This window comes from Bacillus nitratireducens (assembly GCF_001884135.1).
Taxonomy (GTDB): Bacteria; Bacillota; Bacilli; order Bacillales; family Bacillaceae_G; genus Bacillus_A; species Bacillus_A nitratireducens.
Map to the genome: position 1 here is coordinate 1 of NZ_MAOC01000026.1, position 57,671 is coordinate 57,671.

Here is a 57,671-nt window from a genome sequence, read left to right on the forward strand (position 1 = left end):
TCCCATCAAGTAGCATAGCGAAAAATTTGAAACCCGTCAGGGTTTATTTGATTTGCCTACTTTTATGCTATCTATAAAAGATAATAAAAGACTACGTGAAAAAACCACATTTTGTATAAAAGGATACCTTAAGTTGATGGATGTGGGGGGCTTCCACAAGTGCTTACCAAGTAGAAGGAGCCTATAATGAAGATGGGAAAGGCCTTTCTGTTCAAGATGTGAAAGTTATTCCTGAAGGTACGTCAGATTTTAAAGTTTGTAGTGATCATTATCATCAATTTAAAGAAGATGTGAAGCTTTTTTCTGAATTAGGGCTAAAAGTATATCGCTTTTCAATAGCTTGGACTCGAATTCTTCCAAATGGTACCGGCGAAGTGAATGAAAAAGGTATTACATTCTATAGCAATCTTATTGATGAATTGCTGAAGCATGATATCGTACCGTTAATAACGATGTATCATTTTGATTTGCCGTATGAATTAGAGAAAAAGGGTGGCTGGAGTAACCGTGCTACGATTGATGCATTTGTTACATATTGTGAAATCCTTTTTGAACGTTTTGGAGATCGAGTAAAGAATTGGTTAACGATTAATGAACAGAATATGATGATCCTACATGGACAGGCCATTGGGACATCGATACTATCTCAAAAAGAGCTATATCAGCAAAATCATCATATGCTTTTAGCAGAGGCAAAGGTAACAAACTTATGTCACGAGATGATACGTGATGCGAAAATTGGTCCAGCGCCAAATATTAGTTATGTGTATCCGAAAACATGTAAGCCGAATGATATAATTGCAGCTCAAAATTGTAACGCAATTCGTAATTGGTTATATCTAGATATGGCTGTATATGGACGATATAACAATATAGCGTGGAATTTTATGAAAAGCAAAAATATCGAACCAGTCATTCTAGAAGGAGATATGGAGATTCTATCTAGTTCAAAACCAGATTATATAGCTTTTAACTACTATTCTTCTATTACTGTTAGTGAATATGATGAGAACTTTGTAATTGATGATGCGGGTGATCAACAAATTGAAGTAGGTGAAGAAGGATTCTTCATGGGTGACGATAATGAACATCTAGAATTAACCGATTTCGGTTGGGAAATCGACCCAATTGGCTTCCGAGTTACATTAAGAGAAGTGAATGATCGTTATAACTTGCCGATTATCGTTACAGAGAATGGGATAGGTACTTACGACAAAGTAGATGAAGATGGATCAGTCCAAGATCACTACCGAATTGATTATTTGAAAAAACATATTGAACAGATGGAATTGGCAATTGCGGATGGAGTGGATGTAATTGGTTACTGTCCTTGGGCCGCAATCGATTTAATTTCTACGCATCAAGGTTTCAGAAAAAGATATGGTTTTATTTATATAAATCGTGATGAAGACGATTTAAAAGATTTAAAAAGAATAAAGAAACAGAGCTTCTATTGGTATAAAGAAGTTATTTCATCAAATGGAAAAGAACGATAACATATAGTTTCAAAATTCACATCATAGAGTGCGTACCTCAAGGGAAAATTATTTAATTTGAGGTGCGCACTTTTTATATGAAATATACCAATACCTCTCACTAAATGGAAAATGAAGCTGTTTGTACTGAAATGAATACCCTCAAAATGTATGAAAGAAATATATGTATTTCCTACACTATGTATATACAAAAACTTTTTGGATATAGATATAATTTATTTACAGAATATTAAAAAAGTTAGGTAGGGGGATGAAAGATGTCGATTCAAACAATTGGTATTGTAGGTGCAGGATCTATGGGTTCTGGCATTGCAAATTTAGCTGCACTAAATGGATTTACAGTTATTTTACATGATATTGAAGAGCGTTATTTAGATAGTGCAATACAACGTATGAATGGTTTTATGACTAAAAGTGTTACAAGAGGAAAGATGACGGAAGAAGATAAAGAAAAGGCGCTTGGCCGAATTCGACTCACTACAACATTAGAAGATATGAAAGATGCGGATGTAGTTATTGAAGCAGTGTTAGAGAAGTTAGATTTGAAGAGGGAAGTGTTTGCAGCTCTAGATCGAATCGTTCCTGAAGGGGTTATACTTGCAACGAATACTTCATCTATGTCGATAACAGAGATTGCTTCAGCAACGAATCGTCCGGAACGTGTGGCAGGTATGCATTTCTTTAATCCTGCACAACTTATGAAACTTGTAGAAGTTGTTCGTGGTTATCGAACGAGTGATGAAACAGTTGAAGAATTGAAAGCGTTATCTAAAAAGCTTTCGAAAGAACCAGTTGAAGTAAAGAAAGATTCTCCAGGATTTATTGTGAATCGAATAATGATTCCACAATTTATAGAGGCAATTAAATTGCTAGAAGATGGAGTTGCTTCTGCAGAAGATATTGATAAGGCTGTTACACTAGGTCTTAATTATCCGATGGGGCCATTTACACTTCAAGATTTTGCAGGTGTAGACATTGGGTATCATGTGATGGAGTACTTCAAAGAAGAATTAAATAATGATCAATACGCGCCACCGCTTCTTTTAAAACAGCTAGTTAGAGCAGGTAGACATGGCAAAAAAACAGGCGCTGGTTTTTATGATTATGAATAAAGAATGGGGGATTAAGTTATGAATTATGAGTTTTTAATTTGTGAAATTGAAAATAGAGTTGCGATCGTTACAATTAATCGACCACCTGTAAATCCATTGAATACACAAGTATTTAATGAACTTTCTAGTCTATTTGGTGAACTAGAAGCAAATGAAGAAGTGCGAGTAATCGTTCTTACGGGAAGCGGAAGGAAAGCATTTGTCGCGGGTGCTGATATAAATGAGATGGCAGCACTTGATCTTGTCGGTGTTAACAAAATGAATAAGACTTCACGAACGGTATTTAGCAAAATTGAAAATATGTCAAAACCAGTTATTGGGGCGATAAATGGATTAGCTCTTGGCGGTGGTTTTGAACTCGCTCTCGCTTGTGACTTACGCATTTGTTCGGATCAAGCAAAATTCGCTTTTCCAGAAGTCGGACTCGGAATTATTCCTGGAGGCGGAGGAACACAGCGTCTGCAAAAGATTGTCGGCCAGGGCATAGCGAAAGAATTACTTTATTTCGGAGACATGTTTGATGCGCAGCGTGCGTTCGATTTACATATTGTCAACAAGGTCGTACCTGCGGAAGAGTTGTTTGAGTTTGCAAAGGAATGGGCATATAAATTGGCAAAAAAACCACCAGTAGCACTTCAAATGTTAAAAACTGCGGTAAATGTAGGAAGTAATGCTGATCTTGAAACAGGCTTAATTATTGAAAGCACCTGTTTTGGAAATGCTTTCGCAACAGAGGATCGTAAAGAAGGATTACAAGCATTCGTTGAAAAAAGGAAACCAGTTTATTTAGGGAAATAATGAGGTGAAATGGATATGAAAGAAATTGTTTTGTTAGAGGGAGCGAGGACTCCGTTCGCTGAAATTTCGGGATCGTTCAAAGGATTAAATGCAACAGATTTAGGGGCGATTGCCGCTAAGGAAGCAATACGAAAAGCTTCTATATCTGCAGAAGATATTAATCAAGTTGTATTTGGTAATGTTCAGCAGTCTAGTAAAGATGCACATTTATTGGCAAGGCATGTTGGTTTAAAAGCCGGAGCGCCTATTCATGTCCCAGCTTTGACGATTAATCGTCTTTGCGGAACTGGTGTTGAATCTATTTTAACGGCAGCTCGTTATATTCTATGCGGAGAAGCAGACGTTGCACTTGCCGGGGGAACGGAGAATATGAGCCAAGTTCCACATGTAATACCTGGAATGAGATGGGGAAGTCCACTCGGCGGTCCGGCTATAGAAGATTGGTTATGGGATGGTCTGTATGATACGTATGGTAAATGTACGATGGGAGAAACTGCAGAAAATTTGGCTGCAAAATATAACTTAACGAGAGAAGAAGTAGATCAGCATGCACTCTCTAGCCATGAACGAGCTCTTTTAGCAAGGGAGAAAGGGTATTTAAAAGAAGAGATTGTCCCAGTAACAGTGAAAGGAAGAAAAGGAGAACAGGTCATTGAAGAAGATGAGCATATCCGTCATACAAGCATAGAAAAACTTGCAAAGCTAAAGCCACGCTTTGTGGAAAATGGTGTCGTAACTCCTGGTAGTGCAAGTGGGATGGTAGATGGTGCAGCGGCAGTTGTTTTAGCATCAAGCGATTATGCAAATGAAAGAGGATTAAAACCGATTGCTAAGCTCGTTTCTTGGGCTGTAGTTGGGGTAGAACCGAAGTATATGGGAATCGGACCGGTTCCGGCTATTCAAAGCGCATTAGAAAACGCAAATCTAAATCTAGCAGACTTAGACTTAATTGAAATTAATGAAGCATTCTCCGCGCAGTACTTAGCTTGTCAAAAAGAATTAGGATTCGATCTTAATAAAGCGAATGTAAATGGCGGGGCAATTGCGATCGGGCATCCACTTGCTGCGAGTGGAACGAGAATTTCTCTATCCTTAATTTATGAATTAAGAAGAAGAAATAAGAAGTACGGGGTATCCGCTGTTTGTATTGGCGGAGGGCAAGGAATTGCAGCGATTTGGGAAGCTTTGTATTAGAAAAGCCAGGGGGATCCTTCCTGGTTTTCCTACATCGTTTATCCGGCTATAAGTATGGGATAAAAAACTCGGGCTAGTTGGTAAGACGATAGAAAGTGAGTGAGAGAATGAAAAAGGATAAAAACTTATTAGCGGTGTATGAGCTGATAGAATCTATTACTTCATCTTACGGTGAAAAAGAAGCAATATATGATTTAACGAGACGAATTACATACAAACAATTGAAAAACGAAGTAGATTGTTTGGCTACTGCATTTAAGAGACTAGGAATAGGTAAAGCAGACTGCATCGCCGTATCTCTACCAAACTGGTCCGAAACAGTAGTTATATATTTTGCAGCAGCAAAATTAGGAGCGACAATTGTTCCGTTTAATCCAAAATATAAATCATTTGAAATTGAATATATATTGAAAAGTTCAGCTCCGAAGCTATTAATAGCTTCGGAAGAATTTGAAAAGAATTTTGGTTTTGAAAAAGTACTTAATATGGTACAAAAAGCTATTACAGTAAGGTTTCCACAAGAGAATCTTAGTACGTATGAGGAGTTAATGCGTACGGAAATAATGGATATTGAACCAGTAAGTATAAATGTGAATGAAGATTTGTTTTGTATATTATATACGTCAGGTACGACGGGAACCCCAAAAGGTGTAATGGTTACACACCGTGCTGTTGTACAATCCGCTCAAACGATAGGAACAGAGCTACATTGTACACAAGATGATGTATTTATAATTTCAGCACCACTGTTTCATATTTTCGGTATGGCAATAAATATGCTTTGTGCTGTAGCGATGGGGGGACGAATCGTATTACAAGAAAAATTCCGTCCGCGAGAAACTTTACAATTAATTGAACAAGAAAAGGTAACCATCCAAAAAGGCGTACCAACCATGTTTATAAAGGAACTAGAATTAGAGGACTTTGATAAATATGATTTATCTTCATTACGTGCCGGATTAGTTGGTGCAGCACCTATTCCAGCAAAAACAGTGACGGAGATACGAGAACGGATGGGGATTAACCTTTGTCAATCATTTGGGATAACTGAAACGGTTTCTATTACGATGACCTCGTATGATGATACAAATCAGAACATAACAGAAACTCTCGGAAAGGCAATCCCAGGAGTAACATTGAAAATTGTAGATGAAAATAGAGTGGCGCTCCCGCCCGGAGAAGTAGGAGAAATCGCCGTTAATGGATTTGGAGTAATGAAAGGTTATTATAATATGCCTGAACAGACAAAGCAGGTTTTAGATAATGAAAATTGGTATTATTCAGGAGATTTAGGCACCCTAGATGATCAAGGTTATTTAAGGTTCGTAGGGCGAAAGAAAGAGATGATAATACGAGGAGGGTTAAATGTTTATCCTCAAGAAATTGAGGCAGTCATTATGAAACATCCAAAAGTAATCGAAGCAGCAGTTGTGGGACTTCCAGATAAAGTGCTAGGGGAAGTTGCATGTGCGGTCATACGGTTAAAGAATGGGGAAGTAAGTACAGAAGAAGAAATAAAATTCTATCTTAAAGAGAGAATGGCAATTTATAAACTGCCAGAGAAAGTGATCTTTACTAATGAATTTCCTGTAACAGCAAGTGGGAAAATTCAAAAGTTGAAACTGAGAGAACAAGTATCTTCTAATATTAGTCCAACAGTTTGATAGATAGGAGGGAAGACATAATGGAAGAATATGCTTTTCAAGTAAGGTGGGGAGACACAGATGCTGCGGGCATTGTGTATTATCCTAATTTTTATAAATGGATGGACGAAGCAACCCATGAATACTTTAAAAAAATTGGTTATCCTTCAGTCGAACTTTACGAAGAACAACAAATTGGTTTGCCCTTACTAGAAGCAAAATGCCAATTTAAGTCGCCTCTTCGTTTTGAAGACCAAGTAGTTGTGAAAAGTACTGTGAATGAATTGCATAATAAAGTTTTTACAATTCAACATGTTTTTGTAAAAGGCGAACAGGTCGTGGCAGAAGGTTATGAAACGCGTGCATGGACTTCTTTTAAAGAAAAAGTGAAAGCGCAACCAATACCTGAATATATTCGGCAGAAGATGATGCCGGAGATCAAAACTGTGGAAAGTTAAAGAAGGACGAGCAAAGATATCGTAACTAGAAATTGTTAATAAAGGGGAGATATTGATGGGAAAAGAAAAAAATATGATGCCATTGTTGTTGGTGCGGGACCAGTTGGACTTGTAGCAGGACTTGCATTACAAAAGAAGGGAATATCAACGTTAGTAATAGAGGCAGATTCATTCGGAAGACCCCGTCCAGGAAGCAGAGCAATTTATTTGCACAGTGCTTCGTTAAAACTACTGGAGGAGACTGCCGAAGGTCTTGGTTTTACACTTGCTCATAACGGAATTATTTGGCCTGTAAAACGAACATTTTATAAAGGTAAAGAAGTATATGTAAGAAATTATGGTAAGGATGAAAACCTTAAGTTCAACAGATTGCCTCATTTCACAGCTCTTCACCAAGATGAGATTGAAAAGCATATGTATGAGGCTTGTATAAATACGGGCGTTGAATTCCTTTGGGATGCTCCAGTTAAAAAGTTACACATTACAGACTCTGGAGTAGAAGTAACAATTACAAATGACGAAATTTTAAAGGCGCAGTATGTAATTGGATGTGATGGAGCACGTTCAATTGTAAGAGAGCAAGCGGGATTAACGTTTGAAGGTCCGCGCACAGCAGATACTTTTATCGTCGTAGATGCGAAAGAAGATGAAACAGATCCACTTCCTTTAGAAAGAATATTCCATTATCAGCATCCAGCTATGGAGGGAAGAAATGTAATGTTTGTTCCGTTTAAAGGGGGATGGCGTATCGATTTACAACTGCTTGAGTCAGATAACCCAGATGATTATACAAATATTGAAAGTGTTAAGAAATGGTTACCGAAAGTCATGGATGCTAAGTACGCTGAGAGGATTACGTGGGTGTCTTCCTATCGTTTCCATCAAGTAGTGGCAAATTCATTTACTGACGAAAAACGTCGTGTTCTTCTAGCTGGGGAAGCAGCGCACTTATTCGCCCCATTCGGAGCACGTGGATTAAACTCTGGAATTCCAGATGCTGTTCTCGCTGCGAGAGGTATTGAGAAGGCGCTACAATCTAACTCTGAAGAAGAGCGGATAAACGCGATTGAAGCAGCTGCAAACGAACGCCGAATTGCAGCTAAATGGAACCGAGATGCTTCAACTACTGCGCTTCATCACCTTCAGGGGAACTCTCCTGAAATGAACATGAAACGCGACATTGCTGCTTCAATGGTATCTATCGTTCCAAGGCTTGGAAGATGGCTTGATGAGGGGCCATACGGACCGAAATTTGGACCTCCTGAACTGACAACGAAATATTAAAAGTATAAAAATATTTAGATGGGTAACATGAACGATATGAAAGGAGCGATAAGAAATGGCTTTGTCTCAATTCATGAGTGAAGAAAAATATGGTTCTCATGCACGTTCTACAAATGGAATGATTGAACGGTTAATGACGATGAACTGGTATTGCAACATTGGACAGCAAAATGTAGAAGCTGAGAAGAAAATGGATCAATTTATGAGTTCTCTAAACATTAGTGAATATGAAATCAAATGGATTTCAAGAAAACAATTAAATGAAACAATTGAGCGGATTTCATTTGAAGATAACGATTTATGGGGGGCACTAGCAGCAGCACCTGATCAATTGAAAGAAAAAATTGAGCGCGCTGATAACGAAAAACTTCTTGTAGATGTAGTAGATAAAGTACCAGAAGCAATCTTTCATGGCGTTTTTAAAGAAGCTTTCAAGCATTTTGGAGAGGAAAAGACAGTGAAATTTCTCGTTGGGCATGCGATGTACATAAGTGTTGTTGCATGTGCCGCTGAATTAGCTGAAGAAAAAAATGTATTTCTGCCAATTGTAGAGTTATTAGAATTGGGACATATACCACTTGGTCCAGAGGGAAATACTTTCTATCTTTTATAACAAAAAGTGGGCTGGAAAGTTATACGCTACTATCGTTCTCGATTATTTGAGAAGGTAGAACTTTCAATCATTTAAAGGAAAGGGAGATAAATATGAAACTTGTTACTTTTACACATAATGGAGAAGCGAGAATTGCTGCCTTAGAGAATGGAAAATTGATTGATTTGCATGCTGCTTATAAAACGAAATTGACCAGCGAAGGAAACATTCGGGCCGCTCAAATTGCAGAGGCGTATATACCAAAGGATATGAATGGATTTTTACAAGGTGGAACAGAAAGCATGAATTTAGCAAAAGATGCGATTGCTTATGCACTTATGAAAAATCATGAAGATAAATTGGTATTTGAAGAAGGTGAAGTGAAAATAGAAGCTCCAGTACCGGCGCCAGGAAAAATTATATGTGTAGGTCACAATTATCGTGAGCATATTTTGGAAATGAAACGAGAATTACCTGCATTTCCGGTCATCTTTGCGAAGTTTGCGAATACAGTAATCGGTCCAGAAGATGATATTCCGTATTATCCGATTTCTGAACAACTAGATTACGAAGCCGAATTTGCTTTTGTAATCGGAAAGCGTGCTCGAAATATTTCAGAAGGAGATGCCCTCGAATATGTAGCAGGTTACACAATTGCAAATGATATTACTTATCGTGATATTCAGCGCCGTACGATTCAATGGCTTCAAGGTAAGACAGTTGAAGGAAGTGCCCCAATGGGACCGTGGTTAATTACATCAGATGAATTAACGAACCCGTCTGGTTTGGAAATCGTTTTAACGGTAAATGGAGAGACACGTCAGCAATCTAATACTGCTAATCTAGTATTCTCGGTACAATATCTCGTTTCGTTTTTATCTGGTTTAATGACACTAGAGCCAGGGGATGTCATTTTAACAGGTACGCCAGGTGGGGTAGGTGTTGCACGTAATCCGCAAGTATTTCTTAAAGATGGAGATATCGTTCGTATTGAAGTTGATGGAGTAGGCGTACTTGAAAATAAAGTAAGACAAACAGTAGAGGTGCCAGTACTATGACGAAAAGTTTGCAAATCCACGCAGCCGAATCTGTTTATGAATCAATCGATAAGATCAAGACTATTGTTAAGCCTTTGCCAGAGGAAATCATCTATTGGAAACCTTCAGAAGATGAATGGTCAATTATGCAAATTATTACACATGTAGCGGAAGCTGTCCCGTATTGGGCAAAAGAAATTAACAATATTAAATTGAACCATGAAAACTTATGGGGGCGTGGTTTAACAGATGAAGTACGTCTACAAGCAGTATCAGAAGAGAATATTAATAATCAGTCTATAGAAGAAGTCATAGAGCAGTTGTATTCTATACCACTTATCATAGAAAATGTACTAAACACATTAACAGACGAAGAGTTAAATATTCAGGCTCCAAGTCGCAATCCCCGATTTAACAATAAGTCGATTGACTTTATCGTGAATCACCTCATCGTAGAACATACAGAAAAACATTATAAACAAATCGAGCGGAATTTATGTAAATTTAATGAACGATAAAGGGGGCAAATAAAATGGCGGAAAAAAATGCTTTTTTTGAAAGTACACTCGTACAAGATTTCAACCGTGATATAGAACAATATCATCTCGGACCACTTTGGAACGCGATTCCAGATTTAATGAAACATACACCTGAACCTCATGCACAAGCGTACCTTTGGAAAGCTGAATTGCTTCAAAAGAAGTTAACGGAGGCGACGCAAATATTTACACCAGACCGCGGGGGAGAACGCCGGGCCATCTACTTTCAAAATCCTGGACTTAATTATAGAAAACCTTGGGGATGGGCATCGACCACCCAAACATTATATGCAGCGGTTCAATTGATACAACCTGGAGAAACCGCTCCGTCACATCGGCATGTTCAAAATGCGTTACGTTTCGTTATGGAAGGAGAAGGGGCTTATTCAATTGTGCAAGGAGAGCGTATTTTCATGGAACGAGGAGACTTTTTAACAACTCCAAATGGACTGTGGCATGGACATGGTCACACAGGTGACAAACCGATGATTTGGATGGATTGCCTTGATATTCCGACCATTTATTATCTCGGCGGTACGTTCTTTGAGCCGTATCCAGAAAAAATTGAACAGCCAAACGTACCAGACAATTATACCGCTCAGCGTTATGCAGGTGGAATGGTTCGCCCGGTTTCAGACCGATATGCAAAGAAAGCACCACTTAGTTCCTACAAATGGGCAGGGACGGAAGCTGCACTTAACGGATTAAGTCGTTTTGAGCCAGATGCGTTTGATGGTTATGCGGTTGAATATATCAATCCATCGAACGGTGAAACAGCGTGTCCAACGATTGCAGCTTGGATGCAAAAACTGCCGAAGGGATTCAAAGGAAAAGCGCATCGCCATACACATGCATCAATCTATCATGTACATGAAGGAGCAGGATATACGATTATTAATGGTGTTCGCTTCGACTGGTCTAAAGGCGACTTCTTTGTTGTACCAAACTGGGCATGGCACGAACACGTTGCGCTAGAAAATAGTTATGTATTTTCAACAAATGACCTGCCTATTTTAGAAAAGTTCGGATTAGAGCGGAAGCAGGAATATGAGAATAATAACGGATATCAAACAATCACAGGAGAGTTTGAACCAGCTTTACCTTAATTTGGCTTACAAAAAAGCGCCCACATATCATACTAGTGGGCGCTTTTTTTGTTATTTATATGATTTAATAAGCCTTCAGCACATGAAGTAAATAATCCTTACGATTCAGCGGATTATAATCAACACGTTTTCGAGTAGGGAAGGGAGCCGTAAGTTTTGTAAAACCACCTGGCCTTGTTGCAAAGATTCCTTCTCCTTCAGTAAATGAATGGAGCATTCTTTTAAAATCCTCTGTTTTCGCAACAGGTAATGATCCTGTTAAATGGTAGGAGTCATTATATAATTTAGGCTCTCTAAAAGTTGCTGAAATAGCAGCAAGCTTATACATTGCGGTACTAATTGCGTGCTCTGGTACAGTTAATTCAAATTCGTTTAATGGCTCATATACACATGTTTCAGCTTGCTTTAAAGAATTCATAAATACGAGTGGTGTTAAGTTTCTAAAGTCACTCGCTGTTGTAACAGGGCTTGCATAACCAGTATGGGCTAGCGTAACGATAATATCGGTAACTTCCCATCCGTATAATCCTTGTTTTATCGTCTGAAATACAGTATCTTCAATTGCTTTATGAAATGCTAAAGGCAGTGATCCAAGTTCAACACCTAACTTATACGTTATACCAGAATTAAGTTCACCAGGTTCCACTTTGAAGCCGATTGTTGCGTAAAATGGATTCGCTTTTTCACCCATTACTTCAACGCTATTACCTACGCCAATTGGTTTCTCAATACATACAACTCGTGTATTTGAGAAAGTGACCTGCAAATTATACTTCTCACAAAGTGTTGTTTCAATAACCTCTTTTTGTACTTCACCGAATAGGCGAATGTACAGTTCATTATGAATATCGTCTTTCCACACTTTAATGAGCGGATCTTCTTCGCATAGTTCCATAAGAGCTACATATAAATCATGAGTTCTTTCTTTAGGCATTGCTTCAATAGCCGCTTCCATTTGTGGTTCGGCAAAGCGAATATCCTTTATATAATCCGTCCGCTCACCGATAATATCACCAATTTTTATATTACTCAGTCCCCACACTTTGCAAAACTCTCCGCTTTGAACAGTAGAAGATTGAACGGCATCTCCATTATGAAACATGCACATTTTTTTAATCTTTTCTTTATGTGATAGAAACTCTCCGCGCTGTATATCAACATATTTTCTAACGTGTAAACTACCAGAAAAAACTCTTATATAAGCAACCTTTTCTCCAGAAGGTTCGCGTTCAATTTTAAAAACAACACCAGATAATGTTTCATCTTGTGCCGATGTATTAGCTGGAATTAGGGCCGGAAGTTTTTCAAGTAGTTCAGTTACGCCCATACCTGTCATGGCTGAGCCGAAAAAGATTGGATACACATTAGCTTGCTGTATTTGTTTTTCTAGTTCTTTTCTTAATAGTGAGTCCGGTATTATTTCATTATTTACATATGACGCAAGCAATGATTCATTGTATGGTATTAATCGCTCTATACAGTCTTCATATGATCTATATTCAAAAATACGAGCTTCCTTTGTTCCTTCGTTTTGGACAGAGTAGAAGGGGAATGCTTCATTTGAAAGGATTGTTTTTATTTGTTTTACAACTTTTTCAGTATTTGCACCACTACGATCAATTTTATTAACAAATAAAATTGTCGGTATGTTTAGTTTCTGTAATGTCCGCATTAAAATCTTTGTTTGTGCTTGCACACCTTCAACGGCAGAGATAACTAAAATCGCACCGTCTAAAACCCGGAATGATCGCTCCACTTCAGCTATAAAGTCAGCGTGTCCAGGTGTATCAATGACATTTACTTTTAAACTGTCAATAAAGAAAGAAACGACAGATGCTTTAATCGTAATTCCGCGCTGTCTTTCTAATTCCATTGAGTCAGTTTGCGTATTGCCACTATCTACTCGGCCAACTTCTTTAATCACATTCGTTTCATAAAGAATACGCTCAGTCAAACTCGTCTTGCCGGCGTCTACGTGCGCGACAATCCCTATATTTATTGTTGTCATATGTGAATATCCTCATTTCATTTTCCATTTTTATTTCCTCATTTCTATTTGTGTATTGCCGCATTACAATCACTCTCCAGTCATTTAAATTAGTACTATTATAGTGCAATTAACATTTTTTGTAACGCGACAAAGCGCCTTAATTTGGAAAAATAAAAATGTAAACAAAATGCTTGCATTCTAAATCGATATAGATTATATTAATTGACATATCAACTATTGATACATCAAACGTTTTTTGTTTTTCATGTAAAGGAGGGGTAATTTGACAAGTTCATGCTCAAAAGAAGCAATAATTTTATATAAATTACACTTTCTCAACAAAGAAGTAAGTTCGAAATTTGAAGGGTGTACGGGTATGAGTCAATCTAGACTAGAGCTTATACTTCAGTTATATGAAGTAGATGAAATTAGTCAAAAAGCACTTCAGCAAGAAGTGAATATTGATAATGCCGCGATTACGAGGCATTTAAAACAGCTGGAAGCAAACGGAATGATTACAAGACGTAAAAATCCAGATGATAACAGAATTACGTTAGTTTCTCTTACAGAAGAGGGGCGAAATAAAATTCAAGTGTATCAAGAGGAAAAAGAGCGTTTCGCTACTTCAGCATTTAAAGGATTAAGTGAAGAAGAGCGCGACAATCTTTTAACGATGTTAGACCGCATTCAAGAAAATATAAAAGAACTTTAAAAAGGGAGAATACAACTATGACTAACTCAGTAAAAACAAATGATTTTAACGAAATTTTAACAGGACGCCGTTCAATTCGTAAGTACGATCCTTCAGTGAAAATTAGTAAAGAAGAAATGACAGAAATCCTTACAGAAGCAACACTTGCACCATCATCTGTAAACATGCAACCATGGAGATTCCTTGTTATTGAAAGTGACGAAGCAAAAGCAACACTTGCGCCACTTGCGAAATTCAATCAATCTCAAGTAGAAACATCTTCAGCGATGATTGCTGTATTTGGTGACTTAAACAACTTTGATAACGCAGAAGAAATTTACGGTACAGCAGTTGAACGTGGTTTAATGCCAGCTGAAGTAAAAGAAGATCAAATGCAAAAACTTTCAGGTTACTTCTCAATGGTTACACCAGAAGTAATGAAAGATACTGTTTTAATTGATGGTGGTCTTGTAGCAATGCAATTTATGCTAGCAGCTCGTGCTCACGGTTATGACACTTGCCCAATTGGTGGATTTGAAAAAGACCAAATCGCAGAAGCATTCGGATTAGACAAAGAGCGTCACGTACCAGTAATGTTAATTTCAATCGGAAAAGCAGCAGACAGTGGTTACCAATCAGTACGTCTTCCAGTTGAAAAAGTTGCTGAGTGGAAGTAATTTTATAAATACAGAAATAAGTGAGATATGAGAGGGGAAACACCATGATTATTATTCACGGAATATTTCAAGTAGATCCAGCAAAACAACAATCATTTTTAGAAGAAATTCAGCCACTACTTCATGGTTCAAGAGAAGAAAGTGGAAATGTATCTTATGATCTTTATAAAGATACGGAAAAAGAAAGTGTTTATACGATGGTAGAAGTATGGAAAGATGAAGCAGCAGTTGCGAGTCATAATACGAGTGAACACTTTACATCTTTCGTTAGCAAAGCACCACAATTTTTAACTGCTCCACTTGATATAAAAGTTTATAGTGGTGAACTAGTAAAATAATTAGGTAGAAAAAGATGACTTTAGCATATGGCTGAGGTTATCTTTTTTATTTTGATAGGAATATATTTACTTCTAACGTAATGTGTTATAATTTGGAAAATAAATATTCTTAATTTTAAAAATATTTAAAGGGGTAGTGAAATGTATGAACATATTAAAGAAAATCACTAACAATATTTCAAAGGTCATTATAGGAAAAGATGAATCGATTGAACTCGCAGCGATAGCCCTTATAGCAAGAGGACATGTTTTATTAGAAGATGTACCTGGGACGGGAAAAACAACATTAGCGAAAAGTTTGGCTAAAAGTGTAGACGCTAAATTTCAAAGAATTCAATTCACAGCGGATACTTTGCCTGGAGATGTTATTGGTCTCGAATATTTTGATGTGAAGGAATCAGATTTTAAAACGAGGTTAGGGCCTATTTTTGCAAATATAGTATTAGTGGATGAAATTAATCGAGCTGTACCGAGAACACAATCGTCGTTACTTGAGGTTATGGAAGAACGTACTGTTACAATTGCGAAACAGACACATTCATTACCAGAACCTTTTTTAGTAATTGCAACGCAAAATCCTCTTGAATCGGCTGGTACATTTCCTTTACCTGATGCTCAATTAGACCGATTTTTACTTACTATACGACAAGGTTATCCTACGAGGGAAGCAGAAAAGGAAATGATGAATCGCTTTCAAACGAATGATCCATTAGAAACGCTACATTCTATTATTTCGAGTGAAGAAATAATAAATATACAAAAACGTGCAAGGGAAGTGTTAGTAGGGAATGATGTGCAAGATTATCTTCTTGAAATTATTGAAGCAACTCGTAAGCATGAGTTAATTGAAATTGGTGTAAGCCCGCGAGGCACATTGGCATTTATGCGGGCAATCCAAGCACGAGCAATATTAAATGAAAGAGATTACTGTACACCAGATGATATAAAACTACTAGCTGCATCCGTTTGTGCTCATCGTTTAACGCTAACGATTGAAGGGGAGATGAAAACGACGAAAGAACAAATCATGAAAGAAATTCTTCATACGATTAGTGTGCCAGTGGAGAATGTACGATGAATCAACAGCTTGTGTATACACCTTTAGCGGAGCCTTTCGTAATAGGAGTTATGTCAGTTGTAGCCGTTATTTTATGTGTATTTTCAAGTAATCTACTCATATTATCTCTCGTATTTTTGTATTTAATTTTAATAGGCGCTACGCATATATATATTCGGAAAGTATCTCGCGTTAACTGGAAATACAATCAAGGTAATTCGAACGTTTTTATAGGTGAAACAAATATGTGCAAATTGAAAATTTCAAACAAGTCGATATTTCCTATTTTCAATATCGTATTTCGATTTAAATGTGAAAACAAGCTAACTTGGAATCATGATGAACTAAACAAAAATCATAGTACAGGTTCAAATTATTATTTGAATTTCAATATAAAAGGTGGAGGGACCGTTTCATTTGATTTACAAGCTGTAGCATTAAAAAGAGGTATCGCGAAATGGGAAGAAGTTGAAATTGTTATTACTGATCCATTTGGATTCATAACGAAACATATAACATATAAACAAGTTGATACGCCGTCCTATTTAGTTTTACCAGCCGTTCCGAAAATGCAAGTTCCTGAATTACAAGAATGGTCACGTGGATTTCGAAAAGCGATGTCTTCTCCGCTATATGATGAAACGAAAGTAATGGGAGTGAAGTCTTATGAAAATGAAGATTTTCGTTCTATCCATTGGAGTGCAACGGCAAAAACAGGGACGATAACTGCGAAAAAATATGAACGAACACAATCTGATAAATATGCGATTTATCTCAATTTACAAAATAAAAATGGCGTTTCTTTACGAAATGATATTGAAGAGCTTATTGAATTAACCGCAGGCATATGCAAACAACTGCTCATGCAAGAGTGTTCATTTGAATTATGGATTAACAGCGTGAAAGATAACGGATTATTGCATATAAAGAACGGGGATAATCGGAAACATTTGCAAAATGTATTAAAGGTACTTGCCTCAATATCGGACCAAGATACGCCTGTATCTTCTTCTTATTTTTACACAGCTGGCTTTCGTCGCAAGGAATTGGATGCGGTTCCTTTAATTCTTGGTACTTCTCCAAGGAAATATAGTAGAACGAATAAATGGATTGTAATTAAAGAATAAGAAAGGGCTTATGTTATGTTGAATAAAAAGCGGCATATGAAGGTGAAGTTTTGGAGTGTAAGAGTTTTAATACTACTTTTCTTTGTGGTTAGTGCGATCACGTTATCACAAGGTATTGTGCATGTACAAGACATAGTAAAAGAGCGTTTTTTTAGTGAAAAGAAACCTAAAGAAATTTATAAGGAAACAATAAACAATGAAAATAATGAAGATTATGGCAGACCTTTGGAAGAGACAAAGGTAGGAGATAATGGGAATAGAACGACAACGGGTAAAAAATTTAAAGGTTTTGAAAGGGAAAGTTCATGGGGAGACGTATTTTCTATGCTCTCAAGCTCATGGATTAGTATAGCTTTTTATGTGATTATTGTAATGTCAATTATATATTCCATCTACAAGTACATTAGGAAAAGGTTGACGAAAACTGAAATAATACAGGAGAAAGAATCGGTCACAAAGCAAACTGTGGTAAGAACTATAAAAGATGAAAAAATCATTGATCAGTCAGAAAAGTCATTGCCTACTGATACGATAAGGAAAACGTTAGTTGAATGGGAAAGAACTTTACCATTTCACGAACAGCGAAGGTCTTATGAAACGATGCAACAGTGGTTAAGCAGAATCTGTAGAACACGAGATATTATTCCGATATATGAGTCTGTTCGATATGGTGAAAAGACGTATACGGAGTTAGATGTTAAGAAGACTATGCGGTGGATAGAGCGGGATGGAAAAGGACGACATGAATAATAGAAGATGTACTATAATGAAATAAAAAAGATGGCGGATATAACAAGTAGATAAGTAAATAAAATTAACTGTAAATTAATTTTATTTACTTATATTTAATTACGTGGTAGTGTATACTTACTTTTTTATATCGCTACCAATGGGAAAAGGTTGCCTTAGTAGAGTATTGCGCGTTAAATTCTTTATGAGATTATGTTTGTTTCATTAGTATAGAATGAAAAAGTGATGTACTAGAGTTAAAGAATTAATGGGTAGCATATAAATAAAAAATTATATTTTATTATTAAATTTTTGTAAGGGTGTGAAAATAGAATGAAACCGGTATTGAAAAACATACTTCTTTCCTTTATTTTTTCTGCAGCAGGGATGTGTTGGTTTCTGTTTATGTTAGTTAGAGGAGGCGGAGACTGGTTATTGTCTTGGGTAGGTGTATTAATGGCATTTTTATCTTTATACACATTAATAGATTTATATTGTAAGTATACATACGATAAAAAATTAAGTAAATTGTTTATCAAAGCAACAGTTACTACCTTTAGTTTTGGAGTATTAGGAATCATATTTGGTATAATACACGAGCTATTAACACCATGGAGTCTCAGTTTAATGGTTTGGTATTGGTTGTTAGTGTTACTTTTATTTGTAACGACCATAATATTATTAGTTTTTGTAGTATTTGTTAATCGTAAAAATTATAATATCCCTGGAAGATATAGAATACTTATATTGCTAAATCTATTTCTTACGTTAGGGCCAGTACTATGGCCACTACTTCTTACTATTATCGGAAATGGTATAAACGCTAGTGCAGGATGGTAAAAGTGAATGAAATAAAAAGTTGATATAGGGTTTTAAGTATGTAAGAGAACGTGTTTTCATAAATTGAAAACACGTTCTTTTTTATTGTTAATCTTTATACGAACTTCTTATATTAAGAAAAACTTAAGAAAACATACGAGAAATTATTAAGAAACCAAATATATACTAAAAATCGTCTTCTCCAAAAGAAGAAATAAAAGTATATGAAAAGGTGACATGTAGATGAAAAAGAAAAAGAAAGTATTACTTATCGGTGTATTAATTGCCGGGATTGGGGCTGGAACATATTTTGGTTTAGCAGGTAGTAGTCCGGAAGTAGCGATGGCATATGATACGTATAAAATTACAGAGAAAAAAATTGAAAATGCTCAGAAATTTGGGGGAGAAGTTATTCCGAATGGTATTGAAATGATTGCGTTCGATCTATCAAAAGGGAATTATGAGCTCGCAGTGAAAAAAGGTGATGAAGTAAAAAAAGGACAGTTACTTTTTAAATACAGTGATGCATCTATAAAACTAGAAAAAAGTGAAGCAGATACGCAAAAAAAGTTAGCTGAAAAAGAAGTAGCGTTACTGCAGAAGCAAATTGATAATGCGAAACAAAAGCTGCAAAAGGATAAAGCAAGTGGTGTAGAAAAAGCGATGCTACAAGCAGCTGAGCAAGAAATGCAAGGACAGGAAACACAACTTGAAATGAAGAAGTTTGAAGTTGAAAAGGCTAATCAAATGATACAGGCAATTAAAGAAAAGACGAATGCTTTAGCGGTTACTAGTCCTGCTGATGGTGTGATTGAAGAGATTAGCAAAGAAGCAGATGGGAAAGCAGGAATGAGCGGAGTTACGATTCGAACAGCTGGTTCTTTGAAAGTGAAAGGTCAACTATCTGAATATGAATTATCTCAAGTGAAAGTCGGACAAGAGGTTTCTATTACGTCAAAAATAATAAAAGATAAAGCGTGGACAGGAGCTGTGACGGAAATTGGCACAACACCAATAAAAAGTGCGGATGAGAATAACACAATTTCTAATTATCCATTTGTTGTTACACTAAACAACTCTGAAGAATTACAAACGGGTTTTCATGTCAATGTAATAAGTAAAACCGGCGAAGCAAACGGAACAGTGATTCCGAAAAGCAGCATCGTGAAAAAGGGTGATAAAAACGTTGTATTTATTGTGAAAGACGGTAAAGCAAAGGAACAACCTATCAATATTGATTTTGAAACAGACAACGAGGCGAAGGTTTCTGGTGTGAAAAAAGATGATCAAATTATTTCTAAACCGGAAAAGGATATGGTTGATGGTATGGAGGTTACCACTCAATGATCGAATTAAAAGACATTACGAAATCTTTTCAAAATGGGGAAGAAACAGTTGAAATATTACATGGTATAAATGTAACACTTAACGAAGGGGAATTTACTTCGATTATGGGTCCGTCTGGTTCAGGGAAATCCACGCTTATGAATATTATTGGTTGTTTAGATAAACCGACGGCTGGGATTTATTCATTAGCGGGTCAAAATATATCAAGCATGTCTGAAACAAAATTAGCACACATTCGAAATGAAGAAATTGGCTTTGTGTTCCAAAATTTCATGTTACTTCCGCGCTTAACAGCATTACAAAATGTGGAGTTGCCCCTTATTTATGCAGGGGTAGATAAAAAAGAAAGGCGTGAACGTGCATTAGCAGCCCTAACGAAAGTAGGACTTGCCGAACGATCAAACCATCTTCCAAATGAACTATCAGGCGGGCAAAAGCAGCGTGTCGCTGTTGCTCGAGCGATTGTAAATAATCCGAAATTTATATTAGCTGACGAACCAACTGGTGCACTTGATACGAAAACAAGTAAACAAATTATGAGCCTCTTTTACGAATTAAATAAACAGGGCGCAACAATTATTATCATTACCCATGATCGTGAAATTGGGGAAGCGGCAGCGCGCCAAATTGTAATTCGTGACGGAAATATTGTTCAAGATTGGAGAGGATAAATTTGAATATAAGTGAAAATATACGCATGGCTATATCTTCTATCTTTGCACATAAAATGCGCTCTATATTAACGATGCTCGGAATCATAATTGGAATTAGTGCAATTATCACAATTATTTCAATGGGCGATGGATCGAATGAGAAGCTGAAAGCAGAGTTAAGCCAAGGGAAAGATGATGAAGTAACCATCTTTTACGAAAATCTTGATTACGGTACAGAGAATGCAAAAATTACCCCTGAAATGATAAAGCGGATCGAGCCCGTTCAAGGAGTAAAGGCTGTGTATCCGAATGTAAGTATGGACGTGAAAGTATTTTCTAGTGCAAAAGGAACAAAATTAAGTTTAAATGGTGGAACAGGTAATTTTATGGAGGATAATAAACTAACAATTACCCATGGACGAGAGTTAAATGATCGAGAGTTAGAACAACCAACGCCAGTTGTAATTATAAACGAAGCGGCATTTACAAAATTATTTCATGAGTGGGAAGATGATCTGTACATTGATATAAAAGGAAAACCTTATAAAATTATTGGAGTTTACAAAAGTGAAGAAAGGTTTATTTCTCCAAGTCCTGCAGGGTATACATCACTTGAAAATACGCCACTAATTTCAGGAGTAAGTGAATACGATACAATCACAGTAAAATTACATACTAGAGAGGATCGAGAAAGTGTTGGAAAAGAAGCAGTGGCACGAATAAATGAAATCAAATCGCCAAAATTTGAACATAAATTCAAAGCTTCAGAAGATGGAGACGAATTTATGGGAGATTTAGACGAATCTACGAATATGATGAAAATGGTTTTTGGTGGAATTGCTGGAATCTCATTATTAGTAGGTGGCATCGGTGTTATGAATATAATGCTTGTATCTGTAACAGAACGTACGCGTGAAATTGGTATCCGAAAGGCACTTGGTGCAACGCGTAGTAAAGTATTAATGCAATTTCTTATTGAATCTTGTATTTTAACAGCATTAGGTGGCTTAATCGGATTTATACTTGGCGTATTCTTTGCATGGTTAATTGCGATTTTTGCAGAGTGGCCTTTAATCGTTTCAGTAAACTTAGGACTAATGTCGGTTGGGATATCTATGTTTATCGGTATTGTATTTGGTATATTACCAGCAAATAAGGCGGCCAAATTAGATCCAATTGAGTGTTTACGATATGAATAAGTTGAGGAGAGAATATAACTTTTGTTATGTTCTCTTTTTATATTTGGATAAACGCTTTTTCTCAGCCGATCGTATCAAATTTTGAACGTAAGTATTTCGTAAGGAATGGATAAGAAAAAAGAGAGTTTTATCATATAGGATGAAAGTATAGCTTGAATCAATATGATATGAATAGAGGAGAGAAAGCCTTATGAAAAAATGTTATTCTATTAAGTTAGCGAGTTTGGCAATTTTATTAGCGGGTACTACTTTATTCACACCAGGTTTTACTGTAAAAGCAGAGTCTACTCAAAATATTTCTAGTTCGTCAGAAGCGCAGGATCAAAAGAATCGGAATGGTTGGAAACAAGTCATGCAGGAAACAATCCAAATTGGAGCGCCAGGGGTACTAGCTAAGACGTATAATAATGGAAAAATTAGTAGTTATAATGCTGGCGTCGCGGATTTAAGTACAAAGAAATCGATGAAATCAGATTATCGCTTTCGGATTGCTAGTGTGACGAAGACTTTTACTGCTACGACTGTTCTTCAATTAGTAGGAGAAAATCGCGTGCAACTTGACGATCCAATTGAAAAATGGTTACCGGGTCTCGTAAAAGGAAATGGGTATGATGGCAATCAAATTACGATACGTCAACTTTTGAATCATACGAGTGGTATAGCTGAATACTTAAAGTCAAAAGACGCGGACTTTACGAATACAAGAAAATCGTATACAGCTGAAGAATTAGTGAAAATTGGACTTTCTTATCCACAAGATTTTTCACCAGGTAAGGGATGGTCATATTCAAACACAGGATACGTAATACTAGGAATGCTTATTGAAAAAATAACTGGAAATAGTTATGCGGAAGAAATTGAAAAGAGAATTATTGAACCTCTGGACTTGTCAAACACATTTTTACCAGGGAATTCAACCGTTATTCCAGGAAATAATCATGCTCGAGGGTATTTGAAAATTGACGGAACGAGTGAGCTGAAAGACGTAACCTATTATAATCCGAGTATAGGTAGTTCAGCTGGAGATATGATTTCTAATGCGGACGATTTAAATAAATTCTTTTCATCTTTACTCGGTGGTAAGTTACTGAAGGAACGTGAGCTAAAAGAAATGCTTACTACAGTTCCTACAGAAGGAGAAGGTGTTGGTGATGCATATGGCCTTGGAATCTATGAGACTAAACTTCCAAACGGTATTTCAGTTTGGGGTCACGGAGGAGCAATTCCTGGGTTTATGACTTTTGCTGGCGGAGTAATTGGAGGCAAGCATACATTTGCTGTCAATGTTAACTCTTTAGGTCCGGTTGATATTCTTAAACAGTTTAATAAAATGATGCAAATAGAATTTAAGAAATAGATGAAAAGAATGCAAATGGCATCCTGCTTTAAAGGAAAGTATTAGCATTCATAGTATGACATCAAGTGTAATTCAACCTTATAGTTTAGTATAAAAAAGGATGTCAGTTACACGACATCCTTTTTTATTGAGGATCAAAGAGAGTTTATAATTCTGAAAATTGTTATTTTTATAATCATTTCATATAATGAAAGGTATAGGGCTATACAGGGGAGTAATGAATGGAGAATACTTTAGTTAGTTAATTGTTTTTATTTTAATAAATAAAAGTAAATTGATTTGGAGTGAAATTCATTGGGAGAAAATCAGTTTAGATGGAGTAACAAGCAATTAAGAGAACATGTTGAAGTAATAGATGGCAAAAGAAGTCCGCACATTTTGTTCAAGAATGCAACATATTTAAATTCCTATATGCGCGAGTGGGTGCAAGCAAATATTTGGATCTATGATGACCGCATTATATATGTAGCAGAAAAACTACCAGAGCAACTACACGAATGTGAAGTCATTGATTGTGATGGAAAGTATATAGTTCCAAGTTACATAGAACCGCATGCACATCCATATCAATTATATAATCCTGAAACTTTAGCAAATTATGCGATGCAATTTGGGACGACGACGTTTATTAATGATAATTTAACTTTATTTTTCACATTACAACGTGAAGAAGCATTTCGTGTATTAGATGAATTTGAAAAGATTCCAGCAAGTATGTATTGGTGGTGTCGTTTTGATGGGCAAACTGAATTGCAAAACGGCGAATCTTTATTTAATCGTGAAGAAATAATAGGGTGGCTTAAGCATAAAGCAGTTCTTCAAGGCGGTGAGCTAACGGCGTGGCCAAAGTTATTACATGGCGATGATGAAATGTTATATTGGGTGCAGGAAACGAAACGATTACATAAAAAAGTGGAAGGGCATTTTCCAGGAGCATCTGAAACGACTTTAGCAAAGTTAAAGCTGTTAGGTACAGATTGTGATCATGAAGCGATGACAGGGCAGGAAGCTTTCGCTCGTCTTATGCAAGGTTACACTGTTTCCCTTAGGAATTCTTCAATCCGCCCAGATTTAGAAGTTTTACTGAAAGAATTGCTAGAACTAGGAGTAAAGCAGTTTGATAGATTCATTCTCACTACAGACGGCTCACATCCGTCATTTTATGAAAATGGAATGACGAATAGGATGATAGAAATAGCGATAAAGCAAGGGGTTCCAGTAATTGATGCTTATCATATGGCAAGCTATAATATTGCTCGTTATTATAATGTGGAGCATTTACATGGTTCAATTGCGACAGGTAGAATTGCTAATATTAATATTTTGGAAAGTAAAGAAAATCCGATTCCAATAAGTGTAATTGCAAAGGGGAAATGGATGAAGCGTGACGGAATAAACAAAAATGCATCATTACATATAGACTGGAGTAAATTCAAAGTAACGCCATTATTATTAAACTGGTCCATAGAAAAAGAGGATATGATTTTTTCTCATAAAATGGGTATACAATTATTAAATAACGTTATAACAAAACCATATATGAGTGAAATCGATTTAAACCGTGATGAACTTTCTCTAAATCATGATGAGTGTTTTCTTATGATGATTGCTCGTGATGGTACGTGGCGAGTGAATACAGTTGTAAAAGGCTTTGCAAAAAAATTAGGAGGCCTTGCTAGCACTTATTCTGGTACAGGTGACATCATTCTTATTGGGAAGAATAAAGAAGATATGCTTACAGCTTTTCATAGAGTAAAAGAGCTTGGCGGGGGAATGGTAATAGCTGAAAAGAATGAAGTATTACACGAAATTGCATTACCATTGCTCGGGATTATGTCTAATTTGAAAATGAATGAATTAATACAGGAAGAGAAACAGATGGTGAAATTATTGCAAGAGCGTGGCTACGCATATGACGATCCGGCATTTACCATTTTATTCTTTTCTGCGACGCACCTGCCTTTTATACGGGTAACGCCTATAGGACTATATGATGTGAAAAATAGTAAGGTAGTGGCTTCACCGGTGAATTTGATAAAGCAATGTTAATATGAAAGGCCCTATAAAAGTCCAATTTATAGGGCCTTTCACATTGTTAGCATAAGAATATTGCAAGCCTCAAATAATATAGTATCTAAGTTACTTGAGGTGAAACGTAAGTATGAAAAAAATATTGTATATTTTAAGTGTATTTATATTATGTGTATCTATTCAACAAGTTGTACATTCTCAAACAGATGCACCAGAGCTATCTTCTGATTGTCTTGAAAAAAGGAAAATTCGAGATGACAAGCATGTGAAAAATATAATAAGTGATATTAAATCCACATTTAATTTAAAAATTGATGAACATAGTTTTTGGGAAGTAAGTAAAAGAGATCTGGAGGCTGCGCATTTGATGTATGGTGGGTGGGAAAATGATTCTTATTATAATTCGCTAACTAAAATTTATGATAGTGGTGGATTTAGCGAGCAGCCTAGCTTATTCATGAGGGTACAAGAAGCATTTTTACTTTATAAAGAAAAAGATAATATCAATGTAATGAAACACTTAAACCTAGATGTTGAAAAAGGGGAATGGATCGTTATAGAAACGAAAAAGAAGAAAGGGAAAAAAGTGAAATTCAAGCCGTTACAATGTGAAAAAAAATATTTGAAAAAGAGAAATGAGTACCATAATCTAAAATGAAATAACGGAATTTTGAATGCGGAAAATTTCGTTAATAATTGTAAATAAAGTGGTTGGAATTCCTAGTAATTTCGCCATAAAAAAACGTCATTTTTTATTTTAAAATGACGTTTTTTATACTTAAAGCTTTTGCATCGCACTTTCAATCCTCTTCACCAAATCAGTTGACACTTTATGAAAATACCCTAAAACGACCTTTCTAATATCATCGGAGATAACTTTCAAATCACTAGCTAAGTTTTTAGCAAGATGTTCTTTTTCAATCGGTTTTAACTTCGCATAAAATTCACTAGGCTGCGTAAAGTCATCCTGTTTCGTAATAGAAGTTCTTTCAAGTTTACCTTCAACGTATCTTCCGTCACCGCTCGTTATTTGATTAGCAGGTGTCCAATTTTGCTGTTGGTTAATTGTTATTTTGCGAAATTCAGGTCCAATTCTTCTTCTTTGTGAATCACTATAAATGTTAGCGCGTCCTTGCAGCATTTTATCATCTGATAATTCAGCGCCGTCTAGTAAATTAGAAGGGGAGAAAGCGACTTTTTCTACTTCTTCCATATAATTTTCAGGATTTTTATTTAATATCATTTTGCCGACTGGTATAAGAGGATACGACTTTTCATCCCATACCTTTGTATCATCTAAAGGGTCATAAGAAAGATGTGCTTCATCTTTCGGATCCATGAGCTGGACATATAAACCATATTCCACTGGTTTACCATTTGCAATTGCATCATATAAATCTTTCCCGCTATAATCAGGGTTTTCGGCAGCCAGTTTATTTGCTTCCTCACTAGTAATGAATTGTACACCTTCAAATGGGTACCAATGATACTTTACATACTTTCGAGTACCTTCTGCATTTCTCCAAACATATGTATTAACACTATGTCCTGGGATGTGGCGAAGACTTTTGGCCGTACCAGCATCAGAGTATAAATGGACAACGAAATGAATGGATTCAGGTGCTCTAGCGACAAATCTCCAAAATCTATTCGGGTCTATTAAGTTATTTATAGGTGAAGGTAACAACGCTTGAATCGTTTCAGGGAAACGCATCGGATCACGAACAGAAAAGACAGGAATGTGATTACATAAAAGATCGAAAATGCCTTCCTTTGTATAAAACTTTGTAGAAAAACCGCGTACATTTCTAGAAGTGTCAGGTGTTCCTTTCGTACTAACAGCTAATGAAAATCGAACCATAACAGGAACTTTCTCATTAGAATTTTGTAGAAAACTTAACTTTGTATGTTCTGACATTGGATAGATCGTTTGAAAATAACCGAACGCACCAAATCCTTTTACATGAACAGGTCTTTCTAAAATTTTTTCGTGAATAAATTCTTGTAACGTCTCGTGAAGTACACTATCTTGCTTTAAAATAGGTCCACGTGAACCAACTGTTTGAGAGTGATGTTTGGCTGGTTCATTAAGTTCTCGATTGATATTAAAGGATTCTCCTAATAAAGATTCCCGCTGTTTATCATGTTTTTCATCCATCGATATAGCCTCCAAATCTTTTTTGTCCATTGTTACTAAATATGATTTTATAGCGTTGATTATGTATGACACGCAAAGTTCAAACTAGTAACAGACCGCTAGATGAAAAAAACACGTATGTAGTGGACCTGTTGAAATAGAAGAAATTATGGAAAAATGAATATCGGGAAGAAAATTCCTATTAAAATATTAATCTGAAAAATGAATTTATACATGAATTTATAGAGAATGAACATAAATAAACAGGGGAAATAACTAGGAGGAATTTAAAATGTCGGATTGGTTTCAATTAGATAAAGAATACATTATGCCTACGTATTGTCGTACGGAGGTTGCGATAGAAAGAGGAGAAGGAAGTAAACTTTATGATGTAGATAGTAAAGAGTATTTAGATTTATTTTCTGGTGTAGGAGTAAACGTATTAGGATACAATCACCCTAAAATTGTGCAAACAACAATGGAACAAGTTACGAAATCGTTGCATCTTCCATTTCATTTTTTAAATCCAGTTGCGATTGAGTATGCAAAGAAATTAGTTGATTGCTCTTTAAAAAACGGAAAGGTCTTTTTTACAAACTCTGGTACGGAAGCGACAGAAACGACGTTAAAATTAATTGATAAATATAAATCTATTACGAATGAAGAACGTGACGGAGTAGTTGTGCTGAAAGATAGTTTCCACGGGCGAACATTAGGGGCGTTACATTTTACGAGACAAGAAAATGTATATCAAAATTTCCCTAAAACATCGATTCCTGTATATGAAGTGGAACGTGAAAATATAGAACAATTAGAAGAAATAATTATTAACGAAAATCCCATTGCAATTATGTTAGAGCCTGTTTTAGGAAGCGGGGGGATCTATCCTTTATCAAGTGAATATTTACATGGTGTTCAATATCTATGTGATAAATATAATGTACTTCTCATAGTCGATGAAGTACAAAGTGGTATGGGGAGAACAGGAAAACTATTCGCTTATCAAAATTTCAATATTACACCCGATATTATTCAAATTGGCAAAGGAGCAGGAGGCGGGATACCGCTAGGGGGAATTATTGTAGGTGAAAAATTATGTGATGTATTTGCACCAGGAGATCACGGCACAACGTTTGCTCATTCTTCAATGGGAACCGCTTTAGGGTTAACGGTTTTAAATACATTGATTGACGATGGTTTAATGCAAGAAGCGTATGAAACGTCACACTATCTAAATGATAAATTGCAAGAAATTCAGAAAGAAAATTCTTATTATATTCAGGAAGTACGCCATGCTGGTATGATGTTTGGAATTAGTTTGAATGATACGAATGAAAACGTAAAGAAATTACAGGTAAAGCTAATGGAGAAAGGGATGTTAGTTGACGTTACACAAGGGAACATCATCCGTTTACTTCCGCCATATATAATTACAAAAGAAGAAATCGATACATTTGTTAATGAGTTTATCTCTTGTATGCATAGTTTAGCAGCTACAAGCGTTTAAAAACTTTAATGAAAAATCACCTTATTTTTAATGCAAATAGGAAGAAAATAGTGGTAAAAAAATAAAATTACGTAAAAAAATAAAAAGCTGAAAAAGGTACTCATATAGCGCCTTCTTCAGCTTTTTATAATACTAAAATTAATTAACCTAAGGAGCATCTCATTGGACAAATAATTAATTATGTGAAACAATAATAACAGATAAGGAGACATTAATTTTCCTTAAGTGCTTCTAATTAATTTTATTCAATAAGAGAAGGTGTGCTTAAAGAAGTTAAATTAAATAAGGAGCTGTTTTATTATATGCAACAAAATAATGATTTGAATTTTGAACCTCAAGACGTTAATATTGTCAATCCTAAACAAGCCAGGAAAGCAGTAATTGCTACTGGTATAGGGAATGCAATGGAGTGGTTTGACTTCGGATTATACGCGTATTTAGCGGTTATCTTAAGTCAATTATTCTTCTCAGGTGTTAATAATAGTGGATTGCAACTTGTACTTACATTCGGTACATTTGCAGCAGCCTTTCTCGTTCGACCAATCGGAGGTGTATTCTTTGGTAGAATAGGAGATAAGTACGGCCGAAAAATCGTGTTAAGTACTACTATTATTTTAATGGCACTTTCTACATTATTCATCGCATTACTACCAACCTATGAACAAATTGGTGTATGGGCACCAATACTACTTTTAGTTGCCAGAATGATTCAAGGCTTCTCTACAGGCGGCGAATATTCAGGTGCAATGGTTTATATCGCAGAATCTTCTCCAGATAAAAAGCGTGGTATACTCGGTAGTGGTCTTGAAATTGGAACACTCTCAGGTTACATTGCTGCATCGGTAATTGTTACCATTTTGACGTTATTGTTAACAGATGAACAAATGCTCAGCTGGGGCTGGCGTATTCCTTTCTTAATAGCTGCACCAATTGGTTTGGTCGGTTTATATTTACGCCGTCATTTAGATGAATCTCCCATCTTTGAAGAGATGGAAAAAGCACAAGAGGAATCTGAAGACAACGAACAATTTTCATTTATGGATATATTAAAATATCACAAAAAAGACTTCTTATTAAGCACAGTTATTGTCGCCTTCTTTAATATTACAAATTATATGATTCTTTCGTATATTCCTTCTTATCTAACTCAAGTACTTAAAGTCAAAGAAACAACTGGCTTATTAATTATTTCTATTACGATGGCACTTATGATTCCACTGGCCCTTTATTTCGGTAAATTAAGTGATAAAATTGGTAATAAACGTGTCGTGCAAATTGGTTTACTTGGTTTAACAGTATTTGCAATTCCAGCATTTTTACTAATAGGTAATGGACATATTGCAGCTATATTTGCAGGTATTTTCATTTTAGGATTCTTCCTAAGTGTATATGAAGGAACACTACCTTCATTATTACCATCACTATTTTTCACCGATGTACGTTATCGAGCACTTTCGATCTCATTTAATATTTCTGTATCGATATTCGGTGGAACAACACCGCTCGTATGTTCATACTTAGTTCATGCAACCGGTAACCCGCTTGCACCGGCATTTTATTTAGCAGGTGTAAGTATTATTGGATTAGTTGCATTTAGTGTATTATTCGTTACAACTTCAGGACGTGCACTTAAAGGTTCATATCCTACAGTTGAAACGAAAAAGGAAGCACACCTAATCGCTAAAGAAGACCCTGAAGAAACACTTTGGTGGCATGAAGAGTCGTTAGAAATTGAAGCAGGGAAAAATGCTTCAATTTAAAAAGTAACTTAGAAGTATAAAAAGACTCCTATGAAAATAGGAGTCTTTTTTGTTATGTTATTTCTTTCTTTTCTTCAAACTCTTCTGATACAAGTAAAGTTTATGAATCTCTTCCTTAAATTCTTGAAGTAGTATCATATCCTCACGATTCGAATATCTTACTGCATTATAAGCATCTATAATAATATGACTCTGAATATTTGCACCTTCTTCAAGATTTATTCTTTCTAACCAAGCCTCAACCGTTTCTCCTCGCTCTCGGTTTAAAGGGGGGGATAGTTTGCTCTCGAGTTTGAAAATTTCTTTCCGAATTTCGTTATTTGGTGGTTTATTTCGTTTGAACCGTTTTTGACCTGTTCCTTCTTTATCAGCAATGATAGTAGATTCGAAGATAGGCATATTTGGTAAACTTAAATGTTTTCGTTTTTTTACTATTTTCCAAACGACGTAAATAGCGATGGCTGTACATGCTATTATTGTAATGCTATTAATGAGAGTTGGATCAAAAGGACGCTGCCCCAATTCCTCTTTAATTTGTGGATCTTTTAAATTTCCTTTATTCGACCAAAAGTCGTCTGTATCTTTTAATGCAGCTGCCGAGAACAATGGATTTAAAGCATAACCAAATCCTAAGGCAACTACTTGTATGATATAAGAAAAAAGAAGCCGAATATAAGGAAATACCGGAATAAGTAAAGCGCTAATTATTCCAATCGTAATAATAGAAGTGAAACGTAATAGCTGTTGATTGCGATTGGAACCTGTTAACCAAAATGTAATCATTATGTGTAAAGTTAATAGTAACAATTTCCACAATGGCGGAAAGGGGGCATAAAATATAGCTGAAACGACAAACCATACAATACCGCCTAACGATTTTTGTACTGGATATCCCGGTCCAACAGAGTGTACGATAAAGAAAAACAGTGGTAATAATATTGTGCCTAAAATAGAGAAAGGTAGAAATAAAGAACAACCGATTATTTGAATAACTAACAGTAGTACAAAACCTGTTGTTTTCTTATTCATAAATTTATGAATAAGAAATACTCCTACATAACCGGTCACTAAAAATATAGCAATACCAATGAGTTCATCTCTTTCCGTTAATAATGAAAGAAGGATGAGCAGAATAAAGTCATTAACGTGATAGAGCCAAGTTTTCAAGCTTTTCCACCATCCCTTCATTATTAATGAGAAACGTAGGCTGAGATAGAAGAGGAAGCTCATTCTTCTGCAAACCAATGTATATCATTGTAGACGAGCGTTCCCTTTTTCTCGTTACATAGTGAAGAAATCCTTGTTTCGGAAGTAACGTACTATCATCTGAAATACGTGCTAATTCCTCTAAAGCCTTCCCGTAATGTGTTTGTCCTTCGTTTAATGGTAAATGCAATGCACCAACTTCTGCTAAAACACTAATAAATAACTCAAACGGAATTTGATGCTTCGTTGCGAATTGACAAATGTACGTTGTGAATGAAACAAGGTCTTCTACATTTTCTTTCCAACCGAATCCGCGATCAGCAGCTAAAGAAAGACAAATCGTCCAACTATAATTTTTTACAGGTTCATATTGCTTCGCTTGTAACGCCTGCATTTTAGCAGATGCTTTCCAATGAATAGAGCGGAAAGATTCACGTTCATATCGTTTAACACCGATAATGGATGTTTCATCATTGTAAAAAGAGAAATTCGTTCGATACGAACCTGTTAATAGTTGCTGGAGTTCTTGTAAACCGGCTACTTCTTTAGGAGTAGGGTATACAATAATTTCAGTCTTTAATTTATCGAAAACAGGTAAATGTACAGTTAATAAATGAAAAGGGTCTTTTAAAACACATTCGAACTGTTCAATTTGAAACACACCACGCTTCGTTGCGGTTAATGTTAAATCCCATTTTTGCGCTGAATGAGCAGGTTGTGAAAATGGGAAAGAAAATAACGTTTTCGATATTTGTTCAATCCCTTGATCCTTATGCGGTATAAGGGACGAATTTAAATGAAAATAACAAATGCCGTTAACGAGTGGTATATTTGCTCCATTTTTTAAATGAATAAAAAACTGTCCAGATTCATCAGGGAAAAGCCGAGTTGTTTGTTTTTCATTTATAACTTGAAATCTTTTCTCTATGTAAGCGACATATTTATAAATGAAAATCGCAAATAAATAGTAGAAGAAAAAGAGAAACATAATAATTCGTTGCGGCAGAAAAAACGTAAATAGTATAGCACCTGGCACAGTTAATTGAATAATATGGAGTTGAAAAAATAAAGGTACAGTTACAACGCGCTGTCCATTCATGCTTGTTCAATCTCCACAGGTACGTCAACTTCTTTTAAAATCCTTTGCGTGATTTCATTTTTTGTCGTGCGTAAGGCACCTTCCATTGATAAGACGATACGGTGATTCCAAACGGAAGGAACTAAAAATTGTATATCTTCAGGTGTGCAATATTCTCTGCCGCGTAAAAAGGCTAATGCTTGAACGGCACGTACTAAAGCTAATGTAGCACGCGGGCTTACACCGTTAGCAATGTAATCATGATTTCTTGTAGCGTGAGCAAGTTTAATAATGTAATGTTCTAACGGTTCTGATACGAAAATTCCTTTCACTTGTTTCTGCGCTTTTAAAATGTCTTCTAAAGAAATGACTGATGTGACGCTTTCTAAAGGTGTATTGTTACGAAAACGACGCATCATTTTTAATTCATCTTCAGGAGCCGGATAACCAATTGAAATCGTCATTAAAAAGCGATCAAGTTGTGCATCTGGAAGAGGAAAAGTTCCTTGTGATTCAATCGGGTTTTGCGTCGCAATAACAAAGAATGGTTTCGGAAGAGGAGTAGACTGCTTTTCAAGCGTTACTTGTCGTTCTTCCATAGCTTCTAACAAACTAGATTGTGTTCTCGGCATCGCGCGGTTAATTTCATCTGCAAGTAGTATATTTGTCATAATTGGTCCAAGTCTTAATTCGAATTCACTAGTTTTTGGATTGAAATATTCAATACCTGTTACATCACTCGGAAGTACATCAGGGGTAAATTGAACGCGAGAAAAATTACCACCAATGCTTTTTGAAATTGTTTTTGCAAGTAATGTTTTTCCGGTGCCAGGCACATCTTCGAGTAGTACATGTCCATCAGCAAGCAATGAAACGAGTAATAGATCTATAACATTGTCTTTACCGACAAAAACGGACCTTATGTTATCTTTCAATTTATTTATCATATGTATCATTCCTTTCAAAATATAAACGGATATTTCTATATTTTAACAAATTATTCAGAAAATTGATATGATTTTTTAATTTAAAGAAATAGATATTAAGTTATTAAATTACTCTTGCATATTTTGGAATATGATTATACAATATCGATATACGATGTATCGTTAGTCGATATATCATGAAGCGATGTATCGGAGGTAGTTATAATGAATGCGAAAGCGCAAAAATATATTCCGTTAACTGAAGCAACCTATTACATATTATTGTCACTTGTGAAGCCAATGCACGGTTACGGAATTATGCAAATGGTAGAAGAGATGACAAATGGGGAAGTAAAACTAGGTCCTGGTACTTTATATGGGAATACGACGAAGTTACTAAAAGAAAAGTTAATAGTCGAAGTTGCCTCTACGGACAGAAAGAAGTGCTACGAATTAACTCCATTTGGTAGAGAAGTGTTAGAGCTAGAGTATAACAGATTGCAAAGATCTGTAAGGAATGGAAACAGTATATTAGGGGAGTGAATGGAAGATGGAGACAAAGAAGATATTCAAACCTTTCGCGGTATGGAGCTTAGAAAAAGAAGAAGCTTTTTTACGGAATATGCACCAACAAGGCTGGGCATTACAAAAATATAATATAATGTATACGTTTAAGAAAACTAAGCCGAAAGATGTAGTATATAAAGCGGATTTTAGATTGGATTATAAAGATTCAAAGGAAAAACAAAAAGAATATATTGAAATATATGAAATGTGTGGATGGAAACATGTAACGAGTTTTGCAAAATGGAATTATTTTTGTAAAGATGTAGAAGAGGAAAAAGAGTTGCCTGATATTTATTCAGAAAAGGAAACGAAGGTACAAAAAATGAAGGAATTACTACAATTTTTTGCCTTTATTTCAATAACTATATTACCCTCAATGTATAACGCATTTTTAAGTTCAACAGAATCAAGAGTGCCAATTTGGGCGAAAGTTATGCTGGGGTTTGTTGGTTGTATGTATATGTATCTCTTTATAAGGCTCTCTTGGAAAATTAAGAAATTGAAAAGCGAAATATTATAATAAAGAGTGGATTTTAAAAGAAGATGATTTCGTAGATAATTATACTGGAATCATCTTCTTTCATTTCTATGTAATTTTATTTTGTTCACTCTTTTTTACATAATAAAAGACTATATATTTAAGGAATATAACTAACAGTTACAAAGAATATTACTAGTAATAATACCTAAAAAAATCATAAATAATGAAGAAACGATTAATAATAATGAACTACTGATTAATACTATTTTATTAGAGTTTTGATGTTTAAAGTGGTAATAAAGTAAAAAGCCGCAAACAGTAGAAACAGTCCATATAGCTAGACTGTAAGGAGTTGTTATCTTCTTCCAATCGAAAATCCAAAAGTAGAGTATGATCATGTGGCAAACTAATAGTAGTAATGCGGATGGAATCATTAATCTGTTATTAAATATCATTTATTTCACCTCTCTTATGTAAATATTACTAAAAGAGTATGGAGTTTAAAATATAATATGGAAGAAATACGTTTTGTACTACCGCATTAAAAGGAAAAATCCCTTATAGAAAAATCTATTTCTATAAGGGATAGTAATGATTTTATGAAAAAGACTGATTTTGAGCAGGTTTAATAAATTGTTCTGGATTTTCAACAAGCCCGCATACAGCACATTGGACACGGTAAGTAGGTCCTTGATAAGCCATATGAAAAGCATTCATCGTTTCATTTGTGTATTCTTCTTCTACTTGACCAGTTTGTGGATTTAATTTGACTGGTTTTACTTGTTGCTCAAGAATATTAAAGCGAGTACGGTTCGTTTTACAGCTTGGACATAGCATTGGTTCCATATGTATACACCTCCATTTGTAGCATTTCTTAAGCAGTATGATTTTATGCAAGTAAAAAAACTTTCTCAATATAAATAGGTGTTTAATGTATTTAAAATTCAGAAAAAATAAAATATAATAAAAGTACGAACTGGTTATGTCCAAACCAAATCTCCTGTTTTATGCCAATAAGCTGGGGGGCCGAGAAATCGGCCTCATTTTTTTGTGCTCGGCTTTATGAGGTACAAGGTTTTTAAAAACATTTGTCGAATTTTTAGAGGTGAAGGTAAAGGGGGAATAATTATGAACTTAAAAATGAAATACATTATTTTATATGTAGAAAAGTTTGAACAATGTCTTCAGTTTTATAAAGAAATTTTAAAATTACCAATAAGAGCTGAACACGGTACATATATTGAATTTGAAACGGGAGCAACAATTTTAGCGATGAATACACGAGAGGATGTTAAGGCGTTAACGGGACTACCTCTTACAGAAGGTGTACTACAATCTTCTCATTTTGAGTTAGGGTTTGTTGTAGAGAATGTAAAGGAAACGATTGAGAAATTAAAAGAACAAGGGGTTAAAGTTCTAGTTGAGCCAATCGTAAAACCGTGGGGACAAACTATTGCTTACATTGCTGATCCAGACGGTAATTATATTGAAATTTGTAGTTCATTAGAATAGAGGGAGAAAAAGAGGATGGGGTTTCCAAAATTAGAAACAGAACGTTTACTATTAAGAGAACTTACACTATTAGATGCAGAAGCGATGTTCCATTATTTTTCAAAAGAATCTGTTATTCGTTATTTCGGAATGGACTCTTTCGAAAATATTGAGCAAGCGAAAACGACTATTCAAACGTTTAGAAAGCGAAATGAAGAGGGAAATGTGTTTCGCTGGGGGATAGAGAAGAAAGGCACGGATCAATTAATCGGTACGTGTGGGTTTCATTTAATTAACAATCACCATAAACGAGCTGAAATTGGCTATGAGCTAGATGATACATATTGGGGACAAGGATACGCAACCGAAGCACTGCAAGCAATGCTAGCTTACGGATTTGAAACGTTGCACTTTATAAGAATTGCAGCTGTCGTATATATAGAAAATGAAGCTTCCCGTAATTTATTAAAAAAATCTGGGTTTCAAGAAGAAGGATTACTTCGAAAATATATGATTCAAAATGATGTTGCTCATGACACGGTCGTTTATTCATTATTAAAAGAAGATTGGCAAAAGTAATGAGCACAAATGAAATAATGAAAGTTATTCAGGAACATAAAGATGAGCGATTTATACTAGGTATAGACGGACTAAGTCGTTCGGGTAAAACAACATTGGTTAAAAAATTAGAAGAAAATATGAAACGAAGTGGAATCTCGTTTCATATTTTTCATATTGATGATCACATTACCGAGCGAAATAAGCGATATAATACTGGATTTGCAGAGTGGTACGAGTACTATAACCTTCAATGGGATATTGATTGGTTGCTGCGAAACCTTTTTCAAAAGTTACAAAGCGACATTGAATTAGAATTACCTTTTTATCATGATGAAACAGATTCATGTGAAATGAAAGAAATACATCTTCCTTTAGTAGGTGTAATAATTGTAGAAGGAGTTTTTCTACAGCGAAAAGAATGGAGAGATTTCTTTCATTATATGGTGTACTTGGATTGCCCAAGAGAGAAAAGATTTCTGAGAGAAAGCGAAGAGACACGAAAGAAACTTTCGAAGTTTCAAAATAGGTATTGGAGAGCAGAGGATTATTATTTGGAGATGGAATTGCCGAAGGATGGGGCGGATTTAGTAATATGTAACGATATTAAATAGAAGGTGTAAGAAATGAGGTTTTCAAGTAGTTATTTATAAAGAACTATCAATTTTAATAAAGACTGTATCTTTCAATTTAAAGGTACAGTCTTTATTTTCTATATACTTCCATACGTTATTTCCCCCCTGTATTCAACAAGTTATACATAAAATGAGTATAGTAATAAATAATGTAAAATGAAGTGTAGCTGATAGGTTTAGTAAGAGTGTCTATCGTGGTTGTTAGCTAAGGGAAGAAAGAAACATTAATTACCATAATTATAGTAATTAATAAATCGGAAATTATGATTTGAGTAAAGATGTTTTTACAAGAGGTGTGGAAACACCAAATTAAAAACTTATCCGATAGAAAGCACTGATTATTCTTATTGCATGGGTACATGGCTTTTTGTTTTTAGAACAACTCTTTGGTGGCTCTTTTATTATGTGAAAATTATATAAGCTATGTGAGAGTTGAAAAAATAGCATAGTATCTTTCTCGATGTACATATTAAGTGAAGTGCTTCATATGTACATAAAAGGCGGGATAATATGGATAAAAATAAGAGGAATGAAGAATTGGATGAGTTTAAGAAACGGTGGTTTAATGAAGATAATCAACCAATAGCTGGTATAGAGTTAGCTTTGCCACCTGATATTGGAAGCATGTTAGACTCGAAACCCATTAATGATGAAAGTAGAGAAAGTAAAAATGAATAACTTTTATCTAAGCATCCATTCGGGTGCTTTTTATTTTGGAGGAGAAAGTAAAGTGGAACTAACTAAACAAGAACAAATAGTTATTATCGGTAGGTTAATTATACGTATGAAAAGGGTATACGTCACCGTAACAAGTGTGTTGTTAATTTTGTAGCGTTATATGTTCCAGGGGAAAATGGGATAATTGCTGCAGAAGTATCTGTTTTTTTTTAACCAAATTATGGTTATTCATGCTAATATGAACTTATAGCTATATAGAAGGGGTGGGTAATTATGAAAACAGAAATAGTTCCCAAGAAGAAGTATAGCATAATAAGTTATGTATCTTTACTCATCGGGATTATGTGTTTTTTATTTGTTTTTATAACTCCGACGAGGATAGCGAATGCGGGTAATATAGTGGGAGATTATATTACAATTGCTCTGACAGGCGTAGGTATTATTCTTTCCAGCATTGGAATTGCGAAACAAACAGAGAAGAAGGCAATTGTAATTATCTCATTAATACTTTCCTCATCTTTCTTCATTTTTTGGATTATCGCGATTATCTTATTGTTTACTGGGCAAATAAGTTTTGCGCCTTAATGAGCAATAAAAAGAGTCCTTCATTAATAGAAGGACTCTTTTTATTCGGTATCTTCAGGTTGATATTCTAAAATATCCCCAGGTTGGCATTCTAATGCTTTACAAATAGCATCTAAAGTTGAAATTCTAATTGCTTTTGCTTTTCCATTTTTTAATATAGAAAGGTTAGCCATTGTAATTCCAACCTTCTCTGAAAGCTCTGTTACGCTCATTTTTCTTTTAGCTAACATTACATCAATATTAATTATTATTGCCATGTTATTCACCTCAGACCGTTAAATCATTTTCTGATTTTATATCTATCGCATCTTTTAAAAGTCTTTGGAGAACGGCAGCAAAGACTGCGATAACCATTGAAGCAAAGATTAGAAGCATCCCAAGTATAATAATACCAGGTGCGTCATCTCTCTCTGCCACAAGATAGAAGAGTGGCATGCCTACTACATATAATATACTAATTGTTACTGCGCAGTGTTTTATCTTCTTTAAAGCCCTAACAGATAATTTCGAGAAGGCGTTACCCTTGTCAATGTAGCTTACAAGTTTAAAGGCTTGATATAGAGCAAAATAAAAAGGTATCACTGTTGCATATAGAGTAAGTAACACCAGATATTTTATTAATGCAAAATCGGGGTACAATTCCGCTGCATAATTCCCTATGTCAGGAACTAAAAATATACATAAAGCAAGAACAGGAATACCGATAAGGATAATAGCTGTCTTTAAAAAGAGTGTGGATCCTTGTTTCATTTAAAGCACCTCATTTATTAATTATCTATTAAATCTAACATGAAATTTATCGTTTAACAATAAATTATTATTTATTTTAATCGTGTTTTTATTGATAAGTAAATTTCAATTTTAGATGAAAATAAAAAGTACTGCTCTTTATAAAAAAGGGCACCAAACAAATAGACTTCCTGTAATAAAAAAGTATGGTGAATATATAACAAGGTGATATAAATCATTGTTCCTATGACGATATATAGAAAAGATAATCGTTCCTTCTTTCTGTAAATGATGTTATGTTAAAAGTAACGATTCAGTCTTTCTTATAATAAGAGTTTTTAGAAAATCAATATTTTGCGTAATTTGACGAGGTGTTAATGAAATGAAATCGTACACACAATTTGAAAGAAGAAAATACATACTAGATGAATTAGAAAAGTATAACCGAGTAATGGTAAATGATTTAGCGAAGGTATTAAATGTTACAACGGAAACGATACGAAGAGATTTAGATATGATGCATAAGGAAGGGACCCTTACTAAAATACATGGTGGTGCACTTAAGAAAAAAGATCAAACACTAGAATTTCATTTTGATAAGCGACGATCTGAGAATATTGAAGAGAAACGAAAAATTGCAATGGAAGCGAGTAAGCTCGTAGAAGATAATGATATAATCGCTATTGAAATTGGGACAACAACTATGCAAATTTTAGATTACATACACGATAAAAAGAATTTGACGATTTTAACAAACTCGATACCAGCTGTTAATAAAATTATTGAGCTGAAAGAACAGTATGATTCCTTTGATTGCAGGTTAATAGTCATTGGAGGAATATTGAATACAAATTCATTAGCATTGTCTGGAGAAATGACGTTAAACTATCTTGACCATTTTACTGTTAATAAGTTATTTGCTTCTTGTGATGGAATTTCTTTAGAAAAAGAACTAACATGTTCGTATATTGAAGATGCACAAATATATAAGCAGTTAAAGAATAATGCAAAACAAGTTGTAATGATGGCAGATGAGTCAAAGTTTAATTTAACAAAGTTTTATAAAAGCGGGAATTTTAGTGATATAGATGCATTATATACAAACGCTAAGCTCGATGAGGCGTGGCAAAATGTATTAGCAAGTAATGGGGTAGAAGTAATAATAGTATAGAATAACCAAAAGAAGAAGACTATTTCTTAGCAAATTGAGAAGTAGTCTTCTTCTTTTTGTTTGTTTATGTGTTGTTTTACTTTGTTAATTCGTTGTTTTTACAATTAGTTAACAAATTAACAACATTGTGTTAATAATATACTCGTACAATATGAATTAGGAGGTGGCAAGAATGCAAATAAAACTATCAAAAGCTGTGTTCTTTTTAATACCAGTTGGAATACCTCTAATATTGTTTTGGATTATTCCGAATTTCATTAGTTTAGGTATTAGTTTTACTGATTGGGATTTTATGACGAATGATTTTAACTTTGTTGGTTTAGAAAACTATTTCAATTTATTTACACAAGATTCTTTTATGCAAGCATTGCTAAATACGTTTTATTTCGGAATTGGAACAGTGATTCCAACGATTGCATTAGGTTTAGGATTCGCATTATTCTTCCGAAAAAAATTCAAAGGTTCCGCATTGTACCAATTAATGATTTTTTCACCTTGGGTAACGCCAACAATAGCTGTATCTATTGTGTGGTCACTTTTATATGAACCTCAATTTGGAGTTATTAATAAAGTTCTAAACTTTTTCGGGGTACCAGGTTTGGACTGGCTTCAGAGTAGTCAAACAGCGATGTTAGCAGTCATTATTGTGACAGTTTGGAAATTAGTTGGTTGGACGATGATCTTCTATATCGGCGCATTAGAAAAAGTTCCAGATAGTTTATATGAAGCAGCTAGTATTGATGGAGCAAATTCATGGCAGAAATTTCGATATGTAACACTGCCAATGGTTTCATCAACAACTTTCTTCTTAGTTGTTGTCAATACAATTTCTTCAGTGCAGGCTTACGATCAAATAAAAATTTTAACACAAGGTGGACCTAGTGGTTCGACGCGTACGTTACTTTATTTATTCTTCCAACAAGGCTTTGAACAATTTGATATGGGATCTGCAACAGCGATCGCATTTATCATACTTATCATTACAATTCTACTATCTGTTATAAACAAAATAATAGGTGACAAGTGGGTGAACTATTAAGGTGAATAATATGAAAAAAGGTCCATTAGTCGTAAAGCATCTCTTTCTAGCGTTATCAAGTATACTATTTGTTTTTCCATTTATATGGATGGTACTTGGTTCGTTTAAAACATCTAGTGAAGTGTTACAAGGAGGTTTTTGGCCTAAGGAATTTCACTGGGAAAATTATCGGCAAGTATTAGATATACTTCCATTTAGCACATATTTATTTAATAGCTTCTATACTTCTTTCATCATTACTATATATGTACTTGTTTCGTCAGCGCTTTTTGCTTATATGTTGGCATTTTATAAGTTTAAAGGCAAGAATATTACGTTTAGTGTTGTGATGGCAACCTATATGATCCCTGGAGCTGTTTCGTATGTTCCTGTATATGTAATGTTAGGGAAGTTTGGTTTACTTGATTCACATTTTGGATATATGATTTCTATGGCTGTTAGCGTATTCGGTATTTTCTATTTAAAACAAACGTTCCACAAAGTTGGTTTTGAAATAGTAGAAGCAGCCAAAATTGATGGAGCAAGTGATTGGCGTATTCTTTGGAAGATTATTTTCCCGATGACACGATCATCATTTGTAACATTAGGATTGGTCACATTTATTGGTAACTATAATAATTACATTTGGCCAGCTCTTATTTTGAAAGATAATACGCAAAAGTTAATCACGAATGGAATTGCTGATTATTTCATTAATAGTTCTTTAGGACGAGATTGGTCACACATTATGGTTGCAAGTACAATCGCAACAGTGCCACTTTTACTCGTATTTTTAATTCTACAAAAATGGTTCTTATCCGGTGTTACTGATTCAGGAATAAAGGGGTAATTAAATAGTAAAGGAGATACGTGGGATGAAAAAACTATTCATGCTTCTAACAGTTTTAACATTGTTTGTTAGTGCACTTGCGGGTTGTTCAGGCGGAAAAGGAAGTACGGTTAAAGCAAGTAAAGAAGGCGAGAAGGTTGTTGTTCCATTCATAAATGGAGTGGGTGGTTCTCTTGCAGACCGTGTAGACACAATCGTGGAAGAATACAATAAAAGTCAGGACAAATATGTAGTGAAAACGACGAAAGCAGGTAACTACGATGAGTCTTATCAAAAGCTACAAAGTGGCTTTGCAGCGAATAACCAAGAAGCAATCGCATTACTAGGCTCAGACGTCATTCAAGAATATGTTAAAAAACAGTTAATCGTACCTTTAGATGAATCTGTTAAAAATGATACTGATTTTAAAAAGGAAGATTACGGAAAAGGTTTTATGGAGCAAGCAACAATTGACGGAAAATTATATGGAATTCCGTTTTACGGTACAACGCAAATCTTTTATTACAATAAAAAAGCATTAGCGGAAAATGGCTTTACAAAAGAGGATTTAAAGACGTGGGAAGGTGTAGAAAGAGTAGCAAAAACAGTCGCAAAACGTGGTGAAAATGGAAATGTTTCATATGCGGGCTGGATGCCAATGTGGGGGACGTCAAACTTAATTGATGCGGTCCGCAGTGCTGGCGGCAATGTATTAAGTGAAGATGGTAAAAAAGTGTTAATTAACGATGATACTTGGGTTACGGTATGGGAGAAATTCCGGACATGGCTTCATGAAGATAAAATTATGAAAATACATTCAGGCGGTACTGGATGGGAGTATTGGGATAAAACAGTAATTGATTTAGTTGAAGGTAGAACGCTAGGATTTACAGGATCATCTGGTGACCAAGCATTTGTTTTTAAATCATTAGGTAAAGGAATGAATGAAGAAGAACGCCTAAACACATTTGAAGCTTTACCACAACCAGCTTGGGGTAATAATAAACCAGCGCCAAAATTAGAAACATATTTATTCACATTAACGAGAAATATTGACCCAGAAGTAGCAAAGGGTGCATATGACTTTATGAATTTTGCGACCAGCACTGAAAAAACGGCTGAATGGTCAATGGCAACAGGCTATATTCCTGTTCGTAACAACGTAACAGAGTACGGTCCATATGCTGAATTTGTTAAAAAACAACCACAAGCACTAGTTCCATTAGAACAAGCTAACAATAATGGAGTGGGACCATTTGTAGATCCAACGGGCGGGAAAATCAATGACGCTTTAAATGTAGCGAAAGATAAAGTAGAGATTGAAGGAGTTCCAGCAAAGAAAGCATTAGATGAAGCAGCTAAAGTTGCGCAAGAAGAATTAGATAAAGTTTTGAAAAAGAAGAAGTAAACCTGTTTGTAGTACGAACGTGAGGTGCTTTTTAACGAAGGAAGTGCTTCTAAAATTCCTTCATTAAAACTTAAAAAGGTGTGAGAACTATGATCGAAATAACAAGTACGATAACACTTTCTCCATTCGTAAAAAATAAACACTGTTTCCGAATGGATGAAACTGATATTACAAACTTTACATTAACTATTAATCAAGGGGATAGCCGAAAGATTCCGCTTTTACTAATTTTGAGAGATCCTAACGGTTATGTACGTATACAATATCAAACTCCAATTGTAAATGAAAAACTAGTCGTTTCGAAAGATTCAAAGTTTTGCTCGGCTGGTTGTATTGGAGGAGCAATACAGTCAGGTAATTGGGAATTAGAAGTCGTATATATCCCTCATTGTGCAAAGAAAGTAGTGAAATTTTCTGGGGGAAAAGTTGACTATACAATAAATATTGAAGTGAATGATCAGTTGGAACGAAAGTATAATAGAGAGCATTTTTGTAAGGGAAATGTTTTTATCGATGAAGACCGTTTTAATAAGGTAGTAAATGAAGAACATCGTTGGTATAAAGGGGATTTTCATGAACATACAGATTTAACAGATGGCGAGATAGATGATGAACTTGGAATGAGAGTATGTGAAAAACAAGAATTAGATTTTTTATATGCGACGGAGCACAATATTGTTATGCCATCTTATGAAAAAGGAAACACATTGATTATACCATCCATGGAACTTACAACTCCTTTCGGTCATTACAACATATTTGGTATAAGAGAATTCATTGATTTTACAGAGTATGTAGATGAATCATTTAGTGCTGAAAAAATGAATACACTATTTTCACTCATGAAAGAAAAAGGTTATTTATTGAGTGTGAATCATCCGTTTATGAAGCCTTGGGCGAACCAAGTTAATATTAACTTAGAAAATGTTCATACGATGGAAATTATGTGTGATCCAACTTATAAAAAAAGTAAATCATCTACTTTAGAAGCGTTACGTTGTTTCGATCAAATGTGGTCAAATGGTCTTAAAATCTGGGGAATAGGAGGAAGTGATTCTCATTTACATCCATCTAAAACATTCCCAGGATCAAAAGACCCATCAATTTACGGTGATCCAGGAACATATGTATTATGTAACGGTTTATCTATTAATAACTTAAAGTTTGCGATCAAAAACGGAAGAATTTATTTCTCTCGATTTAGAAAACTAGCTATAGATATTCAAAACGAAGGTGAAACGATTTATGTCGGCGATGAGGTTAAAGGAAATATTATTTATAACGTTCAAACAGATAAACCGTGTGAGTGGAGATTACTTATAAAGGGACGAACGATTGAAAAAGAATACGGCAGCGATGTAACCTTTGCATTCTCTTTAAGTGAAGGGGAATACGCTAGAGTTGAGGGATGGGAAGAGGACGAATTAGTAGCATTTATTAATCCTATTCATAATAAAGTTCAGAATAAAAATATGAAAACATGGAATGAAGTTATAGGGGGAATAAAAGGTGAATAAAGCGATTATTTTTGATAAGGATGGAACATTGATACAGTTAGATTCAGTTTGGTACAAAATTGTGCATCGTGTATTAGATGATATATTCCAAACGTATCCAAATGAAAAAAATAAACGAGATGACTACTTAACGATTATTGGTATGAATGATAACGATTTTGAGAGTACGAGTTTACTAGCTTGTCGCACAAATTACTTTATTGCGGCTGCATGGTATTCGTTGTTAGAAAATCAATATGTGGATAAAGAAGATTTTATTCAAAAAGTATGTCTTTTATTCAAAAAGCATTCTACTGCAGATGATCTTGTATTTACAGAAGTGGAAGGTGCAAAGGAAACGTTACGATATTTAAAAGACAATGAATATATTATTGGAGTTGTTACGGCAGACGATGTTGATGCAGCTATTCATTCTCTAAAAATGACAGAGTTATATGATTATGTAGATTTTTTAGGTGCAGATGATGGTGTGAATAGAACAAAACCTGAAAGTGATTTTTATCATATGTTTAAAGAAAAATTTTCACTAACTGAAGAAGATGTGCTTATGGTAGGTGATACATTAACAGACGTTACATTTGCAAGAAATAGTAACATTAAAGTAGTCGGCGTCTTATCGGGTGCGAGCAGGAAGGGAGATTTAGAAGGGAAAGCGGATTATATTTTAGACAGTATGAAGGATATTTCAAAGATTTTATAATTCATGTCATCATAATTTTTAGCAATATCTATAAATATAGCTCAAATTCTAGGAGGATATTATGGCTCAACTATCATTCAAAAACATTTACAAAAAATATGATCATGATGTGACTATCGTAAAAGATTTTAACCTAGAAGTAAATGATGGAGAATTTATCGTTTTGGTTGGTCCTTCAGGGTGTGGGAAATCTACAACGTTACGTATGATTGCAGGACTTGAGGAAATTTCAGAGGGTGACTTTTATATTGACGGAAAGCGTGTAAATGATATTACACCGAAAGATAGAGATATTGCAATGGTATTTCAAAACTATGCGCTTTATCCGCATATGAGTGTTTATGAAAATATGGCATTTGGATTAAAGCTACGAAAATATAGTAAAGAAGAAATTGATAAACGTGTACAACACGCAGCAAAAATTCTTGGGCTTGAGCAGTATTTAAGCCGAAAGCCAAAAGCACTTTCAGGTGGACAGCGTCAGCGAGTTGCCTTAGGCCGAGCGATTGTTCGAAATGCAAAAGTATTTTTAATGGACGAGCCTTTATCAAATTTAGATGCGAAGTTACGTGTGCAAATGCGTGCTGAAATTACAAAATTACACAAAAAGCTGCAAACAACAACTGTGTATGTTACACACGATCAAATAGAAGCTATGACGATGGCAACGCGTCTAGTTGTGCTAAAAGATGGTATTGTACAACAAGTCGGTACACCGAAAGAAGTGTATGATAATCCAGAGAATGTATTTGTCGGCGGATTCATTGGTTCTCCTGGAATGAATTTTTTCAAAGGAGTATTAACAGATAATGCAGTTATGATTGATAAGTGGAAAATTGAAGTGCCAGAAGAGAAGATGAAAGGCTTGCGAAATAACGGATATACGAATAAAGAAATCATAATAGGAATACGTCCAGAAGACTTTTATTATGGAAAAGAAATCGAGACTTTACCATATAACGCAAAAGTAACGGTATCTATTGATGTAGCAGAATTAATGGGGGCAGAAACATATCTATATTCTAACATTAATGAACAATCTTTTGTTGCACGTGTGGACACATCTTTAGATGTGCAAAGTCAATCTAATATAGATTTAGTTTTGAATATGGATAAAGTTCATTATTTCGAATCTAAAACTGAGAAGCGAATTATTTTATAGATAATAATTAATATGATTATACCCTTAGAATTTCTTCAACTACTACAAATAAATGAATAGTAAAAAGCCGATTATCCTTTAGATTATAGGAAATCGGCTTTTTTATATAAAAGATCGCCTAGCGTACGAAAATCGTTTTTTTGTTGGCAGTGCCCTGTCACAATCAAGTTGAGAAAATTCTTAATTTGATGGATGTGTGATGCTACTCCTATGTTAAGGTTCGAGTCATTTGAAACAGCAACTTTTATATTGAGTAGTGTTAAAGCGACGTATATGATAAAAAAAATGTATCGCTTGTGAAAAAATTGTATCACCTTTGAATGAGCTAATACGACAAGAATTCGTGTCAGGCCTAATTAGGGAATGCAGTACAAATCATTATATAGTATACAAGCATTCCCTTTCTTTAAATACGATATGTTTTTAATATAATTAAAAGAAAATTTTTGTGTTCTTTAATATGATGTGACATAATACCAGTTTTTTTCTATTTTTGTGATCTCTTTATATTCATTATTAAAGTCGTATTTGTTTGGTCTTGTATCATTTGGTGTGTAAATAAATCCTGAAAAATTATCTAATATACCACGATAAGTAAAAAAGAAAACAGAAATATCATTTTTATTTTGTTGAATAATTACATCCCCACCGTTTTTGGAAGTGGATGCAAACTGTTTAGGTAAATGAATTTGTCTACTATCATAATGAACATTAGGAGTTAACTCTTTATGTTCTATAAGTGCTATAACTTTTTCACGGTCTTCTTTATAGATAATAAAATCTAAATTTATATAAATCTCATAAAATGGTATACATATCCAAGTAATTACTATGATTAGTTGAATAATTAACGGTTTCCAATTTTTGTATTTAATGAGATGTATGATTGTGAAAATTAATATTAAGAAAAACAATCCATGAACTATTATTGAAAGAAATGGCATAACAAATGGGGTAAGGAATTCAACTAAATACCATTTGAAAAAATGATAAAGTATAAGAGCGATACCGCTTATTAATGTAATTTTGGTTAAATTCTTATTCAAATTTTGAATCTCCTTTCTATACTAAAAACTATGTGATTTTAGTATGAATATAAAATATGTTTTTTCATAAATTTCCCTTAGTTTCATTTTATTAACTTTGTGTGATTAATATTTTGAATATATCATAGATTTGAAATTAAATAAACGGACATTAAATTTTTACATTTTATATAGAATAAAAGTTAAATAAAAGTGAGGGAAGTTTTCAAAATAGACTAGTTTTTTATTTGAAATGTAATTTGATTAGTTTCATGAAATAGATCCAGTTCCGGTAAAATCAGTTGCAACAAGTGAACATTACGAGACTAAGAGGATCATATCAAAGTCGGTGACACCGACTTATGGGACAGTTCACTTCTGATTGTGGAAACGGGGCAGTACAGAAGTGAAAAAATTCTGTGTTTCTTTTTAATTAATATATTTATTGAGAAAACTTCGAAATTTCCGGCGCAAATGCTCCTTCTTTCCTATAATAGAAGCTATACTGGACGTAAGCAATTTGTAAGGGATGAGTAAGAAAAAAGAGATTTTTATATTATAAAATATTTATTATACCTACATATAACACCTACTACTAATAATGTGTTATAATACGAATTAGCAACAAAAAGGAAAGGAATTAGAAAAAATGAACTTACAAAATACTAAAAATTTAAAAAAACAAGTTGCTCCTTTTGAAAAATCAACGGCAAAAAAAAGTATTTGGCAAATCATCAATACGGTAGTGCCATTTATTATCTTATGGTACCTTGCTTATAAAAGTTTGTCCGTTTCTTATTGGTTAACATTAGTTCCATCACTGTTAGCCGCTGGATTTATGACACGGATTTTCATTATTTTTCATGATTGTACCCATCATTCTTTTTTTAAAAGTCGCCGTGTAAATAGAATAGTAGGGACGTGTATGGGTGTTTTAACTTTATTCCCGTTTGATCAATGGGGGCATGAGCATTCCGTTCATCATGCTACAAGTGGTAATTTGGATAAGCGAGGTACAGGAGATATTTGGACGCTTACAGTGAATGAATATTTAGCAGCACCATTTAGACTCCGTTTAGCGTATCGTTTATATCGCAATCCGTTGGTTATGTTTGGATTAGGTCCGATTTATGTTTTCCTTCTTAAAAATAGATTTAACAGAAAAGGTGCTAGAAAGAAAGAACGCATGAACACTTATTTGACGAATGTTTTAATTGTTGCTTTAATAGGGGTACTTTGCTGGGCAATCGGATGGCAATCGTTTCTATTAGTACATGGTACGATATTCTTAATAGCAGGTTCAGTAGGTATTTGGCTGTTTTACGTACAGCACACATTTGAAGATTCTTATTTTGAAGAAGATAAAGAGTGGGAATATGTGAAAGCGGCAGTGGAAGGAAGTTCATTTTATAAACTTCCAAAAATCCTGCAATTTTTAACTGGTAATATTGGATTTCATCATGTTCACCATTTGAGTCCGAGAGTACCTAACTATAAATTAGAAGAAGCACACAATAATACGCTTCCTTTAAAAAATGTACCAACGATTACTCTTGCTACAAGCTTGCGTTCAATTCGTTTCCGTCTTTGGGATGAGCAAAGTAACAATTTTGTTACCTTTAAAGACGTCAAAAATTTAATTAAAAACAATGTTTCTGTTCGAGTTAAATCTGAATTATAACTTCATCATATTTAACTGACTCCCCTTAATCATTTTTGATTTAAGGGGAGTTTTTGTTTAAATAGTAGATGTCCGATATGGAGAAAATTTAAATGAAAATGATGATTTTGCACCTGAGCGGTTTGTTATAAATAAATGAAAAAGAATCAAGTTTACTTATTCTTGAGATTTTTTCGTTGCAATTTACTTTTTGTTTGTTGTTCTTTCTACATCTGAAATGGGTAAGTCTGTGCCATATAGGTCTTGTGTAATATCTTTATTGTTGTCGAGGGATTGTTTCTCTTGAGATGACGTTTCTAGCATTTGTTCTTGGGCTTTACTAGGGGTATTCAGAGCATCCGATGGGATGTGATTAATCGGTTGGTCTAATAGATTTTCTTTGTCCATGTTATGTAGCTCCTTTTTTATTATGATAAAAATAATGTAAGTATAAATGATCACTTAAATATTTTGTGTTTTTGAATGATATTATATACAAAGCTTATTTTGCAAAGTTAACTAAATGAAAAATGAATAATTATTAAGATGCACAAAATCAAAATTCTTAATAAAAACTAAAAAGAGCACCACACACAAGCGCTCTTTAACATAATATCTAGCCCAGTACCTTTTTCTGTTCGGTATTGGATACAGTGTACTGATAAACGACACCTAAAATATCAAGATGGTCTTTTCGTCCATTTTTCGGTGAATTATGGATATAAATTTATCTTAGGTCGATAGTGATGTGCTGGCACCCCTATTTGATAGAATAATTATGTCGTTGTATGATCGGGAAAATGATCATTTCTAAACTGCCTGGGGGTTAAACCAGTGTATTTTTTAAAGATTTTTATAAAATAACTTTGATCGTTGAAATTCAGCCACATGCTGATGTCTAAAATCGAATAATTAGTTAAAAGTAATAGTTTTTTTGCTTCGTCAACTCGTTGCCGTTGGATGTATTCACTTAGTGGTGTACCAACCTCTTTTTTAAAAAGTGAGGATAAGTAATTTGGGCTTAAATGACACAATTGTGCAAGGTGATCAAGTTTGATGTCGTCGTAAAGATGGTCATAAATATAATGTTGACAAGCTGTAATTGTTGCAGAATATTTTTCTACATTTAATTGGTGCACACGATTGGTAAAGTCCATTATGGCTTCTTCCATTAATTTTAAAATTCCTTTTAAGCTTCTTAATTCCTCGAGTTGTTGAATATAGAAATCACTTAAGGTAAAGGCTGTTTCATTATTTAAACCACCTTCAATAGCCGCTCTGCAAACAAGAGCAATTCCAGTTATCATTAAATTTTTTTCACTTCTTAGGCGATTTCGTTTCGATAATAACCCTAATTCCGCCTCACCGACAATAGAGTAATCGAAGATATCCTTTATTTTATTTATTTGTCCTTTTTTTACATAATCAAGCAAAACTCTTTCATACGAAAGGTTGGAATGGAAAATGAAATTCCTTCTTCCTTTTGAAAGCTCAAGATCCGGATGCTCTAATTTAATCATATCAAGGGTCAGCGCTTTATTGTTTTGGGTAACCATCGTTTTATCAAGCTTTTTATGATAGATCAAATAATAAACTAATAGACTAATCGTTAAGAATTGTTGATTATCAATAATGGGGATGGAACGATAGTATTCAATGAGTTTCCTTTTATTCAGGTTTCCTTTAAAAGCATCAAGGATCTTGCTAATATTTTCATCACATATTTCTGACTCAAGGGTAGGGCCTAAAATAATGGTACCTAAAAATCGGTTCGCTTTTTTTAGATTGACAAAGAAAAAGCTCAAATTTGAATTTGAAAAGAAGATAGGAAAATCCTTTGAATTCTCTTCGTAAGTATAGACACTGATTTGCTCTTTAAACTGGTTGTAATATGAATGCCCCTGTAAGTCTCTACTTGAAAATTCGTATTCAATCTCACCAAATTGATTGACATAATAAACAGGTATTTGATGAGCTTCATAAATAAGCTCACATATATATTGTAAATCTAGTATAACTATCTCCATATTTTGTAAACTCCGTTCATTTTTAGAATTAGCTAAATTTTTATAATGCTTAAATAAATACTATTATTCGTAAGATAATACAATATATCTTTTTATACAAGCAATAAAATGATTGATGTAAGGAATTATTAACAGGGGGGATTAAACATGGAATTATCAAATAAAATAGCTGTTATAACTGGTGCGGGAAGTGGAATCGGAAGAGCAAGCAGTTTGAAACTTGCTAGTAACGGTGCAACAGTTGTATTGGTCGATTTCAATCAGGAAACAGGAGAAGAAACGTTAAAACTTGTGAAAGAACAAGGGGGAGAAGGCATCTTCGTCCAGGCCGATGTCTCGAAAACTGAAGATGTGCAAAACTATGTAAAGAAAGCAGTCGAAACATATGGACGTATCGACATATTTTTCAACAATGCAGGTGTTATCCAAAAGTTCGCACCTTTCACTTCAATAGAAGAATCCGAATTTGACCGCATTATGTCTATCAATGTAAAAGGGGTCTTTCTTGGAATGAAATATGTGTTAAAAGTGATGGAGGAGCAAGGAAGTGGCTCAATTATTAATACAGCTTCTACTGCAGGGGTTCGTCCTGAACATAGTGTAGCTGCATATTCTGCAAGCAAACATGCGGTTGTAGGCTTAACTAAGGTTGCTGCATTAGAATATACGAAAAAAGGAATTCGTATTAATGCACTTTGTCCTGGCGGTGTGAAAACAGCATTAACGACAAGTGTGGAAGCTCAATTTGCAAAAGGTGGATACGTTCCAGAAGAGATTTCCAATATGAGAATGGGTCGTTATGCTGATCCGAAAGAACTCGCTGAAATGGTTGCTTACTTAGCGACAGACAAGGCAAGCTATATGTCCGGTTCAATTGTTCTTGTAGATGGCGGGCTAACTTTATAGTCAATAAAAGCATCGAGTAGGGTTTTTCCCATTTTATAATTAGGGGCAGTTATGACTGTCCCTAATTTATTTTTTTAAACCTGACTCAATCATTCATGTGTGCTGTTTGTGTTATGTAATGATTTTTCAGCAAGCCTGTCGATGCAGCTGACTCCCTATATGTAATTTTGTAAGCAATAATATCGCCGGTATTGTATCGTTAAAATAAAGTTAGAATTCTAATATGCAGCCTGCGAGATGTTTACAATTAATTGTACAACGATTATGAGAAGTTAATTGGTTCAATATACGAGTATACATTTTGACAAGAATTTCCCAAAATGTAATTTAATATCTTGCAAAATTATTATTGTGATACAATTAAAAGTGAAGATCATAGTGAAAATATTATATATTTAATATATTGAAACAAAACAGTGAATATAAGGGGAGTTACAAATTTATGAACAGCACTAAAATTACTATAGCTGGACTTGTAATATTTACAACTCTAGCAATACCGACGTCATCTTTTGCAGAACACGAAAAACAAAAGCAAGATGCAATTCAAAATCAAGTTAAAGAGTATAGTGATAATCAATCTGCTGTGATTATTTCTCCAAAAGAACAATCAAAGACACAAACAAATAACAATGCAGTTAATTCCACGAGCAAAGGTTCCGATAGTCAAAATCATGATAATAATGCTCTCAACAAAGAGATAAAAAATAATATAGAGAGTCCTCATAACAATAGTAATAATACGCAAGTAAAGGTAGAGGATAAGATAGAGGAAAATAGCACGGATACAATTAAAGATAATGATAAAATTATACATGATGAAACACAGCAAGAAATCCTACAAAATTCAAAACTTGAAAGTGCTCAACAACATATTGATAATAATGAAACACCTGAAGTAAATGAGGAAAGTAAAGAAAATGATATAAAAATAAATAATACGTATCGAAACATAACACCACCCAATTTTACTGATGTACCAAACTGGGCAAAAGACGCAGTTAACTATTTAGTAGGTAGAGGTGTGATAAACGGTTATCCAGACGGAAGATTCGCACCGTATGATACACTTACACGTGCCCAAGCAGCAACGATAATAGCAAAGTCGTTAGGATTGCATATAGATCCATCAGCAAAACCTTCTTTTGATGATTCGCAAAATAATTGGGCTACACCTTATATTGCAGCAGTTGAAAAAGCTGGTGTAATTGTTGGTGACGGCAAAGGTAAATACAACCCGGATGGAGAAATCACTCGAGCTTCAATGGCAAGTATTTTAGTGAAAGCGTATAACTTGGGTAAAGATATGAATAATTCTAATTTCCCAACTGCTTTTCCTGATTTAAAGGAGCATTGGGGAGAAGAATACGCTAATATACTAGTTGCCTACGGTATTTCTAACGGGATTGATGATTCGAGTTGGTTACCTAATAAATCAGTTACACGAGCTGAAGGAGCGCAATTTGTTGCAAATGTAGAAAGAAATACTGGAATAAAGGTAAAAAAAGAATATATAAATAGAGAATTCTATACTTATAATGCACCATCATTGTCATCTGGGATTACGGGTTCATACGGACCACAAATAATGAATATTTATGAAGAAAAAGGAAATTGGATTAAAGTGGCTACACACCTTGGTCTTCGTTGGATGCCTAGAAATGAAATTACTAGTACAATAGATAGAAATTTTGTTACATTTGACCAGCCTTCTCGTAGTGCGAGCGCTTTAGGTACATGGGGGCCTCAACCAGTAACTGTAGTAGAAGAACGTGGTAGCTGGATACGAATCAAAACGTATTTAGGTTTGCAATGGGTAGATAAAAAGCCGGAAAATCAGTACATTTCAAAAGTATTTTTTGCATACGATGAACCAAATTATTCTTCCCGTGTTTCATTTAAATACGCACCACAGAATGTGGTAGTTGAACAAGAAATGCACAATGGGTGGAGCAGAGTCCAAACAGGAAATGGGTTGAAATGGGTGAATATCAATAATATTAATGCTCAAAAAGTTGTTTTAGATGTACCAGCCCATCGCCAACTTCCTGAGTTATACAACGGATGTGAAGTAGTTTCATTGCAAATGTTGATAGAATACAATAATGGTATTGCTTTAAATAAAGTAAATTTCGCATACGAAATGCCTTTTGACCGCACACCTATACAAAGAGATAAAAATAAAAAAATCATAGTATGGGGTGACCCTGATGTCGGATTTGTAGGAAATGTAACTGGCAAGGGCGCACCTGGATTTGCCATTAACCCAGGACCATTAAAAACATTGCTAGACAGGTATGCCCGTGGAACTAACTTAACAGGACAAAGTTTTTCTGTACTTGAAAATTACGTTAGAAATGGGAAACCGGTAGTAGCATGGATTACTGAAGACCTTACATATCCTGAATCTCCTACTGTTTGGAAAACTCCAAAAGGGAAAACAATATATGCAAGAATGAATACCCATGCAGTTACTATAACAGGCGTGGATGCAAATAGCGTTTACTATAACGATCCAATTACAGGCCAAAAAAATGCACGCGCTGATAAAGAATGGTTTACTAATATATATAATCAAATGGGAAATAAAGCATTAAGTATCGATTAGATTTCGATTTAAAGTATTAGAAATATATTTTCGTTAAATTATTACAGAAATAAAAATCCCCTCAAAGTGAAGGGGATTTTTATTAATAATATAAAGCAACTAACTAAATCTATTGGTCGAACGAAGGAAGACTGCTCTTAGTAGTACGATAAACATTAAAAACATCCATTTTTAAATTGTTTAGGTGAAACACCAGTATGTTTTTTGAAGACCTTTGTAAAATGGCTCTGATCATGGAAATTTAATAATGTAGAAATTTCAGATATAGAATGTCTCGTATAAGTCATTAAACTTTTTGACTCATCAATCTTAGCGCGCTGTATATATTCGCCTAGTGAAATTCCAATTTCTTTTTTGAAAAGGGAAGATAGATAACTAGGATTTAATGCGACTATTTCGGCTAGATGGGATAGCGTGATTTCTTCATAAAGATGAGTAAATATATAATTTTGACATACGTTTATAGGTTTTGAATGTTTTTGCATCGTCCCATTTTTAACTCGTTCTGAGAACTCAAGTAAAGCATTCTCCAAAAATGGAGAAATGGCTTCACTTTTATTTATTTCTTCGAGTTTTTGAATAAATAAATCACTGAGGGTATATGCGATTTCAGGGAATAGTCCACCATCTATAGCTGATCTAGTCGCAAGTGTAATTGCGGCGATGGCAGAATTTTTCTGGCTTCGCAAATGACTTGTTTTTGACAACACCCCAAGATCCCCTGATTCAGGCAATTTCTTTAGATTTTTAATTAAATCATCCTTTTTCCCCAGCTTAATACACTCGAAAATTTCCCTTTCAATTAGTGGATCGATATGAGTTAATGTACTTTGACGTTGCTCTGATATTTGTACGTCAGGCTGCTCTATTTCAAATTCTGCCTTTTTTACAAGTATATTTTTTTGCAGAATATCAGCAATGTCTAATTTTTGTTGATACAGCATGTAATAAAGAACCATACTCACATTTAAAAAATTCAAATTACTTAAGATGGGGAGAGAATGATAATATCGAATCATTTTCTCTTTGTCTATTTTTAGTTGAAGATCATTAATGAGTCCTTTAATTGAAGTTTCTGATAACCTGGAATAAAGGACTGGTCCAACGATGATATTCCCACTCAGTTGATCGTTTAAACGCAAGTTAATTGAGAAAAAATTTTCAAGAAAAGAAGTCTCTTCAAGTACCGGAAAAGTATAGGGAGGATTGTCCCTAAATACTTGGTTAAGCAACTCCTCTTTTGAAGAATACAAAGGGTTATGCTGAAAATTTGGAGAGATTTCAAATGCTAAATTTCCTTTGTCATCAATGAAAAAGATAGGTGTTTTATGTATGTCAAAGACTAGCTTACAAATATAATATAAATCTTCTAGTTTGGAGCAATTCATTATTTTAACCTCTATTCATTAAACATTAGCCAATATATTTACAAGTAAAAGGCAACATAAAATCCTCTCTTAAGCAATGGTTTCACAATAAGAGGGTACATCTTATGTTACTCTGCAAAGTAATCATAAATATAATAAGCCAAAATTTTTACAAGTATTCTAAAGAATATACCATAATATCTAAAAAATAATAACTATAATGACATTAAGAAAGCGTTTACTTAATTGTTTTTTAGGAGGGCTATCATGAAAAGAGATATTAAGAAAATCATTTCACAAATGACGTTAGAAGAAAAGGCAAGTCTATGTTCTGGATTAGACTTTTGGAATACAAAAGGGATTGAGCGATTAGGAATTCCTTCTATTATGGTAACTGATGGACCACATGGGCTTAGAAAACAAGCAGAGGGAGCAGATCACTTAGGGATTTATAACAGTATTCCATCGACTTGTTTCCCATCAGCAGTAGGGTTAGCAAGTACATGGAATAAAGACTTAATAAATCAAGTAGGAGTTGCATTAGGAGAAGAATGTCAGGCTGAAAATGTAGGTGTTCTCCTTGGACCAGGTGCAAACATAAAACGTTCGCCGCTATGCGGAAGAAACTTTGAGTACTTTTCAGAGGACCCGTATTTATCAT

At 34.6% G+C, this 57,671-nt stretch carries 57 protein-coding genes (1 of these 57 running past the window's edge); 44 read left to right on the forward strand and 13 right to left on the reverse strand.

Annotated elements, in window-relative coordinates; all coding sequences use genetic code 11:
• Nucleotides 1–140 precede the first annotated feature (140 nt).
• The 11 genes from BAU23_RS09725 to BAU23_RS09775 all read left to right on the forward strand — a co-directional run bounded on the left by BAU23_RS09725 (nucleotide 141) and on the right by BAU23_RS09775 (nucleotide 11,259).
• The gene (locus BAU23_RS09725) at nucleotides 141–1,496 is read left to right on the forward strand and encodes a glycoside hydrolase family 1 protein (protein ID WP_071734256.1); all 1,356 of its coding nucleotides are present in this window, start codon (nucleotides 141–143) and stop codon (nucleotides 1,494–1,496) included.
• Between the two features lie 257 nt (nucleotides 1,497–1,753).
• Entirely contained in the window at nucleotides 1,754–2,608 is an 855-nt protein-coding gene (locus BAU23_RS09730) for a 3-hydroxyacyl-CoA dehydrogenase family protein (protein ID WP_000027436.1), read from the forward strand.
• A gap of 18 nt (nucleotides 2,609–2,626) precedes the next feature.
• Nucleotides 2,627–3,406, forward strand: a complete 780-nt coding sequence (locus BAU23_RS09735; RefSeq protein WP_071734257.1) for an enoyl-CoA hydratase/isomerase family protein — start codon at nucleotides 2,627–2,629, stop codon at nucleotides 3,404–3,406.
• Nucleotides 3,407–3,421: 15 nt separating this feature from the next.
• Nucleotides 3,422–4,600, forward strand: coding sequence for an acetyl-CoA C-acetyltransferase (locus BAU23_RS09740; RefSeq protein ID WP_071734259.1), 1,179 nt, complete (start codon nucleotides 3,422–3,424; stop codon nucleotides 4,598–4,600).
• Between the two features lie 107 nt (nucleotides 4,601–4,707).
• On the forward strand, nucleotides 4,708–6,264 hold the full coding sequence (locus BAU23_RS09745; protein ID WP_000710827.1) for a class I adenylate-forming enzyme family protein: 1,557 nt from the start codon (nucleotides 4,708–4,710) through the stop codon (nucleotides 6,262–6,264).
• 20 nt (nucleotides 6,265–6,284) lie between these two features.
• Complete coding sequence (locus BAU23_RS09750) at nucleotides 6,285–6,701, forward strand: acyl-CoA thioesterase (RefSeq protein WP_071734261.1); 417 nt, start codon at nucleotides 6,285–6,287, stop codon at nucleotides 6,699–6,701.
• A 51-nt stretch (nucleotides 6,702–6,752) separates the two neighbouring features.
• Nucleotides 6,753–7,985, forward strand: a complete 1,233-nt coding sequence (locus BAU23_RS09755) for an FAD-dependent oxidoreductase (protein WP_071734263.1) — start codon at nucleotides 6,753–6,755, stop codon at nucleotides 7,983–7,985.
• 55 nt (nucleotides 7,986–8,040) lie between these two features.
• On the forward strand, nucleotides 8,041–8,598 hold the full coding sequence (locus BAU23_RS09760; RefSeq protein WP_001218553.1) for a hypothetical protein: 558 nt from the start codon (nucleotides 8,041–8,043) through the stop codon (nucleotides 8,596–8,598).
• 92 nt (nucleotides 8,599–8,690) lie between these two features.
• Nucleotides 8,691–9,635, forward strand: coding sequence for a fumarylacetoacetate hydrolase family protein (locus BAU23_RS09765; RefSeq protein WP_071734265.1), 945 nt, complete (start codon nucleotides 8,691–8,693; stop codon nucleotides 9,633–9,635).
• Complete coding sequence (locus tag BAU23_RS09770) at nucleotides 9,632–10,132, forward strand: DinB family protein (RefSeq protein ID WP_071734267.1); 501 nt, start codon at nucleotides 9,632–9,634, stop codon at nucleotides 10,130–10,132. Before BAU23_RS09765 ends, BAU23_RS09770 begins: the two co-directional genes overlap by 4 nt.
• A gap of 14 nt (nucleotides 10,133–10,146) precedes the next feature.
• Nucleotides 10,147–11,259: a cupin domain-containing protein gene (locus BAU23_RS09775; protein ID WP_071734269.1), complete on the forward strand. Its 1,113-nt coding sequence runs from the start codon at nucleotides 10,147–10,149 to the stop codon at nucleotides 11,257–11,259.
• A gap of 64 nt (nucleotides 11,260–11,323) precedes the next feature.
• Here the strand turns inward: BAU23_RS09775 and BAU23_RS09780 are convergent, their stop codons facing one another.
• Nucleotides 11,324–13,267 carry an elongation factor G gene (locus tag BAU23_RS09780; protein WP_071734271.1) on the reverse strand — a complete coding sequence of 648 codons (1,944 nt, stop codon included), beginning with the start codon at nucleotides 13,265–13,267 and terminating at the stop codon, nucleotides 11,324–11,326.
• Nucleotides 13,268–13,532: 265 nt separating this feature from the next.
• Here BAU23_RS09780 and BAU23_RS09790 point away from each other — a divergent pair, with 265 nt between their 5' ends.
• The 13 genes from BAU23_RS09790 to BAU23_RS09850 all read left to right on the forward strand — a co-directional run bounded on the left by BAU23_RS09790 (nucleotide 13,533) and on the right by BAU23_RS09850 (nucleotide 25,932).
• On the forward strand, nucleotides 13,533–13,961 hold the full coding sequence (locus BAU23_RS09790) for a MarR family winged helix-turn-helix transcriptional regulator (protein WP_000204168.1): 429 nt from the start codon (nucleotides 13,533–13,535) through the stop codon (nucleotides 13,959–13,961).
• Between the two features lie 17 nt (nucleotides 13,962–13,978).
• A complete protein-coding gene (locus tag BAU23_RS09795) occupies nucleotides 13,979–14,617 on the forward strand; it encodes a nitroreductase family protein (RefSeq protein WP_000185381.1) in 639 nt (212 codons plus the stop codon).
• A 44-nt stretch (nucleotides 14,618–14,661) separates the two neighbouring features.
• Entirely contained in the window at nucleotides 14,662–14,955 is a 294-nt protein-coding gene (locus tag BAU23_RS09800) for a putative quinol monooxygenase (RefSeq protein ID WP_071734275.1), read from the forward strand.
• A gap of 145 nt (nucleotides 14,956–15,100) precedes the next feature.
• A complete protein-coding gene (locus BAU23_RS09805) occupies nucleotides 15,101–16,033 on the forward strand; it encodes an AAA family ATPase (RefSeq protein WP_001023372.1) in 933 nt (310 codons plus the stop codon).
• Nucleotides 16,030–17,139: a DUF58 domain-containing protein gene (locus BAU23_RS09810; protein ID WP_071734277.1), complete on the forward strand. Its 1,110-nt coding sequence runs from the start codon at nucleotides 16,030–16,032 to the stop codon at nucleotides 17,137–17,139. The genes BAU23_RS09805 and BAU23_RS09810 overlap by 4 nt, the downstream gene beginning before the upstream one ends.
• Nucleotides 17,140–17,154: 15 nt before the next feature.
• Complete coding sequence (locus BAU23_RS09815; RefSeq protein ID WP_000932783.1) at nucleotides 17,155–17,889, forward strand: hypothetical protein; 735 nt, start codon at nucleotides 17,155–17,157, stop codon at nucleotides 17,887–17,889.
• Nucleotides 17,890–18,201: 312 nt separating this feature from the next.
• The gene (locus tag BAU23_RS09820; RefSeq protein ID WP_000805744.1) at nucleotides 18,202–18,708 is read left to right on the forward strand and encodes a DUF3902 family protein; all 507 of its coding nucleotides are present in this window, start codon (nucleotides 18,202–18,204) and stop codon (nucleotides 18,706–18,708) included.
• 222 nt (nucleotides 18,709–18,930) lie between these two features.
• Nucleotides 18,931–20,034, forward strand: coding sequence for an efflux RND transporter periplasmic adaptor subunit (locus BAU23_RS09825; RefSeq protein ID WP_071734280.1), 1,104 nt, complete (start codon nucleotides 18,931–18,933; stop codon nucleotides 20,032–20,034).
• Nucleotides 20,031–20,705 (forward strand): ABC transporter ATP-binding protein, encoded by a 675-nt coding sequence (locus BAU23_RS09830; RefSeq protein ID WP_071734282.1) that lies wholly within the window; start codon nucleotides 20,031–20,033, stop codon nucleotides 20,703–20,705. The genes BAU23_RS09825 and BAU23_RS09830 overlap by 4 nt, the downstream gene beginning before the upstream one ends.
• Before the next feature lie 2 nt (nucleotides 20,706–20,707).
• Nucleotides 20,708–21,886 carry an ABC transporter permease gene (locus BAU23_RS09835; RefSeq protein ID WP_071734284.1) on the forward strand — a complete coding sequence of 393 codons (1,179 nt, stop codon included), beginning with the start codon at nucleotides 20,708–20,710 and terminating at the stop codon, nucleotides 21,884–21,886.
• Nucleotides 21,887–22,076: 190 nt separating this feature from the next.
• The gene (locus BAU23_RS09840) at nucleotides 22,077–23,243 is read left to right on the forward strand and encodes a serine hydrolase domain-containing protein (RefSeq protein WP_016129762.1); all 1,167 of its coding nucleotides are present in this window, start codon (nucleotides 22,077–22,079) and stop codon (nucleotides 23,241–23,243) included.
• Between the two features lie 294 nt (nucleotides 23,244–23,537).
• Entirely contained in the window at nucleotides 23,538–25,292 is a 1,755-nt protein-coding gene (locus BAU23_RS09845) for an adenine deaminase C-terminal domain-containing protein (protein WP_071734286.1), read from the forward strand.
• Between the two features lie 112 nt (nucleotides 25,293–25,404).
• The gene (locus tag BAU23_RS09850; RefSeq protein WP_000723223.1) at nucleotides 25,405–25,932 is read left to right on the forward strand and encodes a hypothetical protein; all 528 of its coding nucleotides are present in this window, start codon (nucleotides 25,405–25,407) and stop codon (nucleotides 25,930–25,932) included.
• A gap of 120 nt (nucleotides 25,933–26,052) precedes the next feature.
• Here BAU23_RS09850 and BAU23_RS09855 read toward each other — a convergent pair whose 3' ends face one another.
• A complete protein-coding gene (locus tag BAU23_RS09855; RefSeq protein WP_071734287.1) occupies nucleotides 26,053–27,432 on the reverse strand; it encodes a catalase in 1,380 nt (459 codons plus the stop codon).
• A 271-nt stretch (nucleotides 27,433–27,703) separates the two neighbouring features.
• Here BAU23_RS09855 and BAU23_RS09860 point away from each other — a divergent pair, with 271 nt between their 5' ends.
• Together BAU23_RS09860 and BAU23_RS09865 are read left to right on the forward strand one after the other, a co-directional pair.
• A complete protein-coding gene (locus BAU23_RS09860; protein WP_001286446.1) occupies nucleotides 27,704–28,918 on the forward strand; it encodes an aspartate aminotransferase family protein in 1,215 nt (404 codons plus the stop codon).
• A 302-nt stretch (nucleotides 28,919–29,220) separates the two neighbouring features.
• Complete coding sequence (locus tag BAU23_RS09865) at nucleotides 29,221–30,678, forward strand: MFS transporter (RefSeq protein WP_071734289.1); 1,458 nt, start codon at nucleotides 29,221–29,223, stop codon at nucleotides 30,676–30,678.
• Nucleotides 30,679–30,735: 57 nt separating this feature from the next.
• Here BAU23_RS09865 and BAU23_RS09870 read toward each other — a convergent pair whose 3' ends face one another.
• Genes BAU23_RS09870 through BAU23_RS09880 form a run of 3 tightly spaced genes read right to left on the reverse strand, consistent with a single transcriptional unit; the run spans nucleotide 30,736 to nucleotide 33,909 of the window.
• Entirely contained in the window at nucleotides 30,736–31,845 is a 1,110-nt protein-coding gene (locus BAU23_RS09870) for a DUF4018 domain-containing protein (RefSeq protein ID WP_071734291.1), read from the reverse strand.
• Entirely contained in the window at nucleotides 31,820–32,983 is a 1,164-nt protein-coding gene (locus BAU23_RS09875; RefSeq protein ID WP_071734293.1) for a DUF58 domain-containing protein, read from the reverse strand. The genes BAU23_RS09870 and BAU23_RS09875 overlap by 26 nt, the downstream gene beginning before the upstream one ends.
• Nucleotides 32,980–33,909, reverse strand: coding sequence for an AAA family ATPase (locus BAU23_RS09880; RefSeq protein ID WP_071734296.1), 930 nt, complete (start codon nucleotides 33,907–33,909; stop codon nucleotides 32,980–32,982). The genes BAU23_RS09875 and BAU23_RS09880 overlap by 4 nt, the downstream gene beginning before the upstream one ends.
• Nucleotides 33,910–34,113: 204 nt before the next feature.
• On the opposite strand from BAU23_RS09880, the gene BAU23_RS09885 reads away from it, so the two are divergent.
• Nucleotides 34,114–34,431, forward strand: a complete 318-nt coding sequence (locus BAU23_RS09885) for a PadR family transcriptional regulator (RefSeq protein ID WP_000991891.1) — start codon at nucleotides 34,114–34,116, stop codon at nucleotides 34,429–34,431.
• Between the two features lie 7 nt (nucleotides 34,432–34,438).
• Nucleotides 34,439–34,975, forward strand: coding sequence for a DUF2812 domain-containing protein (locus BAU23_RS09890; protein WP_071734299.1), 537 nt, complete (start codon nucleotides 34,439–34,441; stop codon nucleotides 34,973–34,975).
• A gap of 131 nt (nucleotides 34,976–35,106) precedes the next feature.
• On the opposite strand, the gene BAU23_RS09895 is transcribed toward BAU23_RS09890, so the two are convergent.
• On the reverse strand, nucleotides 35,107–35,391 hold the full coding sequence (locus tag BAU23_RS09895) for a hypothetical protein (protein WP_071734302.1): 285 nt from the start codon (nucleotides 35,389–35,391) through the stop codon (nucleotides 35,107–35,109).
• A 142-nt stretch (nucleotides 35,392–35,533) separates the two neighbouring features.
• Nucleotides 35,534–35,782, reverse strand: a complete 249-nt coding sequence (locus tag BAU23_RS09900) for a hypothetical protein (protein WP_000433610.1) — start codon at nucleotides 35,780–35,782, stop codon at nucleotides 35,534–35,536.
• A 282-nt stretch (nucleotides 35,783–36,064) separates the two neighbouring features.
• On the opposite strand from BAU23_RS09900, the gene BAU23_RS09905 reads away from it, so the two are divergent.
• The 5 genes from BAU23_RS09905 to BAU23_RS09920 all read left to right on the forward strand — a co-directional run bounded on the left by BAU23_RS09905 (nucleotide 36,065) and on the right by BAU23_RS09920 (nucleotide 38,883).
• Nucleotides 36,065–36,448 (forward strand): VOC family protein, encoded by a 384-nt coding sequence (locus tag BAU23_RS09905; protein WP_001049873.1) that lies wholly within the window; start codon nucleotides 36,065–36,067, stop codon nucleotides 36,446–36,448.
• A gap of 15 nt (nucleotides 36,449–36,463) precedes the next feature.
• Entirely contained in the window at nucleotides 36,464–37,006 is a 543-nt protein-coding gene (locus tag BAU23_RS09910; RefSeq protein WP_000506646.1) for a GNAT family N-acetyltransferase, read from the forward strand.
• Nucleotides 37,006–37,599, forward strand: coding sequence for a kinase (locus tag BAU23_RS09915; RefSeq protein ID WP_071734304.1), 594 nt, complete (start codon nucleotides 37,006–37,008; stop codon nucleotides 37,597–37,599). Before BAU23_RS09910 ends, BAU23_RS09915 begins: the two co-directional genes overlap by 1 nt.
• 531 nt (nucleotides 37,600–38,130) lie before the next feature.
• Nucleotides 38,131–38,298, forward strand: a complete 168-nt coding sequence (locus tag BAU23_RS30160) for a hypothetical protein (protein WP_033670193.1) — start codon at nucleotides 38,131–38,133, stop codon at nucleotides 38,296–38,298.
• A 273-nt stretch (nucleotides 38,299–38,571) separates the two neighbouring features.
• Complete coding sequence (locus BAU23_RS09920) at nucleotides 38,572–38,883, forward strand: hypothetical protein (RefSeq protein ID WP_000845562.1); 312 nt, start codon at nucleotides 38,572–38,574, stop codon at nucleotides 38,881–38,883.
• Nucleotides 38,884–38,924: 41 nt separating this feature from the next.
• Here BAU23_RS09920 and BAU23_RS09925 read toward each other — a convergent pair whose 3' ends face one another.
• Both BAU23_RS09925 and BAU23_RS09930 read right to left on the reverse strand, forming a co-directional pair.
• The gene (locus BAU23_RS09925) at nucleotides 38,925–39,140 is read right to left on the reverse strand and encodes a helix-turn-helix domain-containing protein (protein WP_000974613.1); all 216 of its coding nucleotides are present in this window, start codon (nucleotides 39,138–39,140) and stop codon (nucleotides 38,925–38,927) included.
• Between the two features lie 10 nt (nucleotides 39,141–39,150).
• A complete protein-coding gene (locus BAU23_RS09930) occupies nucleotides 39,151–39,633 on the reverse strand; it encodes a DUF2975 domain-containing protein (protein ID WP_000809091.1) in 483 nt (160 codons plus the stop codon).
• 361 nt (nucleotides 39,634–39,994) lie between these two features.
• Between BAU23_RS09930 and BAU23_RS09935 the strand changes: the two genes are divergently transcribed.
• From BAU23_RS09935 to BAU23_RS09965, 7 genes are all read left to right on the forward strand, one after another.
• Nucleotides 39,995–40,783, forward strand: coding sequence for a DeoR/GlpR family DNA-binding transcription regulator (locus BAU23_RS09935; protein WP_000844591.1), 789 nt, complete (start codon nucleotides 39,995–39,997; stop codon nucleotides 40,781–40,783).
• Nucleotides 40,784–40,955: 172 nt separating this feature from the next.
• Nucleotides 40,956–41,822, forward strand: coding sequence for a carbohydrate ABC transporter permease (locus BAU23_RS09940; RefSeq protein ID WP_001165980.1), 867 nt, complete (start codon nucleotides 40,956–40,958; stop codon nucleotides 41,820–41,822).
• Between the two features lie 10 nt (nucleotides 41,823–41,832).
• Nucleotides 41,833–42,651 (forward strand): carbohydrate ABC transporter permease, encoded by an 819-nt coding sequence (locus BAU23_RS09945; protein ID WP_000715654.1) that lies wholly within the window; start codon nucleotides 41,833–41,835, stop codon nucleotides 42,649–42,651.
• 25 nt (nucleotides 42,652–42,676) lie between these two features.
• Nucleotides 42,677–44,038, forward strand: coding sequence for an extracellular solute-binding protein (locus tag BAU23_RS09950; protein ID WP_071734306.1), 1,362 nt, complete (start codon nucleotides 42,677–42,679; stop codon nucleotides 44,036–44,038).
• 89 nt (nucleotides 44,039–44,127) lie between these two features.
• Entirely contained in the window at nucleotides 44,128–45,555 is a 1,428-nt protein-coding gene (locus BAU23_RS09955) for a CehA/McbA family metallohydrolase (protein ID WP_000570213.1), read from the forward strand.
• The gene (locus BAU23_RS09960; RefSeq protein ID WP_001030209.1) at nucleotides 45,548–46,255 is read left to right on the forward strand and encodes an HAD family hydrolase; all 708 of its coding nucleotides are present in this window, start codon (nucleotides 45,548–45,550) and stop codon (nucleotides 46,253–46,255) included. Before BAU23_RS09955 ends, BAU23_RS09960 begins: the two co-directional genes overlap by 8 nt.
• Before the next feature lie 61 nt (nucleotides 46,256–46,316).
• On the forward strand, nucleotides 46,317–47,417 hold the full coding sequence (locus tag BAU23_RS09965) for an ABC transporter ATP-binding protein (protein WP_000057928.1): 1,101 nt from the start codon (nucleotides 46,317–46,319) through the stop codon (nucleotides 47,415–47,417).
• 455 nt (nucleotides 47,418–47,872) lie between these two features.
• Here the strand turns inward: BAU23_RS09965 and BAU23_RS09970 are convergent, their stop codons facing one another.
• The gene (locus BAU23_RS09970) at nucleotides 47,873–48,463 is read right to left on the reverse strand and encodes a hypothetical protein (RefSeq protein ID WP_071734308.1); all 591 of its coding nucleotides are present in this window, start codon (nucleotides 48,461–48,463) and stop codon (nucleotides 47,873–47,875) included.
• Nucleotides 48,464–49,091: 628 nt separating this feature from the next.
• Between BAU23_RS09970 and desA the strand changes: the two genes are divergently transcribed.
• The gene (gene desA, locus BAU23_RS09975) at nucleotides 49,092–50,123 is read left to right on the forward strand and encodes a Delta(5) desaturase DesA (protein WP_001053256.1); all 1,032 of its coding nucleotides are present in this window, start codon (nucleotides 49,092–49,094) and stop codon (nucleotides 50,121–50,123) included.
• 183 nt (nucleotides 50,124–50,306) lie between these two features.
• Here the strand turns inward: desA and BAU23_RS09980 are convergent, their stop codons facing one another.
• A complete protein-coding gene (locus BAU23_RS09980; RefSeq protein ID WP_000356908.1) occupies nucleotides 50,307–50,510 on the reverse strand; it encodes a hypothetical protein in 204 nt (67 codons plus the stop codon).
• 368 nt (nucleotides 50,511–50,878) lie between these two features.
• On the reverse strand, nucleotides 50,879–52,129 hold the full coding sequence (locus tag BAU23_RS09985; RefSeq protein WP_071734310.1) for a helix-turn-helix domain-containing protein: 1,251 nt from the start codon (nucleotides 52,127–52,129) through the stop codon (nucleotides 50,879–50,881).
• Nucleotides 52,130–52,276: 147 nt separating this feature from the next.
• Here BAU23_RS09985 and BAU23_RS09990 point away from each other — a divergent pair, with 147 nt between their 5' ends.
• Nucleotides 52,277–53,035: an SDR family NAD(P)-dependent oxidoreductase gene (locus BAU23_RS09990; RefSeq protein WP_071734312.1), complete on the forward strand. Its 759-nt coding sequence runs from the start codon at nucleotides 52,277–52,279 to the stop codon at nucleotides 53,033–53,035.
• 442 nt (nucleotides 53,036–53,477) lie between these two features.
• Nucleotides 53,478–55,643: an S-layer homology domain-containing protein gene (locus tag BAU23_RS09995; RefSeq protein WP_071734314.1), complete on the forward strand. Its 2,166-nt coding sequence runs from the start codon at nucleotides 53,478–53,480 to the stop codon at nucleotides 55,641–55,643.
• A 155-nt stretch (nucleotides 55,644–55,798) separates the two neighbouring features.
• Here the strand turns inward: BAU23_RS09995 and BAU23_RS10000 are convergent, their stop codons facing one another.
• Nucleotides 55,799–57,031, reverse strand: a complete 1,233-nt coding sequence (locus BAU23_RS10000) for a helix-turn-helix domain-containing protein (protein WP_000995832.1) — start codon at nucleotides 57,029–57,031, stop codon at nucleotides 55,799–55,801.
• Nucleotides 57,032–57,277: 246 nt separating this feature from the next.
• Between BAU23_RS10000 and BAU23_RS10005 the strand changes: the two genes are divergently transcribed.
• Nucleotides 57,278–57,671: the 5' portion of a glycoside hydrolase family 3 C-terminal domain-containing protein gene (locus BAU23_RS10005; RefSeq protein ID WP_071734316.1), read on the forward strand. Its footprint extends 1,895 nt past the window's final position; only the first 394 of its 2,289 coding nucleotides appear in the window; the start codon lies at nucleotides 57,278–57,280; its stop codon lies off the right edge, out of view.

What these genes read in the sequence shown, in the direction of transcription:
- BAU23_RS09925 (WP_000974613.1), bottom strand. Translation starts at nt 39,140, where the DNA reads ATGGCAATAATAATTAATATTGATGTAATGTTAGCTAAAAGAAAAATG.
- BAU23_RS09830 (WP_071734282.1), top strand. Translation starts at nt 20,031, where the DNA reads ATGATCGAATTAAAAGACATTACGAAATCTTTTCAAAATGGGGAAGAA.
- BAU23_RS09815 (WP_000932783.1), top strand. Translation starts at nt 17,155, where the DNA reads ATGTTGAATAAAAAGCGGCATATGAAGGTGAAGTTTTGGAGTGTAAGA.
- BAU23_RS30160 (WP_033670193.1), top strand. Translation starts at nt 38,131, where the DNA reads ATGGATAAAAATAAGAGGAATGAAGAATTGGATGAGTTTAAGAAACGG.
- BAU23_RS09880 (WP_071734296.1), bottom strand. Translation starts at nt 33,909, where the DNA reads ATGATAAATAAATTGAAAGATAACATAAGGTCCGTTTTTGTCGGTAAA.
- BAU23_RS09860 (WP_001286446.1), top strand. Translation starts at nt 27,704, where the DNA reads ATGTCGGATTGGTTTCAATTAGATAAAGAATACATTATGCCTACGTAT.
- BAU23_RS09915 (WP_071734304.1), top strand. Translation starts at nt 37,006, where the DNA reads ATGAGCACAAATGAAATAATGAAAGTTATTCAGGAACATAAAGATGAG.
- BAU23_RS09740 (WP_071734259.1), top strand. Translation starts at nt 3,422, where the DNA reads ATGAAAGAAATTGTTTTGTTAGAGGGAGCGAGGACTCCGTTCGCTGAA.
- BAU23_RS09995 (WP_071734314.1), top strand. Translation starts at nt 53,478, where the DNA reads ATGAACAGCACTAAAATTACTATAGCTGGACTTGTAATATTTACAACT.
- BAU23_RS09800 (WP_071734275.1), top strand. Translation starts at nt 14,662, where the DNA reads ATGATTATTATTCACGGAATATTTCAAGTAGATCCAGCAAAACAACAA.
- BAU23_RS09950 (WP_071734306.1), top strand. Translation starts at nt 42,677, where the DNA reads ATGAAAAAACTATTCATGCTTCTAACAGTTTTAACATTGTTTGTTAGT.
- BAU23_RS09750 (WP_071734261.1), top strand. Translation starts at nt 6,285, where the DNA reads ATGGAAGAATATGCTTTTCAAGTAAGGTGGGGAGACACAGATGCTGCG.
- BAU23_RS09990 (WP_071734312.1), top strand. Translation starts at nt 52,277, where the DNA reads ATGGAATTATCAAATAAAATAGCTGTTATAACTGGTGCGGGAAGTGGA.
- BAU23_RS09935 (WP_000844591.1), top strand. Translation starts at nt 39,995, where the DNA reads ATGAAATCGTACACACAATTTGAAAGAAGAAAATACATACTAGATGAA.
- BAU23_RS09825 (WP_071734280.1), top strand. Translation starts at nt 18,931, where the DNA reads ATGAAAAAGAAAAAGAAAGTATTACTTATCGGTGTATTAATTGCCGGG.
- BAU23_RS09780 (WP_071734271.1), bottom strand. Translation starts at nt 13,267, where the DNA reads ATGACAACAATAAATATAGGGATTGTCGCGCACGTAGACGCCGGCAAG.
- BAU23_RS09890 (WP_071734299.1), top strand. Translation starts at nt 34,439, where the DNA reads ATGGAGACAAAGAAGATATTCAAACCTTTCGCGGTATGGAGCTTAGAA.
- BAU23_RS09770 (WP_071734267.1), top strand. Translation starts at nt 9,632, where the DNA reads ATGACGAAAAGTTTGCAAATCCACGCAGCCGAATCTGTTTATGAATCA.
- BAU23_RS09900 (WP_000433610.1), bottom strand. Translation starts at nt 35,782, where the DNA reads ATGGAACCAATGCTATGTCCAAGCTGTAAAACGAACCGTACTCGCTTT.
- BAU23_RS09775 (WP_071734269.1), top strand. Translation starts at nt 10,147, where the DNA reads ATGGCGGAAAAAAATGCTTTTTTTGAAAGTACACTCGTACAAGATTTC.
- BAU23_RS09885 (WP_000991891.1), top strand. Translation starts at nt 34,114, where the DNA reads ATGAATGCGAAAGCGCAAAAATATATTCCGTTAACTGAAGCAACCTAT.
- BAU23_RS09840 (WP_016129762.1), top strand. Translation starts at nt 22,077, where the DNA reads ATGAAAAAATGTTATTCTATTAAGTTAGCGAGTTTGGCAATTTTATTA.
- BAU23_RS09910 (WP_000506646.1), top strand. Translation starts at nt 36,464, where the DNA reads ATGGGGTTTCCAAAATTAGAAACAGAACGTTTACTATTAAGAGAACTT.
- BAU23_RS09855 (WP_071734287.1), bottom strand. Translation starts at nt 27,432, where the DNA reads ATGGATGAAAAACATGATAAACAGCGGGAATCTTTATTAGGAGAATCC.
- BAU23_RS09985 (WP_071734310.1), bottom strand. Translation starts at nt 52,129, where the DNA reads ATGGAGATAGTTATACTAGATTTACAATATATATGTGAGCTTATTTAT.
- BAU23_RS09940 (WP_001165980.1), top strand. Translation starts at nt 40,956, where the DNA reads ATGCAAATAAAACTATCAAAAGCTGTGTTCTTTTTAATACCAGTTGGA.
- BAU23_RS09730 (WP_000027436.1), top strand. Translation starts at nt 1,754, where the DNA reads ATGTCGATTCAAACAATTGGTATTGTAGGTGCAGGATCTATGGGTTCT.
- BAU23_RS09725 (WP_071734256.1), top strand. Translation starts at nt 141, where the DNA reads ATGTGGGGGGCTTCCACAAGTGCTTACCAAGTAGAAGGAGCCTATAAT.
- BAU23_RS09930 (WP_000809091.1), bottom strand. Translation starts at nt 39,633, where the DNA reads ATGAAACAAGGATCCACACTCTTTTTAAAGACAGCTATTATCCTTATC.
- BAU23_RS09955 (WP_000570213.1), top strand. Translation starts at nt 44,128, where the DNA reads ATGATCGAAATAACAAGTACGATAACACTTTCTCCATTCGTAAAAAAT.
- BAU23_RS09980 (WP_000356908.1), bottom strand. Translation starts at nt 50,510, where the DNA reads ATGGACAAAGAAAATCTATTAGACCAACCGATTAATCACATCCCATCG.
- BAU23_RS09810 (WP_071734277.1), top strand. Translation starts at nt 16,030, where the DNA reads ATGAATCAACAGCTTGTGTATACACCTTTAGCGGAGCCTTTCGTAATA.
- BAU23_RS10000 (WP_000995832.1), bottom strand. Translation starts at nt 57,031, where the DNA reads ATGAATTGCTCCAAACTAGAAGATTTATATTATATTTGTAAGCTAGTC.
- desA (WP_001053256.1), top strand. Translation starts at nt 49,092, where the DNA reads ATGAACTTACAAAATACTAAAAATTTAAAAAAACAAGTTGCTCCTTTT.
- BAU23_RS09895 (WP_071734302.1), bottom strand. Translation starts at nt 35,391, where the DNA reads ATGATATTTAATAACAGATTAATGATTCCATCCGCATTACTACTATTA.
- BAU23_RS09865 (WP_071734289.1), top strand. Translation starts at nt 29,221, where the DNA reads ATGCAACAAAATAATGATTTGAATTTTGAACCTCAAGACGTTAATATT.
- BAU23_RS09765 (WP_071734265.1), top strand. Translation starts at nt 8,691, where the DNA reads ATGAAACTTGTTACTTTTACACATAATGGAGAAGCGAGAATTGCTGCC.
- BAU23_RS09965 (WP_000057928.1), top strand. Translation starts at nt 46,317, where the DNA reads ATGGCTCAACTATCATTCAAAAACATTTACAAAAAATATGATCATGAT.
- BAU23_RS09745 (WP_000710827.1), top strand. Translation starts at nt 4,708, where the DNA reads ATGAAAAAGGATAAAAACTTATTAGCGGTGTATGAGCTGATAGAATCT.
- BAU23_RS09920 (WP_000845562.1), top strand. Translation starts at nt 38,572, where the DNA reads ATGAAAACAGAAATAGTTCCCAAGAAGAAGTATAGCATAATAAGTTAT.
- BAU23_RS09820 (WP_000805744.1), top strand. Translation starts at nt 18,202, where the DNA reads ATGAAACCGGTATTGAAAAACATACTTCTTTCCTTTATTTTTTCTGCA.
- BAU23_RS09905 (WP_001049873.1), top strand. Translation starts at nt 36,065, where the DNA reads ATGAACTTAAAAATGAAATACATTATTTTATATGTAGAAAAGTTTGAA.
- BAU23_RS09875 (WP_071734293.1), bottom strand. Translation starts at nt 32,983, where the DNA reads ATGAATGGACAGCGCGTTGTAACTGTACCTTTATTTTTTCAACTCCAT.
- BAU23_RS09805 (WP_001023372.1), top strand. Translation starts at nt 15,101, where the DNA reads ATGAACATATTAAAGAAAATCACTAACAATATTTCAAAGGTCATTATA.
- BAU23_RS09760 (WP_001218553.1), top strand. Translation starts at nt 8,041, where the DNA reads ATGGCTTTGTCTCAATTCATGAGTGAAGAAAAATATGGTTCTCATGCA.
- BAU23_RS09735 (WP_071734257.1), top strand. Translation starts at nt 2,627, where the DNA reads ATGAATTATGAGTTTTTAATTTGTGAAATTGAAAATAGAGTTGCGATC.
- BAU23_RS09850 (WP_000723223.1), top strand. Translation starts at nt 25,405, where the DNA reads ATGAAAAAAATATTGTATATTTTAAGTGTATTTATATTATGTGTATCT.
- BAU23_RS09945 (WP_000715654.1), top strand. Translation starts at nt 41,833, where the DNA reads ATGAAAAAAGGTCCATTAGTCGTAAAGCATCTCTTTCTAGCGTTATCA.
- BAU23_RS09795 (WP_000185381.1), top strand. Translation starts at nt 13,979, where the DNA reads ATGACTAACTCAGTAAAAACAAATGATTTTAACGAAATTTTAACAGGA.